The 56,863-nt window shown below is 67.9% G+C and carries 55 protein-coding genes and 1 tRNA gene (2 of these 56 only partly in view); 26 read left to right on the top strand and 30 right to left on the bottom strand.

Translation table 11 applies throughout. From position 1 onward, the window contains the following. Positions 1-354, bottom strand: the 5' portion of a protein-coding gene (locus tag ABZ824_RS21760; RefSeq protein ID WP_356965225.1) for a cytochrome P450. Its footprint begins 876 nt before the window's first position; the window shows 354 of its 1,230 coding nt (coding positions 1-354); its start codon is at positions 352-354; its stop codon lies off the left edge, out of view. 246 nt (positions 355-600) lie between these two features. Here ABZ824_RS21760 and ABZ824_RS21755 point away from each other — a divergent pair, with 246 nt between their 5' ends. Further along, the gene (locus tag ABZ824_RS21755; protein WP_356965004.1) at positions 601-1,044 is read left to right on the top strand and encodes a group II truncated hemoglobin; all 444 of its coding nucleotides are present in this window, start codon (positions 601-603) and stop codon (positions 1,042-1,044) included. Positions 1,045-1,198: 154 nt separating this feature from the next. On the opposite strand, the gene ABZ824_RS21750 is transcribed toward ABZ824_RS21755, so the two are convergent. Further along, positions 1,199-2,620: a DUF1254 domain-containing protein gene (locus tag ABZ824_RS21750; protein ID WP_356965002.1), complete on the bottom strand. Its 1,422-nt coding sequence runs from the start codon at positions 2,618-2,620 to the stop codon at positions 1,199-1,201. A 138-nt stretch (positions 2,621-2,758) separates the two neighbouring features. Beyond that, on the bottom strand, positions 2,759-3,052 hold the full coding sequence (locus tag ABZ824_RS21745; RefSeq protein WP_195077704.1) for a hypothetical protein: 294 nt from the start codon (positions 3,050-3,052) through the stop codon (positions 2,759-2,761). A 316-nt stretch (positions 3,053-3,368) separates the two neighbouring features. On the opposite strand from ABZ824_RS21745, the gene ABZ824_RS21740 reads away from it, so the two are divergent. Continuing rightward, positions 3,369-3,644, top strand: a complete 276-nt coding sequence (locus ABZ824_RS21740) for a hypothetical protein (protein WP_355072692.1) — start codon at positions 3,369-3,371, stop codon at positions 3,642-3,644. Between the two features lie 84 nt (positions 3,645-3,728). On the opposite strand, the gene ABZ824_RS21735 is transcribed toward ABZ824_RS21740, so the two are convergent. The 4 genes from ABZ824_RS21735 to ABZ824_RS21720 form a co-directional block, all read right to left on the bottom strand. Continuing rightward, positions 3,729-5,015 (bottom strand): VWA domain-containing protein, encoded by a 1,287-nt coding sequence (locus ABZ824_RS21735; protein ID WP_356965000.1) that lies wholly within the window; start codon positions 5,013-5,015, stop codon positions 3,729-3,731. Positions 5,016-5,139: 124 nt separating this feature from the next. Continuing rightward, positions 5,140-6,021, bottom strand: a complete 882-nt coding sequence (locus ABZ824_RS21730) for a glucosyl-3-phosphoglycerate synthase (RefSeq protein WP_356965224.1) — start codon at positions 6,019-6,021, stop codon at positions 5,140-5,142. A gap of 14 nt (positions 6,022-6,035) precedes the next feature. Then, on the bottom strand, positions 6,036-7,676 hold the full coding sequence (locus tag ABZ824_RS21725) for an MFS transporter (protein ID WP_356964998.1): 1,641 nt from the start codon (positions 7,674-7,676) through the stop codon (positions 6,036-6,038). Further along, positions 7,673-9,094 carry a condensation domain-containing protein gene (locus tag ABZ824_RS21720; protein WP_356964997.1) on the bottom strand — a complete coding sequence of 474 codons (1,422 nt, stop codon included), beginning with the start codon at positions 9,092-9,094 and terminating at the stop codon, positions 7,673-7,675. Before ABZ824_RS21720 ends, ABZ824_RS21725 begins: the two co-directional genes overlap by 4 nt. Before the next feature lie 235 nt (positions 9,095-9,329). Here ABZ824_RS21720 and ABZ824_RS21715 point away from each other — a divergent pair, with 235 nt between their 5' ends. Beyond that, a complete protein-coding gene (locus ABZ824_RS21715) occupies positions 9,330-10,391 on the top strand; it encodes an alpha/beta hydrolase family protein (protein ID WP_356964996.1) in 1,062 nt (353 codons plus the stop codon). 18 nt (positions 10,392-10,409) lie between these two features. Here ABZ824_RS21715 and ABZ824_RS21710 read toward each other — a convergent pair whose 3' ends face one another. Beyond that, positions 10,410-11,870: an SDR family oxidoreductase gene (locus ABZ824_RS21710; protein ID WP_356964995.1), complete on the bottom strand. Its 1,461-nt coding sequence runs from the start codon at positions 11,868-11,870 to the stop codon at positions 10,410-10,412. A 147-nt stretch (positions 11,871-12,017) separates the two neighbouring features. Here ABZ824_RS21710 and ABZ824_RS21705 point away from each other — a divergent pair, with 147 nt between their 5' ends. From ABZ824_RS21705 to ABZ824_RS21675, 7 genes are all read left to right on the top strand, one after another. Continuing rightward, the gene (locus ABZ824_RS21705; protein ID WP_355072682.1) at positions 12,018-13,157 is read left to right on the top strand and encodes an AI-2E family transporter; all 1,140 of its coding nucleotides are present in this window, start codon (positions 12,018-12,020) and stop codon (positions 13,155-13,157) included. Positions 13,158-13,238: 81 nt separating this feature from the next. After that, complete coding sequence (locus ABZ824_RS21700) at positions 13,239-13,754, top strand: OsmC family protein (protein ID WP_355072680.1); 516 nt, start codon at positions 13,239-13,241, stop codon at positions 13,752-13,754. A 48-nt stretch (positions 13,755-13,802) separates the two neighbouring features. Next, complete coding sequence (locus tag ABZ824_RS21695; RefSeq protein WP_356964994.1) at positions 13,803-15,098, top strand: bifunctional o-acetylhomoserine/o-acetylserine sulfhydrylase; 1,296 nt, start codon at positions 13,803-13,805, stop codon at positions 15,096-15,098. Positions 15,099-15,432: 334 nt separating this feature from the next. Then, a complete protein-coding gene (locus tag ABZ824_RS21690; RefSeq protein ID WP_356964993.1) occupies positions 15,433-16,260 on the top strand; it encodes a hypothetical protein in 828 nt (275 codons plus the stop codon). A 202-nt stretch (positions 16,261-16,462) separates the two neighbouring features. Then, positions 16,463-16,636 carry a CsbD family protein gene (locus tag ABZ824_RS21685; RefSeq protein ID WP_355072675.1) on the top strand — a complete coding sequence of 58 codons (174 nt, stop codon included), beginning with the start codon at positions 16,463-16,465 and terminating at the stop codon, positions 16,634-16,636. Between the two features lie 206 nt (positions 16,637-16,842). After that, positions 16,843-17,556 carry a GntR family transcriptional regulator gene (locus tag ABZ824_RS21680; protein WP_356964992.1) on the top strand — a complete coding sequence of 238 codons (714 nt, stop codon included), beginning with the start codon at positions 16,843-16,845 and terminating at the stop codon, positions 17,554-17,556. Positions 17,557-17,560: 4 nt separating this feature from the next. After that, complete coding sequence (locus ABZ824_RS21675) at positions 17,561-18,388, top strand: sterol desaturase family protein (protein WP_355072672.1); 828 nt, start codon at positions 17,561-17,563, stop codon at positions 18,386-18,388. Here ABZ824_RS21675 and ABZ824_RS21670 read toward each other — a convergent pair. The 5 genes from ABZ824_RS21670 to ABZ824_RS21650 all read right to left on the bottom strand — a co-directional run bounded on the left by ABZ824_RS21670 (position 18,349) and on the right by ABZ824_RS21650 (position 23,115). Next, complete coding sequence (locus ABZ824_RS21670) at positions 18,349-20,466, bottom strand: MMPL family transporter (protein ID WP_356964991.1); 2,118 nt, start codon at positions 20,464-20,466, stop codon at positions 18,349-18,351. The genes ABZ824_RS21675 and ABZ824_RS21670 overlap by 40 nt on opposite strands. 153 nt (positions 20,467-20,619) lie before the next feature. After that, on the bottom strand, positions 20,620-21,429 hold the full coding sequence (locus ABZ824_RS21665) for an RNA polymerase sigma factor SigF (protein WP_355072668.1): 810 nt from the start codon (positions 21,427-21,429) through the stop codon (positions 20,620-20,622). Then, the gene (locus ABZ824_RS21660; protein WP_355072666.1) at positions 21,422-21,859 is read right to left on the bottom strand and encodes an anti-sigma factor; all 438 of its coding nucleotides are present in this window, start codon (positions 21,857-21,859) and stop codon (positions 21,422-21,424) included. Before ABZ824_RS21660 ends, ABZ824_RS21665 begins: the two co-directional genes overlap by 8 nt. Before the next feature lie 237 nt (positions 21,860-22,096). After that, positions 22,097-22,579, bottom strand: a complete 483-nt coding sequence (locus ABZ824_RS21655; protein WP_356964989.1) for a DUF4254 domain-containing protein — start codon at positions 22,577-22,579, stop codon at positions 22,097-22,099. Between the two features lie 110 nt (positions 22,580-22,689). Further along, positions 22,690-23,115 carry a VOC family protein gene (locus ABZ824_RS21650; protein WP_356964988.1) on the bottom strand — a complete coding sequence of 142 codons (426 nt, stop codon included), beginning with the start codon at positions 23,113-23,115 and terminating at the stop codon, positions 22,690-22,692. Between the two features lie 139 nt (positions 23,116-23,254). Between ABZ824_RS21650 and ABZ824_RS21645 the strand changes: the two genes are divergently transcribed. Both ABZ824_RS21645 and ABZ824_RS21640 read left to right on the top strand, forming a co-directional pair. Further along, the gene (locus ABZ824_RS21645) at positions 23,255-24,229 is read left to right on the top strand and encodes a helix-turn-helix domain-containing protein (protein ID WP_355072661.1); all 975 of its coding nucleotides are present in this window, start codon (positions 23,255-23,257) and stop codon (positions 24,227-24,229) included. 205 nt (positions 24,230-24,434) lie between these two features. Continuing rightward, positions 24,435-26,303: a potassium transporter Kup gene (locus tag ABZ824_RS21640; protein ID WP_356965223.1), complete on the top strand. Its 1,869-nt coding sequence runs from the start codon at positions 24,435-24,437 to the stop codon at positions 26,301-26,303. A gap of 54 nt (positions 26,304-26,357) precedes the next feature. Here the strand turns inward: ABZ824_RS21640 and ABZ824_RS21635 are convergent, their stop codons facing one another. Beyond that, the gene (locus ABZ824_RS21635) at positions 26,358-27,083 is read right to left on the bottom strand and encodes a glucose 1-dehydrogenase (RefSeq protein ID WP_356964987.1); all 726 of its coding nucleotides are present in this window, start codon (positions 27,081-27,083) and stop codon (positions 26,358-26,360) included. Positions 27,084-27,171: 88 nt separating this feature from the next. On the opposite strand from ABZ824_RS21635, the gene ABZ824_RS21630 reads away from it, so the two are divergent. Both ABZ824_RS21630 and ABZ824_RS21625 read left to right on the top strand, forming a co-directional pair. After that, positions 27,172-27,594, top strand: coding sequence for a MarR family transcriptional regulator (locus tag ABZ824_RS21630; protein ID WP_356964986.1), 423 nt, complete (start codon positions 27,172-27,174; stop codon positions 27,592-27,594). A gap of 203 nt (positions 27,595-27,797) precedes the next feature. Further along, entirely contained in the window at positions 27,798-29,654 is a 1,857-nt protein-coding gene (locus tag ABZ824_RS21625) for a DNA/RNA non-specific endonuclease (RefSeq protein WP_356964985.1), read from the top strand. Between the two features lie 11 nt (positions 29,655-29,665). Here the strand turns inward: ABZ824_RS21625 and ABZ824_RS21620 are convergent, their stop codons facing one another. Beyond that, complete coding sequence (locus tag ABZ824_RS21620) at positions 29,666-30,124, bottom strand: SRPBCC family protein (RefSeq protein WP_356964983.1); 459 nt, start codon at positions 30,122-30,124, stop codon at positions 29,666-29,668. Between the two features lie 317 nt (positions 30,125-30,441). On the opposite strand from ABZ824_RS21620, the gene ABZ824_RS21615 reads away from it, so the two are divergent. Further along, entirely contained in the window at positions 30,442-30,567 is a 126-nt protein-coding gene (locus tag ABZ824_RS21615) for a hypothetical protein (RefSeq protein WP_355072651.1), read from the top strand. Between the two features lie 45 nt (positions 30,568-30,612). On the opposite strand, the gene ABZ824_RS21610 is transcribed toward ABZ824_RS21615, so the two are convergent. Both ABZ824_RS21610 and ABZ824_RS21605 read right to left on the bottom strand, forming a co-directional pair. After that, on the bottom strand, positions 30,613-31,839 hold the full coding sequence (locus tag ABZ824_RS21610) for a cytochrome P450 (protein WP_356964982.1): 1,227 nt from the start codon (positions 31,837-31,839) through the stop codon (positions 30,613-30,615). Beyond that, complete coding sequence (locus tag ABZ824_RS21605) at positions 31,836-32,054, bottom strand: ferredoxin (protein WP_356964981.1); 219 nt, start codon at positions 32,052-32,054, stop codon at positions 31,836-31,838. Before ABZ824_RS21605 ends, ABZ824_RS21610 begins: the two co-directional genes overlap by 4 nt. Positions 32,055-32,492: 438 nt before the next feature. Between ABZ824_RS21605 and ABZ824_RS21600 the strand changes: the two genes are divergently transcribed. Beyond that, positions 32,493-35,654, top strand: coding sequence for a BTAD domain-containing putative transcriptional regulator (locus ABZ824_RS21600; RefSeq protein WP_356964980.1), 3,162 nt, complete (start codon positions 32,493-32,495; stop codon positions 35,652-35,654). A gap of 87 nt (positions 35,655-35,741) precedes the next feature. On the opposite strand, the gene ABZ824_RS21595 is transcribed toward ABZ824_RS21600, so the two are convergent. The 5 genes from ABZ824_RS21595 to ABZ824_RS21575 all read right to left on the bottom strand — a co-directional run bounded on the left by ABZ824_RS21595 (position 35,742) and on the right by ABZ824_RS21575 (position 40,728). Then, a complete protein-coding gene (locus tag ABZ824_RS21595) occupies positions 35,742-36,386 on the bottom strand; it encodes a DUF4097 family beta strand repeat-containing protein (RefSeq protein WP_356964979.1) in 645 nt (214 codons plus the stop codon). Between the two features lie 54 nt (positions 36,387-36,440). Continuing rightward, positions 36,441-37,202 (bottom strand): ABC transporter permease, encoded by a 762-nt coding sequence (locus ABZ824_RS21590; RefSeq protein ID WP_356964977.1) that lies wholly within the window; start codon positions 37,200-37,202, stop codon positions 36,441-36,443. Further along, on the bottom strand, positions 37,199-38,143 hold the full coding sequence (locus tag ABZ824_RS21585) for an ATP-binding cassette domain-containing protein (protein ID WP_356964976.1): 945 nt from the start codon (positions 38,141-38,143) through the stop codon (positions 37,199-37,201). Before ABZ824_RS21585 ends, ABZ824_RS21590 begins: the two co-directional genes overlap by 4 nt. Positions 38,144-38,325: 182 nt before the next feature. Beyond that, entirely contained in the window at positions 38,326-39,879 is a 1,554-nt protein-coding gene (locus ABZ824_RS21580; RefSeq protein WP_356964975.1) for an FAD-dependent monooxygenase, read from the bottom strand. A 273-nt stretch (positions 39,880-40,152) separates the two neighbouring features. After that, positions 40,153-40,728 carry a dihydrofolate reductase family protein gene (locus tag ABZ824_RS21575; RefSeq protein ID WP_356964974.1) on the bottom strand — a complete coding sequence of 192 codons (576 nt, stop codon included), beginning with the start codon at positions 40,726-40,728 and terminating at the stop codon, positions 40,153-40,155. A gap of 72 nt (positions 40,729-40,800) precedes the next feature. Here ABZ824_RS21575 and ABZ824_RS21570 point away from each other — a divergent pair, with 72 nt between their 5' ends. From ABZ824_RS21570 to ABZ824_RS21560, 3 genes are all read left to right on the top strand, one after another. Continuing rightward, positions 40,801-41,382, top strand: a complete 582-nt coding sequence (locus ABZ824_RS21570) for a TetR family transcriptional regulator (protein ID WP_356964973.1) — start codon at positions 40,801-40,803, stop codon at positions 41,380-41,382. Positions 41,383-41,407: 25 nt separating this feature from the next. Beyond that, positions 41,408-42,211, top strand: a complete 804-nt coding sequence (locus ABZ824_RS21565; RefSeq protein WP_356964972.1) for an LLM class flavin-dependent oxidoreductase — start codon at positions 41,408-41,410, stop codon at positions 42,209-42,211. Positions 42,212-42,536: 325 nt separating this feature from the next. Continuing rightward, complete coding sequence (locus tag ABZ824_RS21560) at positions 42,537-42,773, top strand: DUF6374 family protein (RefSeq protein WP_356964971.1); 237 nt, start codon at positions 42,537-42,539, stop codon at positions 42,771-42,773. 101 nt (positions 42,774-42,874) lie between these two features. Here ABZ824_RS21560 and ABZ824_RS21555 read toward each other — a convergent pair whose 3' ends face one another. Further along, on the bottom strand, positions 42,875-43,534 hold the full coding sequence (locus ABZ824_RS21555) for a serine protease (RefSeq protein ID WP_356964970.1): 660 nt from the start codon (positions 43,532-43,534) through the stop codon (positions 42,875-42,877). Positions 43,535-43,767: 233 nt separating this feature from the next. Further along, positions 43,768-44,013: a hypothetical protein gene (locus ABZ824_RS21550; RefSeq protein WP_355072627.1), complete on the bottom strand. Its 246-nt coding sequence runs from the start codon at positions 44,011-44,013 to the stop codon at positions 43,768-43,770. A gap of 503 nt (positions 44,014-44,516) precedes the next feature. Here ABZ824_RS21550 and ABZ824_RS21545 point away from each other — a divergent pair. The 3 genes from ABZ824_RS21545 to ABZ824_RS21535 all read left to right on the top strand — a co-directional run bounded on the left by ABZ824_RS21545 (position 44,517) and on the right by ABZ824_RS21535 (position 47,458). After that, positions 44,517-45,632, top strand: coding sequence for a hypothetical protein (locus tag ABZ824_RS21545; protein ID WP_356964969.1), 1,116 nt, complete (start codon positions 44,517-44,519; stop codon positions 45,630-45,632). Further along, entirely contained in the window at positions 45,622-47,004 is a 1,383-nt protein-coding gene (locus tag ABZ824_RS21540) for a TIR domain-containing protein (RefSeq protein ID WP_356964967.1), read from the top strand. Before ABZ824_RS21545 ends, ABZ824_RS21540 begins: the two co-directional genes overlap by 11 nt. A gap of 139 nt (positions 47,005-47,143) precedes the next feature. Beyond that, complete coding sequence (locus ABZ824_RS21535; RefSeq protein ID WP_356964966.1) at positions 47,144-47,458, top strand: hypothetical protein; 315 nt, start codon at positions 47,144-47,146, stop codon at positions 47,456-47,458. Between the two features lie 1,346 nt (positions 47,459-48,804). Here ABZ824_RS21535 and ABZ824_RS21530 read toward each other — a convergent pair. Continuing rightward, positions 48,805-48,878: transfer RNA gene (locus tag ABZ824_RS21530), tRNA-Ile, on the bottom strand. A 110-nt stretch (positions 48,879-48,988) separates the two neighbouring features. Here ABZ824_RS21530 and ABZ824_RS21525 point away from each other — a divergent pair. Beyond that, positions 48,989-49,417, top strand: a complete 429-nt coding sequence (locus ABZ824_RS21525; RefSeq protein WP_356964964.1) for a nitroreductase/quinone reductase family protein — start codon at positions 48,989-48,991, stop codon at positions 49,415-49,417. 5 nt (positions 49,418-49,422) lie between these two features. Here ABZ824_RS21525 and ABZ824_RS21520 read toward each other — a convergent pair whose 3' ends face one another. Together ABZ824_RS21520 and ABZ824_RS21515 are read right to left on the bottom strand one after the other, a co-directional pair. Then, positions 49,423-49,587 (bottom strand): hypothetical protein, encoded by a 165-nt coding sequence (locus ABZ824_RS21520; RefSeq protein ID WP_356964963.1) that lies wholly within the window; start codon positions 49,585-49,587, stop codon positions 49,423-49,425. A gap of 64 nt (positions 49,588-49,651) precedes the next feature. Beyond that, on the bottom strand, positions 49,652-50,647 hold the full coding sequence (locus ABZ824_RS21515; protein WP_356964962.1) for a zinc-binding dehydrogenase: 996 nt from the start codon (positions 50,645-50,647) through the stop codon (positions 49,652-49,654). 75 nt (positions 50,648-50,722) lie between these two features. Between ABZ824_RS21515 and ABZ824_RS21510 the strand changes: the two genes are divergently transcribed. Beyond that, complete coding sequence (locus ABZ824_RS21510; RefSeq protein ID WP_356964961.1) at positions 50,723-50,902, top strand: hypothetical protein; 180 nt, start codon at positions 50,723-50,725, stop codon at positions 50,900-50,902. A gap of 342 nt (positions 50,903-51,244) precedes the next feature. Continuing rightward, positions 51,245-51,730 carry a hypothetical protein gene (locus ABZ824_RS21505; protein ID WP_355072974.1) on the top strand — a complete coding sequence of 162 codons (486 nt, stop codon included), beginning with the start codon at positions 51,245-51,247 and terminating at the stop codon, positions 51,728-51,730. A 2-nt stretch (positions 51,731-51,732) separates the two neighbouring features. Here the strand turns inward: ABZ824_RS21505 and ABZ824_RS21500 are convergent, their stop codons facing one another. Genes ABZ824_RS21500 through ABZ824_RS21490 form a run of 3 tightly spaced genes read right to left on the bottom strand, consistent with a single transcriptional unit; the run spans position 51,733 to position 55,545 of the window. Beyond that, entirely contained in the window at positions 51,733-53,511 is a 1,779-nt protein-coding gene (locus ABZ824_RS21500) for an SDR family oxidoreductase (protein ID WP_356964960.1), read from the bottom strand. Between the two features lie 31 nt (positions 53,512-53,542). Further along, the gene (locus ABZ824_RS21495; RefSeq protein ID WP_356964959.1) at positions 53,543-54,646 is read right to left on the bottom strand and encodes a PDR/VanB family oxidoreductase; all 1,104 of its coding nucleotides are present in this window, start codon (positions 54,644-54,646) and stop codon (positions 53,543-53,545) included. Then, entirely contained in the window at positions 54,643-55,545 is a 903-nt protein-coding gene (locus ABZ824_RS21490; RefSeq protein ID WP_356964958.1) for a metal-dependent hydrolase, read from the bottom strand. The genes ABZ824_RS21495 and ABZ824_RS21490 overlap by 4 nt, the downstream gene beginning before the upstream one ends. 196 nt (positions 55,546-55,741) lie before the next feature. Between ABZ824_RS21490 and ABZ824_RS21485 the strand changes: the two genes are divergently transcribed. Beyond that, on the top strand, positions 55,742-56,863 hold the 5' portion of the coding sequence (locus ABZ824_RS21485; protein WP_356964957.1) for a wax ester/triacylglycerol synthase family O-acyltransferase. Its footprint extends 270 nt past the window's final position; 1,122 of the gene's 1,392 nt are visible here — the first part of the coding sequence; its start codon is at positions 55,742-55,744; the stop codon falls past the right edge of the window.

Below are 56,863 nucleotides of genomic sequence, written 5' to 3'. Positions count from 1 at the left end.
GCCCTTGGAGATGATGCGGCGGGTCTTGGTGTGCTTGGGCGGGTCTTGGTTGAGCAACAGCATGTCGCCGAGCATGTCGATCTGCTCGCGCGTGGTCTCCTCGTTGAACCGGATGATCGCGGTGTTCTCGTGCGAGGAGAACACCTCGGGATTCTTGGAGATCTCCTTGATGTGCGCGAGCTTGGAGACGACCCAGTAGCCGCCGTCGTCGAAACCGCTGGCCCGATCGGACTGAGCGCACCACCACACCGGGGCGGTGCGGCGCAGTTCGGCGAACTCCTCGATGGGCAGGCGGGTGGCGAGCAGATCGGGGTCGGTGAAGTCGAACCCCGTCGGGATCGAGGGCGTGGTCACGGTCACGGCTAACTCCTACGGCGGTCTGGGCGCAGACCTGGCGAACACGGTCACCAGTGATGCAACCACAGAACCGAGCTTCGTGAACAGCGTTTAGTAAAACCCGTTTACTTTTCATGCCGCCGGTCCGCCCACCGGACCACGGACGGAGGTGGCAGGTATCGGCCATTACCCCGATTCAGGTGTACACCGACGCGGCGGACCACCTCTAATGAGAGCAGCAGCCCTACTCCGGCCGGAGGTGCCATGCCCAGTCTCTACGACCACGTCGGCGGCGACGAGGTGCTCCATCGTGTCGAAGCGGCGTTCTACGACAAAGCGCTCAGCGACCCGGTGCTGAAGACGTTGTTCACCGAACGACTGCCGCAACACGTCGACCATCTCACCTGGTTCACCGCCGAATCGTTCGGCGGCCCGGATCGATTCACCCGAGAGCTCGGATTCGAATACATCATCGCGGTGCACCGCGGCCTGCGGATCACCGACGAGCAGCGGGAACGTTTCGTCGAGGTGTACATGCAGACCTTCGAGGAGGCCGGACTGCTGGAGGACGAAGAGTTCCGCACCGCGGTCTATGAGCACGTCGCATTCGGATCACGGGTGGCGCAGCAGAATTCGCATGCGACCAGCGATTCGGAGTTGCACCCGATCCGCGAGGTCCCACGCTGGAGTTGGGCGGGCGACGACTGACTCAGCGCAGCGTGATCAGCGGCGGCGGCTGCCATCGCCTCCGCAACACCACCGGCTTGGGCGCGAACAACGCCAGGCTCGCCGAGAACGGATCGGCCAGCGGTACCTGTCACCCGATCGCCGAGAGCGGCGGCGGGACTTCGCGCGAATCGCGTCAGAGCACCGGTAACAGCGGCGGGGGACGCCAGCGCCCCTGGACGGCCTCCGCCTTCGGCGCGTACAGGCGCAGGGTCAGCGAGAATTGTCCGGATTCGGGAATCGGCAGCCAGTTCCCGGCCGCGACGCCCGCCCTCGGGTCGGTGTACTGCAAGGCGATGTCGGCGGACCCATCGGGGTTGACCGTCACCGGATCCGGATGGCCGACCGCGTAGATGCCGGCCGGATTGGGCACCAGGTAGTTGTCGGCGGCATAGGCGGTCAGCGACCAGAACTCGTCCACGGGCGGCAACTGGCCGGGCGCGAAATGCAGCCGGAATCGGCCCGTGCCACCTCCGGTGTCCGTCGACGCGAACAGCGTCGGATAGTAGGCGTTCTCGGTCATCAGGCTGGCGCCGAGCGCCACGTGGGCGATGACGGCGCGCAGCAGATAGTTGGTGCCGAACCTGCCGACGTCGGGGTCGACCAGCCAGCCGTTCTCGTTGACCGTCCGCGCACCCAGAGATACCGGGATCTGCTGCCGTGCGGTCTCCACCGCCGCCGTGAGCTCGGTATCCGAGATGCCCTCGACTGTGCCACCCGGCCGGATCCCGATCTTCTCGAACCGCCGCATGGCGGGCGCGTCCTCGGGCGCGGTCGGGTTGGTCGACAGCAACGCGCACATCCGGTCGAAGAACACCCGCGGGTCCATCCCGGCGACCCACTCGGGTGGCGGCTGTACGCTCGCTTGCCCGGTCCCGGTGGGTGCAGGCGGCTCGGTGCCGGCCACCCAAGCGCTCAACGGCACCAATCGCAATCCCTCTTGCGCGGCGCGCACCGCCGGGAGATCGTTCTCGCCGTCGACCTGGATCCGGACGATCAGCCACACCGTCGGCGTCGGCATCGGCAACGGCGTGAGACCTTTCGGTAGCACACCCGACCACCTCGGACCGGTCACCGCATAGGTATACGGCGGCCCGGCCGACTCAGTCGCCGGCCGCCGGCTGCTGGGGTTGTGCACGTTGTTCGTCCAGGCGTCCGTCACCTTGGCCAGCCAGAACCGGCCCTCGTCCAGCGCGGGGACGCTCAGCACCATCGGCTCGCTCGCCACATCGAGCCACGCGGTGGAACGCAGCGTGTCGCGGTCGAGCCGTACCACGTCTCGCTGCGCCGGGGTGGGCAGCGAGGCGGCGTGGTGGAAGCGGTTGATCGGCGTGACCATCTCCGCAGCCACCCGGGTGACGTCCAGCAGCACCAGAGGGTAGCCGAATATGTAGGCGTCTTTGGCGATCGTGGCAGCGTCACCTGGGACGGGATGCGGCCCGGAATCCTGGCCGAATCCGCCGCATGCCGCCGATCCGAACGCGGCCACCGACGACACCGCGATGCCGAGCGCCGTGCGCCGCGACATCGTGAACTTGCCTTCGGTCCTCTCGTCCATGATCCGCTCCGCCTCCGATCCTATCGGCACCGCGATTCCCGCACCGGAGCGCGACCGCACTCCGCGACGGAAATCGCAGTTCAAGGGCGTTTGCGGAGGTTCGCCGCGAGAACACGCGGGAAGGAGCGCCGCCCCCGCTCAGAATTCCAGGACGGTGTTCATGATGGTGCCCGCACTGGTGGCCACCACCCCGCCGATCATCGCGCCGGCGATCATCTTCGGCGACTGCAACCCGCCGCCGCTCCACTTCTCCCAGGCGAATCTGCCGCCCGCGTAGATGATGCTGACGATGCCCGACGCGAGCGCGAACCAGGTCAGGTACCGGACGAACTGTAAGAGCTTGTCCGCCAGGGGCGGCGCCTCCGGGGTCGGATTGCCGATCTGCGCCAACGTCGTGAACGAATCGCCGACCGACGCAAGAATGATGCTCACCGTCTACTCCCTCTACGCTCGAATACAACCCTGCCGCCGACCAGCCGCTTTGCGAAAGCCGTTCGACCACCGATGAATTCGGCCACGAACCAGGATACGGGCCCAGACGCCGCCGCGGTGTGCGCACTGCGCGGAACCTTCGCGCCCAGCGGCGGAACGGGCAGCAGGCTCAGGAGTTCGGCTACCCGGGCGCGGGCGAGGGAAACACGAACTTCCCTGCGCTACATGGACCTGACTGCATCGCGGCGAGCGAACGGATACGATCTTCTCAGCGAATCACTTGCCCCTGTCCCGAATCCAGAATGAGCGAACGACGATGATCCTGGCCGCCGCTTACGACACCCTGGCGCAGATCGGCAATCCCAGCCCCGAGGCACCGCCGATCTCCGACAAGTTCCTCCAACTGGTCCGCTACCTGACGTGGTTCGTGCTCCTGTCGGGCATCTGCGGCATCATCTACGCCGGTGGCCGCTTCGCCTGGGAGAAGTGGACCGGCGGCGGGCTCGAGTCACCGAAGATGGTGGCCGGAGCCATGATCGGCGGGGTGGTGGCCACCAGCGCGGGCACCATCATGAACGCCGTCATCGGCTGATCCGCCGCGGACGAATCGCGAACCGCTATAGCTTTTCGCTATGACAAGCGGGCGATGCGCGGTGAGCAGGGCAGGTTCGCGCTGTCAGCGCAGAATGCCCGCGCTTCGCGCTGCGCGCAGCCAGTCCGGGAACTCCCCGAGCAAACGGGCGTAGAGCTGCGCGTCGTCGACCTGATCGATGTCGTCGAGGGCGAAGAAACCCGCGTTGTCGACCGCCCGGTCGGGCAATTCGTCCAGAGCGCGCAGCAGACCGTAGTTGGCGCGACCGAGCCCGACGAACTGCCAGAAGGCGGGCAACCGCGCGGCTTCGCGCATGAGCGCCGTGATCTCGCGCTTCTTGGCGAAGCCGCCGTCGGTGAAGAACAACACGAGCGTGGGACGGCCACCAGGGCGCAACGAGTCGATGATGTCGCGCATGACCGGCAGTTCGTCGTTGCGGCCGCCGAGCCGGTCGTAATCGATGTCGCCGTGGGTTCCGCCGAGATGCAGATAGGTCCGGGCCCAGTCGTCACCGTGCTCGACGGTGATATCGGGCAGCTTGGCGAACGAGAGGGCGTACAGGTACGCCTCCAGGGTGCCGTCGTCATCGAGCTGGGTGGCCACCGGAATCATCCGCTGCACGACGCGGTGCACCACCTGATCGCGGTACTGCCGTTGCATGCTGCCGGTCTTGTCGATGACCAGCACGACGCGGGCACGGATGCCGAAAGCGTCCTTGTCGATGAGGACCTTCGCGACCTCACGCTTGCGCAGGTCCAGTTTCGCGCGCTTCTCGAAGGAGAGCTTCGCCTCGCCGGGAACGGTGAACACGTCCGCCGCCGGGGCGAGATTCGGCACCGGCCGATCCGGAGAAGGAACGTTCGCACCGGCGGGTTCCTCGTCCACACTCACCCCGTGATCGGTGACCAGCGCGGCGAACCCACCCGCATAGCCTTGCCCGACCGCACGCACCTTCCACGCCCCATGGCGGCGGTACAGCTCGACCGCGATCACCACGGATTCGCTGCTCAACCCTTCGATGCGGTACTCGTACAGAACGTTTCCCGCGGCGTCGGCGACCGTGACGACCGGCGGCGCGAACCGGCCGAAGGTCTGCGCCGGATCGTCGAGTGTGAGCACCGCGCGCAACTGGGCGATGTCCGCGGGCAGATCACCCAGCGAAACCGACAGCGCTCCGGGCGTTCCCGCCGCCAGCGAGACACCGGGCGCGCTGGGCTGGTTGAAGAACACGAAATCCGCGTCGGATCGCACGCGCCCCACTTCGGTCACCAGTAGCGCCGACACGTCGACCGCCGCCTCGGTGCGCACCGACACCAGTACGTGAGCCAGGTCCAGCACACCGTTCTGACCCTTGACCAATGCCGCGCCCATCGAAGCTCCCAGCCGTCGTCACTCCGCAATCGTCACCGGGATCAGGGTAAGGCCGGCCCGGGCCGGATGCGGAGTGTTCGCCGCGGCGATACCGGTTCACACCCCGCCGAATTCGCCATCGCCGTCAGTGGATACCGGTGCCGCTCAGCGTGGCCATCGGCGGCCGATCGGCCGCGGGCGCCGCGCCCGGCACCGCATGCCAGCTCGAGCCGTCCAGGAGATACTGCGTCAGCGGGACGCCCGAATCGGGGATTCCGAACCGGTCGAGCAGCGTCGCGATCACCTGCCTGCTCATCTCGGCCAATTCGTGCAGCGGCCGATTGCGATGCACGCGGGCGCCGAGATCGACCTGCCCGATGGCGCCGGCCCCGTGCCTGCGCCAGGTGTCGATCAGGATGCCGATCTCGACGCCGTAGGCAGGTGCGAACGGCAACGACCGCAGCAGTTCCCGGGTGGCCGCGTACTCGCCGCCCAGCGGCTGGCGCAACTCGGCCAGCTCCGGCGCGAGCGCGGTGAGCAGCGGCCGGGCCACGAGTTGGGTGACGCGTCCGCCGCCGTCGGGAGCGTCGCCGAACGGGCGGCGGTAGAACCCTTTCACCAACCGCAGTCGGTCGTCGGACAGCAGTGGTGCGAGCAGCGACGGCACGAACCGCGGGTCGGGAGCGACGAGATCCGCGTCGACGAACACGATGAGATCACCGGACGCCACCGCCAGCGACCGCCACAGCACCTCCCCCTTGCCCGGACACGGCGGCACGGCGGGCAGCGCTTGCTCGCGGGAATAGACGGTAGCGCCCGCCGCTCGGGCACGGGCGGCGGTCCGGTCGGTGGAGCCGGAATCGAGCACGATCAGCTCGTCGACCAAGGTGCCGACCAAGTCACGGATCGAGCCCACCACGTCCGCGACGGTGTCCTCCTCGTTCAGAGCGGGAACGACCACCGAGACGGTGCGGTGCCGCTTGCGTTCGAGTAGCTCGTCGTGCGACCACGCGCGGTCGCAGTGCACGACGCCGGTTGCCGTCACCGTGGCTCCCCGTTCCGCGACGGCAGCGCGAGACTGAGCACGACGAGCACCAGCGCGATCGCCGCGACCATCCACAGCACAGTGACGCAGGCGGCGAGGAAGGTGTGCGCGGCGGCGATCTGTCCGGCCACGTCGGCCCCCGCGCCGGGACAGGTGTGCGCGTCGAGGTGCGGGGTCGGCGAACGCAGCGCCGATTCGGCGCAGTCGGCGAACGACGTGACGACACCGTCGCGCTGGGCGGTCGTCGCCGGAGAGTTCGTCAGCGACGCCGCCAGAACGGCTTTCGCATGACCGACGCCGAGGTCGGTGTCGGCGTCGACCCGGCGGAAGAACAGCGCGCCGAGTACCGCAACGCCCAGCGAACTGCCGATCTGCTGCACGGTCGGCACCGTTCCGGACGCCGAACCGGTCGCCCGATCCGCGACGCCCGCCATCATGGCCGCGGGCAGCGGCGCGGCGAACAGCCCCATCCCGGCTCCGGCGGCGAAGACCGGTACGGCGAGCCGCCCCAGGTCGATCGCCGCGTCCTCGGGGTCGACGGTCAATGCGATGACCACGATGGCGACCGCGAACACCAGCACGCCGAGGGTGAGCCCGCGACTGCCGAGCCGCGCCACCAGGATCGGCGAGGTGAGCGCGCCACACGCGCCGCCGAGCGCGAAGGGCAGCACCAGGATTCCGGTTCGCAAGGCGGTGAATCCCAGCCCGGATTGCGCCATCACCGACACGGTGAACAAGAACGCGGCGAAGATCCCGAAGAACAGCAGCGTGAGCACGGAGCCGACCGCGAAACCCCGGTCCGCGAAGAGATCGATCCGCAGCAGCGGGCTTTCCCCGGCCCGCAGCCGCCTGCGCTGATGCCAGACGAATACGACGAGCAGCCCGAGCCCGGCGCCGAGCAGCCCGAACAGCTGCGGGGGCCAGCGTTGTTCCCGTCCGGCCGCGAGCGGATACAGCAGGGCGACCAGTCCGCTGCTCGCCAGCAGCGCGCCGGCGACATCCAGCCGTTCCCTGGTCGGGGGCCTGCCGACGTGCAGATGCCGGTGCGCCAGCAGCAACCCCAGGACGCACAGCGGCACGTTCAGCAGGAAGATCGCGCGCCAGCCCAGGCCGAACGGATCGGAAGCGATGACCGCGCCGCCGAGCAACGGCCCCACGATGGCCGCCAGACCGGCGGCCGCGCCGTAGAACCCGAAGGCCAACGGCTGCTTGCCCTTCGGGAACACCGCGCTGATGATGGCGATGACTTGCGCGGACATCGCCGCGGCGGACAGGCCCTGGACAGCGCGCGCCGCGATCAGCTCGCCGGGCAGGTGGGCCAGGCCGCACCACACCGAGGCCATGGTGAACGCCGCCATGGCGCCGAGGAAGACGCGCCGCCGCCCGATCGACTCCCCGATCCGCGCGGCGGTCATCAGCGTGCCCGCGAAGGCCAGGCTGTAGCCCGCCACGACGAACAACTGCGCCGAACCGGGCGCCGCGAGGTCCTTGGCGATGCTCGGCAGCGCGGTGTTGACGATCGTCATGTCCAGCATCTGCATGAACACCGCGAGCAGGCACGCGCCCAGCGCGGCCCACTCCGGCGGGCCGACGACCACCGAAGGCGTGCCGGTGGCGATGCTCGCCCGCGTACTCATGGAAGGGCGCCGACCCGCACCGCGCGGTCGCCTTTCGCGGCGACGTCGGCCACGATCGCCTGCATGGCGGTGACGTAGCGCCCGATCGCCTCGTGCGCCTGCGGCGTGTCGGGGAACAGCAGGCTGAGGGTGGTGACGTCGGTGAACCTGTTGATCCAGATGTAGACCTCGCGCGAACTGCCGCGGTTGGCGAACATGCCGCCGTCGATCTTGTCGAACATCTCGACGCCCGCCATCTTGCGAATGTCCAGGTAGGACAGCATGCGCGCGTTCCAACCCGGCCGAGTGCGGATACCGAGTTCGGGCGGCGCCAGTTGCAGTGCCCGGTGCAAGGACACGTCGGTCAGGTCTTTGCCCTGGTCATATGCTTGCTGCGCCGCCGCTACCACGTCCGCGAAAGACTGCTCGGCGCCCACCGAGAAGGCCACCGGGATCAGATTCGTGTACCACCCGACCGAGGCGGCCTCTCCGTCGGTGCGGCGCGTGTTCACCGGCGTGAGACCGAAATACCAGTCGCCACCCGCCAATTCGATCTCCGCGAGCGCGGCCGCGGCGAACAGTCCGCCGGTGAACCGGCCGTCGTGCGCCCGGCAGGCCTCCTCGAAGCGCAGCGCACCCGGTTCGTCGATGAGGACGGTGGTCACCTGCGCACCCCGGACGTGCTGGTCTCCGTCGACCCACAGGTCCACCGGGAAACCGGGCACGTCACCGCCGTTGCGCCGCAGCAGATCCAGCCAGACGGAGATCTGCGGTGAGTCGGCGGTCAGCTCGGCGCTGTGGCGGCGCTCGCGCTCGCAGTACGCGATGTGGCCGGTCACCGGCGCGGGAGTCAGGCTGCCGCCGGACAATTCGCTGCCGTAGAGCGTCAGCAGGTCCACGCACGACAGTGCCTGTGCCACACCGTCGGTGTGCAGGTGATCCACCGCCGCGTACATCGTGAACGACTCCGCGTGCTCGATGACGCCGAAACTGAAGCAGTCCCAGTCCAGCGGGCCGGGCGTCTCGGCGAAGACGTGCGCTCGGATGGTGTCGCTTTCGGTGTGGACGCCGTGTTCGGTCGGCACCATCCTGATGTCCGCCGGGTCGAGTACCCGGCGCTCCACCCGGTCCTCCGGGGTGCGGACGAACCAGCTCCAGAACGTGTCGTGCCTGCGCAGGAAAGCGTCGACCGTGCGCGTGAGCGCGGCATGGTCCGGGACGCCGGGAATCGTGAACGCGAGCATGCACACCCGCGAAACGCGGAAGCCCGCATCGGCATTGCGGTATGTGGTGCGCAGGTATTCCTCCTGCTGATGCGACGGCGGCGCCGGATGCGCCTGGGCACGGCGCGCCGCGGCGAGCGATTCCGGTGCCGCGCGCCAACTGGTGAGCTTTCCCGCGGCGGGATGCCATTCGTCGATGAAACCGAAATTGACCACAGGTGTTCTCGATTCGTGCCGGCGAGGAGAAATCCTCGGCTGAACCCCCATGAAAGTTAACGACTTCGATCATCCGACGACCATGGGTAGCACGGAATCTTGTGACCACCACCAGCAGACGGCGCGGGCGGGTCGTCGAGTTTCCCAAGAATGCTCGCGAGCGCTTGCCGGGCATCGTGACCGCGCCCTACTTTCGCCACCACTACGGTGCACGAAGCAGGTTCGGAGGTCTTGCGTGCGGGCACGAACGACAGGCAGGCCAGGCGCGATCATCACCTCGATCGCCGTCGCGCTCGCGCTCGCCGCTACACCGCTGTCACCGGCCTGGCCTGCGGCGACAGCGGAACCTACGGCCCGGACACCGGACACGGTGACCGCGGATGACGCCCGAGTGGTCGGCATCGAGCCTGGCACCGGTCGGCTGACCGACGTGCGGATCCATTCCGCCGCGATGGGCACCACGATCCCGGTGAAAGTCATCCGCGCACCGGATAATTCGGCACCCGCGCCGACGCTGTATCTGCTCAACGGAGCCAGCGGCGGCTCGGAAGGAAGCAACTGGACCGATCGGACCGATATCGAGGATTTCTTCCGGGACAAACAAGTGAATGTCGTCGTGCCCATGGGCGGCGAGGGAAGTTATTTCGCGGATTGGCGGACGGACGATCCGGTGCTGGGCAGGCAACGCTGGACGACATTTCTCACCAGAGAACTGCCGCCGCTGATCGACGCCACTTTCGCCGGCAACGGCGCCAACGCCGTCGCCGGAATCTCCATGGCGGCCACCTCGGTATTCCAGCTCGCCCTCAACGCACCCGGGCTCTATCGAGCCGTCGGCTCCTACAGCGGATGCGTCCGCACCAGCGATCCGCAAGGCCAAGCCATGGTCGCCGCCGTCGTCACCCGCTGGCGCGGCAACGCCCTCAACATGTGGGGCCCGCCCACCGATCCCCGATGGGCCGCCAACGACCCGTACCTGCACGCGGATCAACTGCGCGGCACTGCCATCTACGTCTCCACCGGCACCGGCATGCCGGGACCGTTCGACCGGCCCGGCGGGCCCGGCATCGACGGCAATCGCGACAAACTGGTCAGCCAGCTCGTCACCGGCGGCTTCCTGGAGGCGATCATCAACCAGTGCGCTCACGACCTGAGCGATCGATTGCGTGCCTTGAACATCCCCGCGACGTTCGACTTCCGTCCCTCCGGCACGCACTCCTGGGGCTACTGGCAAGAGGACCTGCACAACTCGTGGCCGCTGATCGCCGCGGCGCTGGCGACCCCCGCCACCGGATAGCCGGGTGAGCGGGCCGCGTCACCGCGCGCGGGAAGATTCCGCGGCGCCGGTGATATTGCGCGCCATCCCGCCGAAGATGGCCGCGTGGAACGGCGCGATGGATTTCCAGTACAGATGCCCGGCCAGTCCGTGCGGTTCGAACACCGCGCACTGGCGGTAGGTGGCGCCCGGACCGTCCGGCTCGACCGCGAGCTCGAGCCACGCCCGTCCCGGTACCCGCATCTCGGCGCGCAGGCGCAGCATCCGAGGTCGTTCGATCCGCTCCACCCGCCACCAATCCAGCGCCTCCCCTTCGTGCAGCCGGTGTGGATCGCGGCGTCCACGGCCGAGACCGACGCCGCCGGCGAGCCGGTCGATCCAACCGCGCAGTGACCAGGCCAGCGGGAAGGAATACCAGCCGTGCTCGCCCCCGATAGCCTCGATCACCCGCCACAGCGTCGCGGGGTCGGCATCGGTGTGGCGTTCGCGCACGTCCCGGTACAGCGACCCGCCCGACCACGCCGGGTCGGTGGGCAGCGGGTCCGACGGCGCGCCCGGCGGATGGGCGTCCGACCACCTGGTCGGTACGTCCAGATCGCGAATCTTCTCCAGCGCCAACGCGACTGCTCTGCGGTAACCGGTCGGTCCGTCCGGTGGGTCCGGGATGAGGCCCGCGATCGCGTGGTCGCGGCAGACCACGTCGTTGATCAGCGACTCCATGAGCGGAACGGCGATCGCGCGCGGCACCGGGGTCACCAGATTCACCCACTGCGCCGACAACCACGGCGTCAGCACCGGCACCGGCACGATCAGCCGTCGCGGCAGCTGGGCCACTTCGGCGTAGGCGCGCATCATCTGCACGTAGGTCAGCACGTCCGGGCCGCCGATGTCGAACGCGCCGCCCGCGCCTTCGGGCAGCGTCGCCGCCCGCGTCAGGTAATACAGCACGTCACGCACCGCGATCGGCTGGATCCGGTTGCGCACCCAGCGCGGGGTGACCATCAGCGGCAGACGCTCGGTCAGATAGCGCAGCATCTCGAAACTGGCCGAGCCGGAACCGATGATCACCGCGGCCTGCAGCACCAGGGCGGGTACCGCGCCCCCCTGCAGGATCTCGCCGACCTCGGTGCGGGAGGCCAGGTGCCGCGACAGCCGCTGCGCACCCGGGACGATGCCGCCCAAGTAGACGATCCTGGTCAGCCCCGCGTGCGCCGCCTCGGCCGCGACCAGCGTGGCGGCCTCCCGGTCCACCGTGTCGAAGTCGGCGCGGGTCAGCGAATGGACCAGGTAGTACAGCACCTCCTGCCCCGCCAGCGCGCCGCGCACGTCGGCGGCCGAGGTCACGTCGCCCGCCACCACTTCGACGCGATCGCGCCAGGGGGCCTCGGCGAGCTTGCCGGGTGTGCGTGCCAGCACGCGAACCGAGTGACCCGCGCGCAGCAACTCCGGCACCAGTCGTCCGCCGATGTAGCCGGTCGCACCGAACACCACACACCGCACGGCAACCACCCTTCCGATGACCTGCTCAGGTGATGACCGGGGATGCCGGGGCCAAACAGCGACTCCAGTGCGCACAGGACCCGGAATCGACCGCGTCGCCTGATCACGAGTCCCGCTCGATCTCGTGGCGCGTGCCAGACTGGGCCGGTGAGCGAACGCAGCAAAAGCGACAAACCGGACGAACTCACGCCGCGTGATCGCGGTGATGTCATCGGTGTGGGCCTGCTGTGGCTGGCCAAGTGGGCGGTCTGCATCGTCGCGATCGCGGCGGGCGCGTGGGTGCTCGGCTTCCTGGTCGCCCGGCTGTGGGTGGTGATCCTGCCGGTGGCGCTGGCGATCGTGATCGCCACCGTGCTGTGGCCACCGGTGCGCTGGCTCACCGCCCGCGGCTTGCCGCCCGCCGCGGCGGCCTCGCTCGCGGTGCTCGGTTTCCTCGGTGTGCTCGCCGGTGTCATCGCGCTGATCGTGCCCTCGGTGGTCGACCAGGTCCCGGAACTGGCCGACAAGGCGAGCGCGGGCGTCAACCAGGTGCGCGACTGGTTGCAGGGGCCGCCGTTGCGAATCCGCGAAGAGCAGTTGAATTCGGCGGTCGACGCCATCGTGTCCCGGTTGCAGTCGAGTTCCGCGCAGATCGCCACCGGCGTATTCAGCGGCGTGACCACCGCGACGTCGGCGCTGATCACCCTGTTCCTCGTGCTGGTACTGAGCTTCTTCTTCGTCAAGGACGGGCCGCGTTTCCTGCCCTGGCTGCACAGCGTCTCCGGCAGCCGCGGCGGCAGGCACCTGGAAGAGGTGCTCAGCCGGATCTGGGTCGTGCTCGGCGGGTTCATCCGGACCCAGGCGCTGGTCAGCCTGGTCGACGCGGTGCTCATCGGCGCCGGTCTGGTCATCCTCGGGGTACCGCTGGCGCTGGTGCTCGCGGTGATCACCTTCCTCGGCGGATTCGTGCCGATGGTCGGCGCGTTCGTCGCGGGCGCCCTCGCGGTGCTGGTCGCGCTGGTGGGCAACGGCTTCGTCACCGCGCTGATCGTGCTCGGCATCGTCGTGGCCGTACAGCAACTGGAGGGCAACGTGCTGCAACCGGTGTTGCAGAGCCGCAGCATGCAGTTGCACGCGGTCATCGTGCTGCTCGCGGTCACCGCGGGCGGCTCACTCTACGGGATCGTCGGCGCGTTCCTGGCCGTGCCGGTCGTCGCGATCGCCGCGGTGGTCCTGCGTTACCTCGGCGAGCAGATCGACGCGGCCACCGCGCCACCGCCGGAACCGGAGAGCGAACCCGCGGACTGACGCAGTACCGCGCACCATCCTTGCACTCAGTCCGAATGTAACTATCGCCGTCGCCCCCTGCGGTTTCTAGCGTCAGTGGACATGACAACTGATGTGGGCACCCCGCTCAACGACATCGCCGACGCGACGGCGAAGGCGGTCGCCGACGACCCGGCGAACGCGCTGGTGGTGTTCCGTGCCTCCGGGACTCCGGAAGGGACAGTGGGCAGCGCGATCACGCTCGGTAGGCACACCGTGCGCGTGGACGAACCACCCGCGCTCGGCGGCGCGGACACCGCGCCCAATCCGGTCGAGGTGTACCTGGCGTCGCTCATCGCCTGTCAAGTGGTGACCTATCGGTTCTGGGCCCAGCGCCTCGGCATCACGATCGATGAACTGGCGGTGAGCGCCGAAGGCGATCTCGACGTGCGCGGGTTCTTCGGCTTGGATGAGAACGTTCGCCCCGGCTTCCAGGCGGTGCGGGTGACCGTCCGCCTCAGCGGGCCCGAGACCGAGCAGCGCTATGCCGAACTCCAGCAGGCCGTCGACGCGCACTGCCCCGTACTGGATCTCACGACCGGGCGCACTCCGGTCGACACCAGGCTGATCACCGATTAGCCGCCGTCCCAACCAGCTCGATCACTCACCAGAAGGAGAACCTTCCCGATGACCGAACCCGACCTGTCGCAGGACTGGAGCTTCGAGACGAAGCAGATCCACGTCGGACAGATTCCGGACGGCACGACCAACGCCCGCGCCCTGCCGATCTACCAGACCACCTCCTACACCTTCCGCGACACCGCGCACGCGGCGGCGCTGTTCGGTCTGGCCGAGCCCGGCAACATCTACACCCGGATCATGAACCCGACCCAGGACGCGGTGGAGCAGCGCATCGCCGCCCTGGAAGGCGGCGTGGCCGCTCTGCTGCTGGCCTCCGGGCAAGCCGCGGAGACCTTCGCGATCCTCAACATCGCCGGAGCGGGCGACCACATCGTGTCCAGCCCCCGGCTCTACGGCGGCACCTACAACCTCTTCCACTACTCGCTGCCCAAGCTCGGCATCGAGGTCTCGTTCGTCGACGACCCCGACGACCTCGAGCAGTGGAAAGCCGCCATCCGCCCGAACACCAAGGCGCTGTACGGCGAAACGATCTCCAACCCGCAGAACCACATCCTCGACATCCCGGGGATCGCGGGCGTCGCCCACGACAACGGTGTGCCGTTGATCGTGGACAACACCGTCGCCACGCCGTACCTGATCCAGCCGCTGGCCCATGGCGCCGACATCGTCGTGCACTCGGCCACCAAGTACCTCGGCGGACACGGCGCGGCCATCGCGGGCGTGATCGTGGACGGCGGCAAGTTCGACTGGACCGGCGGCCGCTTCCCCGGCTTCACCGAACCCGACCCGAGCTACCACGGTGTCGTGTACGCCGAACTCGGCGCGCCCGCCTACGCGTTGAAGGCGCGCGTGCAACTGCTGCGCGACCTCGGCTCGGCGGTCTCGCCGTTCAACGCGTTCCTGATCAGCCAGGGCCTGGAGACGCTGAGCCTGCGGATCGAGCGGCACGTGCAGAACGCGCAGGCGGTGGCCGAATTCCTCACCACCCGTTCGGAAGTCACCTCGGTGTCCTACGCGGGCCTGCCGTCGTCGCCGTGGTACGAGCGCGGCCGCGCCCTCGCCCCGAAGGGCACCGGCGCGGTGATCGGCTTCGAGCTGGCGGGCGGCGTGGACGCGGGCAAGCGGTTCGTCGAGGCGCTGCGCCTGCACAGCCACGTGGCCAACATCGGCGACGTCCGCTCGCTGGTGATCCACCCGGCCTCCACCACCCACTCGCAACTGACGCCGGAAGAGCAACTGGCCGCGGGCGTCACCCCCGGCCTGGTCCGACTCGCGGTCGGCATCGAGGGAATCGACGACATCCTCACCGACCTGCGCGCCGGATTCGACGCGGCATCCTGACGCGTTGTCCCCGCCGGGTGTGCCCGGCGGGGCACGTCGGGGATCGGATGGGCTCTTGATCAGGCCACGGCGTGGCTCGGAACCCGCGCAGCGGGGCAAAGCCCCGTTTCGGGGGCGGTTTCCCTGATTTCGGTTGAAGAAAACCGGCAGCAGCGCAGTCGCGATCGGTTGACCACAGCGACAGGGCTATTCGGCGCTGTCACGCGGATTCGATTGGCAGGGGCGCGTTTCGCCGCAATCGAAAATAATTCGAACTCCCGCGCATCCGTGGGGCTTTCTGAATCGAACTAGAAGGGTAGGTACATGTCCTCTTCAGAATGAGGTGGGTAAGTCCATGGGCATAGCAGTACCCGAAATCGAAACTCCAGCACACCCGTTCTTCCGCCGCGCCGCCACTCTGGTCGTCGCGGGCGCCATTCCGTTGTCCTTGGTCGGCGCCGCCGCGACCGCCACTGCCGACCCGCTGTTGCCGCAGATCTCCGTCCAGATCCCGTCCGCCCCGGCGCCCGGCCCTGGCCTCATCACCCCGGCGGCCGATCCCGCGGACCCCGGAGCCTTTCCGCCCGAGGCTTTTCCGGCCGCACCCCCGGTATCCGCGGGCCGCAACGACCTGAGCGTCAACCGGCCGATGCCGGATCCGAACCTGCTCGCGCCGATCGATCCGCAGCGGCTGCACCTGCCCAACCCCGCAGCCCCGGCTCCCGCGGTCGCGCCGATCGAGGCGCCGCCCGGCACGCTGCGCGTGGGTTCGGTGGTGATCGGCCGCCCGGACTTCATGACTCCCGAGCAGGGCAAGATGTTCAACGACGCGATCGCGGGCCCGGAAGCAGGCATCGCGCAGACCCTGGATTCGGCGGGCTTCGATCCGTCGCGTTCCGACCGCATCGCCGCCGACCTGATCGGCTCCACCGCCATCGGCGCCTCGGCGGGCAGCATGGTGGCCGCGCCGGTCGCCTCGATCGGAGCGGTCATCGGCGCCATCTGCGGCGCCATCGCGGGCCTGCCGATGTTTCCGACCGGGACGGTGGCCGTCATGGCCTTCGGCGCCGCCATCGGTTATGGATTCGTCGCCTCCCCTGCCATCGCCGTCGGTGCGGCCCTCGGCGCGGGTGTCGGTGTGCTGCAAGGCCTTCTGACACCGCCCACGGTTCCGGCCGCGTAATTCCCGGCGCGCCGGAGACCGCACGCAGCATGCGGATTCGGCGGCGATCTCGAATACGCACGATTTCCGCGAAGACCCGGTTTCCCGCCGGGTCTTCCGCTTTTTACGAGGAATGGCCGATGTTTGGCCGCCCGATTGCGGGCTACTGCCGAGAAGACCGGCTGAAGATGGCCGGCCGGTCGCTTCAAAAGGAGGTTGTGACATGAGCGCAGTCGACAAGGCGAAGAACAAGACCGATAAAGTCGCTGGTCAGGCCAAAGAAAAGCTCGGCGAGGCCAAGGGTGACCGGGGGAAGCGCGACGAAGGCCGCACCGACCAGATCAAGTCCGACCTGAAGGACGCCGGCGAGAAGGTCAAGGACGCCTTCCGGCACTGACCGCCGCGCGTGCGCTATCGGACGTTGTCCGTGCCTGGCGCCGCGCACGGCCGTAGCGAACGCGGGGTAGCACCGCGCACGGCTGAGCGAAAGCGCAGGCGGATAGGTCGTAGGCGGATGGCCGCATGAAGCGGGCATCCGCCTTTCTTTCCAGGAACTGGTCCAACCAGTTGACCTGTTGACCGCCATACGCGAGACTCGGTGACATGGAATTCGCCGCGGTCGCCCGCACCGCCGTCTCCGATACGGTCTTCGGCCAGATCATCGACGCGATCCTGAGCGGCAAACTCGCCCCCGAGGCGACGCTCCCCTCCGAGCGCGAGCTGGCCGAGATGTTCCAGGTGAACCGCCACGCCGTCCGCGAAGCGCTCAAGCGCGTACAGCAGAGCGGGCTGGTCCGCGTCACGCCCGGTGGCAAGACCCGGGTTCTCGACTGGCGCTCGCACGCGGGCCTGGACATCCTGACCGCGCTCACTCGCTCCGGCGCGGTACCGGCCAGACGGATCCTGCACGACATCGCGGTGATGCGGCGTTCGGTCGCCGCCGACGCGGCCCGGTTGTGCGCCGAGCACGCCGACGCCGACCAACTGGCGACGGTGCAACGCGCCGCCGCGGCCTATCCGGACGCCACCGCCCCGTTCGGCGCCATGGTCGATGCCGATCTGGCGTTCTGGGTGGCGATCCTGGACGGCTCCGGCAATCTCGCCTACCGGCTGGCGTTGAACACCCTGGTCTCCGGCTATTTCGGGATCGGTATGGAAGTCGTCGCCGAACTGGGCCTGAACAAGGAATACATCGATCCCGGCGCCCATCGCGCGCTCGCGGAACACATTGCCCGCCGCGATTCGGCCGCGGCCTACGACACCGCCTACGCCCTGCTCACCCGCCTGGTGGACGCCCAAGCAGCACCGAAAGATTGACCCATTGTTCGACCTGATCGCCCACGCCATACCGGTTTTCGTGCTCTGCCTTGCCCTCGAAGCGGCCTCCTTCCACCTGCTGCCCGACGACGACCAACTCGGCTACCAGTTCCGCGACGCGCGCACCAGCGTGCTCATGGGGCTGGGGAACGTGGTGGTGAACCTCGGCTGGAAACTCGCGGTCGTCGCGGTGTACGCCGCGGCGTACCTGGCCGCCCCGTTCCATCTCCCGACGGACCATCCGCTGACCTGGGTCGCGCTGTTCTTCGCCGACGAGATCGCCTACTACTGGTATCACCGCACGCACCACACGGTGCGCGTGTTCTGGGCCAGCCACGTGGTGCACCACTCGAGCGAGTTCTACAACCTCTCCACCGCGCTGCGCCAGCCGTGGACCCCGTTCAGCTCGCTGCCCTATTGGTTGCCGCTGGCGCTGGCCGGTTTCCCGCCCTGGATGATCCTGCTGCAACAGTCGGTCAGCCTCGTCTACCAGTTCTTCATCCACACCGAGCGGGTCGCGACGCTGTGGCGTCCCGTGGAATTCGTGTTCAACACCCCGTCCCATCACCGGGTGCACCACGGCTCCAACGATCGCTACCTGGACAAGAACTACGGCGGCATCCTGATCATCTGGGATCGGCTGTTCGGCACCTTCGAGCCGGAGGACGAACGCGTCCGCTACGGGCTGACCAAGAACATCGAGACGTTCAATCCGGCGAAGGTCGCCACCCACGAGTTCGCCTCGATCTGGCGGGACCTGCGTAGCGCGCCCTCGTGGCGCGCCCGCGGCGGCTACTTGTTCCGCGGCCCGGGCTGGGCGCCCGCCGACTGATCCGCGCCGCCGCGCCCGTCGCCCTCCTCCTCGACGAGCCGCAGCTCGCTCGGCCACCAGATCTTCCGCCCGATCAGGCTGAACAGCGCGGGGATCACGACCGTGCGCACGACGAACGTGTCCAGCAGGATGCCGAGGCCCACCACGATGCCGACCTGAGTCAGGGTGATCAGCGGGAGCACGCCGAGCACGCAGAACACCGCCGCGAGCACGATGCCCGCACTGGTGATCACCGCGCCGGTCACCGACACCGCCCGCACCATGCCATGCGTGGTGCCGTGGCCCGGAGTCTCCTCGCGGGCCCTGGTCACCAAGAAGATCGTGTAGTCGACGCCGAGCGCGACCAGGAACAGGAACGCGAACAGCGGCACGCTGATGTCCAGCGCCGGGAACCCGAACACGTGCTCGCTCATCCAGCTGCCCAGCCCGAGCGCCGCCAGCGCGCTCAACACCGTGACCGCGACGAGCAGCAACGCGGCAGGCACCGCGCGCAGCAGCACCAGCAGCACCACCAGCACGACGACCAGGATCAGCGGAATGATCAGCTTGCGGTCGCGGCTCGCGGCCGTCTGGACGTCCAGCGCCTGGGCATCGGTGCCGCCGACGATCGCGTCGGCGCCCGGCACCTGGGCCACCGACGCGCGCAGCGCCTCGATCGTGTCGAAGGCACGTGCGGAAGACGGCGGCGCGTCGATCACCACGGCCCACCGGGTCAGCCCGGTCGGCGAGGTGCCGGTCTGCCAGGTCATCACCACGCCCTCCGTGCGGTGGAACGCCGCGTCGACCTCCACCACCGCGTCGCTGCGCGCGAGGACGATCGCGGGATCGGAAGCGCCGGAGGGGAAATGCCGAGCGAGGGCGTCGAATCCCTCCACCGACTCCGCGCGAACCCGGAACTGCTCGGTCTGCGACAGTCCCACCTGCGTCGACAGCAATCCGGTCGCGCAGATGGCCAGCACCACGAGCGCGGTTCCGGCGACCACCGCGGGCCTGCGCACCACCCACGCGGCGACCGCGTGCCAGACGCCCTCGTTCGCCGTATCGCGATCGTCGGCCTCCGGCACGAACGGCCAGAACACGTTGCGCCCGCACAACGCGAGCGCGGCGGGCAGCGCGAGCAGGACGAACACCACCGCGACCAGCAATCCCAGCGCGGCCATCACACCGAGACTGCGCGTGCTGGGCACGGAGGCGAGCACCAGCACGAGCAGGGCGGCGACCACCGTGACGTTGCTGGCCAGGATCGCGGGCCCGGCGCGCCGCACCGCGTGTCGCAATGCCGTTCGGTGGTCGGCTTCCCGATGCAGTTCGTCCCGATAACGCGACACCAGCAGCAGCGCGTAGTTGGTGCCCGCACCGAACACCAGCACACTCGTGACACCGGAGGTCGAGCCGTCGAAGGTCAGGGCGGTCACACGCGCCAGCGCGGTTCCGGCGCCGGTGGCCACCCGATCGGCCGCGCCGACCACCGCGAGCGGCACCAGCCACAGCACCGGGGAGCGGTACGTCGCGATCAGCAGCACGGCGACGACCATCGCGGTCACCGCCAGCAGGGTGACGTTGGCGCCGGAGAACGAGTCGGCGATGTCGGCGCCGAACGCCGGACCGCCGGTAACCTGCAGGACGAGTCCCTCGGGCAGGCCCTCCCGCGCGACGGCACGGATGTCCCCGATCCGGTCGGTCAGCGGGAATCCGCTCAGGTCGGCGTCCACGGGCACTTGCCCGATCGCCGCTTTCCGATCCGGCGAAGCGAGCAGGTCGCTCGGGCCGGGTGTCCGTCCCGACGCGCGCGTGACCGCCGCCACGGTGGCGTTGCGGTCGTCATCGGTCAGCTCGCCGTCATCGGCGCGCGTCACCACGATGATCGCGGCGGCCGACCCCGCGTCCGGGAACTCCTCGAGCGCCTGTTCGACTCGCGCCGATTCGGCTGAGGCCGGTAGCGCGGTAGGGGCCTGCCCGGCGGACTCGTTCTCGCCCACCGCGCCGATCAGGCCGATCGAAGCCGCGGCGAGCACCACGAGCAGCACCCACGAGGTCCGGGCGGTCACCACCGACGCATAGCGATCCCAAGCGCTCACCCCGCCAACTCTCTCAGAAACTGAGCCGCGATGGCCGAACTGCCCGACGCGGACCTGCGCGCCGCACATCGCGTGCTGGTCGCCGTCGTCCACGCGATGCGCGAGCATCACCACGGGCTGACCGGCGAGTGAACGCCTCCGCCGGGGCGCGGGTCAGTCCCGCAGCGCCTGCTCGCGCAGCGATTTCAAGGTCTTCGACAGAATCCGTGAGACCTGCATCTGCGAACATCCGATGCGCTGGGCGATCTGCTCCTGGGACATCGAGTCGAAGAAGCGCATCACCAGCACCTGCTTCTCACGTTCCGGCAGCGCCGCCAGCAGCGGCTTGACCGCCAGGTAGTTCTCCACGGTGCTGAAGTCCGGGTCTTCGGCGCCGAGCGAGTCCAGCAGCGAGGGACCGCCGGATTCGGAGTCGTCGGTGTCCGAGGCGGCGTCGATCGAGGAGGTCTGGTAGGCGTTGCGGGCGATGAGCGCCTGGGTCACCTCGTTCAGGTCCGCGCCCAGTTCCTCGGCGATCTCCCGCGCCCGCGGCATCCGGCCCAGCCGCTGCGACAGGATCTCCACCGTCGGACCGATGGTGGACTGGATCTCCTTGAGCCGCCGTGGCACTCGCACCGACCAGGCGTAGTCGCGGAAATGCCTGCGCACTTCACCCATGATCGTCGGCACCGCGAACGACAGGAAGGTCGCGCCGTGCCCCGGATCGAAGCGGTCGACGGCGGCGAGCATGCCCACCCGAGCGATCTGCAACAGGTCCTCGAAGCTCTCGCCGCGGCCGCTGAACTTGCGGGCGATGTGTTCGGCCAGCGGCAAGCAACGTTCGATCAGCTCGGTGCGCACGGCGTCCCGGCGTGGATCGTCCGGGGCCAGCGCGGCCAGTTCGGCGAAGAGCGGCTCGATATTGTCGTAGGTGTCTCCCCGCGATTTGCGCTTGGAAGCGACCTGATTCGACTCGCTACTCATTATTCGAGCCGCCGCGCACCCAACGGAAGTCGACGACGGTCGGGTAGCCGCCCACAGCGGAGTCGTGTGCGCCTCGAGTGGCCGAGACCGAATCCGTGAGCGTCGCCACGATGTGCCAGCCGAAGCCGGACTCGTCCGGGCTGGCGTCCGACACCGTGACGGTGGAGACGCGCACCTCCACCGCGTCGTCCTCGAAGCCGAACGCGCACTCCAGCTCCGCCCCGTCCACCGCGTCCAGCACCAGGGCGCTGGCCACCTCGTCGAGGGCCAGCCGGATGTCGGTCACCTCGTCGATGCCGAAATCGGCCATGAGCACGACGGTCTCGGCCAAGGCACGCAACATCGCGAGCTGTTCGGACACCGCGGGCACCCGCACGCTGATCGTGCCGGTCCGCGTCGTAGCGGGAGGAGTCCCCTCACCCTTGCTCATGCACCGCTCCCAGAAGTCGCGCCGTCCGTCGGAGCGCCCAGCCTACGCCCTCCTCCGTAGTGAACTCGATCGGCCACGGCTCGGCGCGCGCGTCTTCGTCCTGGGACGGCTGATCGCGAGGCGCCGCGACGCGGACGCGCGCACTCCCCACAACGGATGCCGACAACGATGACCAGCGCGTTCGTCCGATGCGACCGGCCCGGCCACTCGATCGACCGCCGGTAGGCCACCCCGGCATCACTGGGCCCCCGAAGCGCTGGTTCGTCCGGACGGAAGACGCCGACGGCCGTCCCCGATCGCGCGCACCAGATCGGCGTAGGCGATCTCCAGTTCGGCCAGCCGGGTCCATGCCGCGTGCATGCGCTCGCCTCCCGGATCGTCGTGCATCAGCAGATGGAACGCGTCTTCCGCGACGGCGGCCATCCGGTCGATCATCTCCCCCAGGCTCTCGTGGTGCACCCGCACCGCGGGGTCGGCGCACGGCAGGTGCAGCGCCGCCCAGGTGTCGATCCGTTCGACCAACTCGGCGCGCCGCCGCCGCGTCCCGATCGATTCCCGTGCGTCCTCCCGGCGCCGCCGGTGCAGTTCGGTCAGCTCGCGCGCCCACCGGCTCACCGGGCCCTGCACGTGCTGGCCGCCCAGCGCGCACAGCAGTGCGCTCGGACTCGGCAGCGCCGAATCCTCGGACAGCTTCCGCGGTCGCGCACGCTGGACCAGCATCGGCCTACCTCCCCGGCACGACCGCACCGCTCGTACGGCCGGTCGGCCAAGCCTTCATCAGGACAGCGTTCATTCCGGATCGGGCATGCCCGCTGCGAGCGGACGCAAACTCACAGGGGCGCAGTGAGTTCGAGATGGATGCCGTCGGGATCGGAGAACGACAGGATCGCGATGCCGAAATCGGCCATCTCGGTGATCTTCCCGTGTTCGATGCCCGCATCGGCCAGGCGAGCGGCCGCGGCCACCAGATCGTCCCGCGCCGGGACGGTGAAGCTGAGATGGTCCAAACCCACACGTTCGGAATCGAATCGGTCCGCCGGATCGGCGACCGGACGCAGGCCGAGCAACATGCCGTTGGCCTGGAACACCACCCCGCCGAACAGTCGCATCGGGTCGACGCGCACCTCCGGATCGTCGGGGCTGCCGGGCGATTCGGCGGCGATGGGGAAACCGAGCACATCTCGGTAGAAGGCACGCGACCGGGCGATGTCGGTCACGGTCAACCGGATGTGATGCGTCCCGGTCGTTTCGATCATGGTCACGCTCCCAAACGAGGTACGGCGGGTTCGATCGGCTCCCCGGTTCGCTCGGCGGCGAGCCGTCTCGCGATGACGGTAGGACAGAATCCCGGCGGAACCGAGTGTCGCAAACGACATCTTCGGTACCGTTTCCGACATGGACGTCGTCGTCTTCGTGGTGGACGGCGTAGCCGATTTCGGATACGCCGCCCTACTGGAAACCTTCAACACCGCCAACGCCGTGCGCACCGAGCTGCCCGACCCGCCGCAGCCGTGGCGGGTGCACAGCGCGTCGTTCGGCGCCACGGTGCGGTCGGGCAACGGCCACACCGTGCCGACGATCCCGCTCGACGAACTCGGCGACGGGTTCGATCTGATGATCGTGCCCGCCGTGAACGTCCTGGAGGCCGCGGCGCTGATCGACCTGGTTTCCGCACCCGCCAGCCGTCCGGTGCTCGACCGGCTGGTCGCGGCCCGCGATCGGGGCGCTCACCTCGCCGGCGCCTGCACCGGAACGTTCTTCCTGGCCGAAGCGGGCGTGCTGGACGGCTCCCCCGCGACCACGAGCTGGTGGCTCGGCCCCAGCTTCCGGCGCCGCTACCCGCACGTGGAACTCGACGAGGGACGCACGCTGTGTCGCGGTCGACGCGTCACCACCGCGGGCGCCGCGCTCTCGCACATGGACCTGGCGCTGTCGCTGATCGCGAGCAAGAGCCCGGCCCTGGCCGAACGCGCCATGCGCTACCTGGCGGTGGGCGCGGGCCGACCGCAACGGGAGTTCATCGTCCCCGAGATCATCGCCCGCGGCGATTCCGTCACCGCCGCCTTCGAACGCTGGGTCCGCGCACACCTCGGCGAGAATTTCCGGATATCCCAGGCCGCTCGCGCCGTCGGCGTCACCGAACGCAGCCTGCAGCGGGCCACCCACGCCGAACTGGGCATGTCCCCCACGGAATTCGTGCACGACATCCGCCTGGAACGCGCCGTGCAACTGCTGCGCACCACTTCGCTCACGGTGGACGCGGTGGCCGCCAAGGTGGGTTATCTCAACGCCGGAACACTGCGTGGATTGTTCCGCCGCCGCCGGGGCATGTCGATCTCCGAGATCCGCATGACGCGCGTGTCGTATTGAGCCGCGGTAGGCACGACGCCGGATGTCATGCGGCGGCTACTGCCCGACGGCCCAACTCCGGGAACGGTATCGTCCGCACGGGCGGCCGGACAGCCCGCGCTAGGAGGACTCGGTGACCGATCGGCAGCACACGACCACATCCGACGAGGAGCGACCCCCCGCGCCCTCCGCGACGAGCGCACACGACACCGCGCGGCTCGGCGTGGTGGTCGCCGCACTCGGCGTGGTGTTCGGCGACATCGGCACCAGTCCGATCTACACCATCCAGACGGTGTTCAACCCTGCCGACCCACATCCGGTGCCGGTGAGTGTGGACAACGTGTACGGCGTGGTCTCGCTGATCTTCTGGTCGGTCACCATCATCGTCACCGTCACCTACATCCTGCTGGCCCTGCGCGCCGACAACGACGGCGAGGGCGGCATCATGGCGCTGATCACGCAGCTGCGGCGGTGGGGTTCGCAGCACGGCCGACGGCAGACTGCGGCGCTGGCGGCGCTGGGCATCTTCGGCGCTTCGCTGTTCTTCGGCGACAGCATGATCACTCCGGCGATCTCCGTGCTGTCCGCCGTCGAGGGAATCGAGGTCGTGCAACCGTCGCTGGCGGATTTCGTCGTACCGATCACCGCGGTCATCATCGTGACGCTGTTCCTGGTGCAGCGCCGGGGCACCTCGGCCGTGGGCCGGGTGTTCGGGCCGGTGATGATCGCCTGGTTCGCCGTCATCGGCGCGTGCGGGGTGGCGGGCATCGCCGATCATCCGCAGATTCTGCGAGCCCTGTCACCGACCTACGCGCTCGGCTTCCTGTTCGGCCATTTCGGCACCGCCTTCTTCGCCTTGGCCGCGATCGTCCTCGCGGTGACCGGAGCCGAGGCGCTGTACGCCGACATGGGTCATTTCGGTCGCCGGGCGATCACCCGTGGCTGGCTGTTTCTGGTGTTCCCGGCGTGCATCCTCAGCTATTTCGGCCAAGGCGCGCTGATCCTCGACGATCCCGGCCACGTCAGCAGCCCGTTCTTCCTGCTCATGCCCGCATGGGGTCGCCTGCCGCTGGTGCTGTTGGCCACCGCCGCTACGGTGATCGCGTCGCAGGCGGTGATCACCGGCGCGTATTCGGTGGCATCCCAGGCCGCCCGGCTCGGCTACCTGCCCCGGCTGCGCATCGCGCACACCTCGGAGGCGACGGTCGGCCAGATCTACGTGCCGTGGATCAACTGGCTGCTGATGGTCTCGGTGCTCACCCTGGTGTTCGCCTTCCGCAGTTCGGCGGCGCTGGCCTACGCGTTCGGCATGGCGGTGACCGGCACGATCACCATCACCACGCTGTTGTTCTTCTACGTCGCCCGCGCCCGCTGGAATATCCCGCTCTGGCTGCTCGCCCTTGGCGCCGTCCCGCTGCTGTCGGTGGACCTGCTGTTCGTCGCAGCCAACCTGACCAAGCTCGTGCACGGCGCGTGGCTGCCGCTGCTGATCGGTCTCACCGCGTTCACCATCATGACCACCTGGCAACGCGGGCGCGACATCGTCACCGCCGAACGCGAACGGCGGGAGGGGTCGCTGCGCGAGTTCGTCGACCACTTGCACGCGGGCGACCCGTCGATACTCGAGGTCCCCGGCACGGCCGTCTTCCTCAACCGAGGCAAGCGAACCGCGCCGCTGGCCTTGCGGGCCAACGCCGAACACAACCATGTGCGCCACGCACACGTCGTGATCATGTCGATCGAGACCGAACCCGTGCCGCGGGTTCCGGCGGACGAACGGATCAGCGTCGATTCCCTCGGCTACACCGAAGACGGCATCATCCACGTGTGCGCCCGGTTCGGCTACATGGAGTCGCAAGACGTGCCCGGCGCGCTGGCATTGCTCGACCCCGCTGTCACCGAGGGACCGTTGCAGCTGGACCGTGCGTCCTACTTCCTGTCGAAGATCGAGCTGCGCCCCGGTACCGAGCCGACGATGGCCCAGTGGCGCAAGCGGCTGTTCATCGCCACCTCCTACATCACCGCCGACGCCGCCGAGCAGTTCGGCCTACCCCGCGAGCGCACGGTGATCATGGGCGCTCACATCGAGATCTAGGCGCGCACACCCTGGTTCCGTCTCGGACCGTCTCCGTCCCGGTACGTTCGCGGTTCAGAACGCTCCCCCACCGGCGGGCACGCTCGCCCCGGTGATCCAGCGGGCCTCCTCCGACGTCAGAAAGCCGACCACGTCGGCGATGTCGTCGGGCTCGCCCACGCGGCCGAGCGGAATCGATTGAAGGATCTGCTGATTCGCCCCGATCGCCCCTGACGCGGCGAGTGCGTCGGTGCGCACCGCACCGGGCAGCACGCTGTTGGCCGTGATGCCGCGCGGGCCGAGTTCCCTGGCCAGCACCCGAACCAGCTGCTCTACGGCGGCCTTGCTGGCGCCGTAGACACCCGAGCCCGGCCGGTGGGTCAGTGTCGCGCCGGAGGACACGACGACGATGCGGCCGTTGTCGCGCAACCGCTTCGCGGCCTCACGCAGGGCGACGAACGTCGCCTTGGTGTTGACCGCGAACATCAGCTCGAAGTCCTCGTCGGTGGCCTCGGCTATCGAGCCGAAACGCGCGACGCCCGCGTTGTTCACGAAGACGTCCACGCCGCCGAAACACTCCTCGGCGGCGTCGAACAACCTGCGCGGGCCCGCCGGGTCGGCGACGTCGGCCCGCACCGCCCACGCCTGCCCACCGGAGCCCTCGATGGCGGCCACCACCTGTTCGGCGGCCTGCCGGTTCGATCGGTAGTTGACGACGACGGCGGCTCCCCTCGCGCCCAGACGCTCGGCGATGGCGCGGCCGATGCCGCGGGATCCTCCGGTGACGATCGCGACCGGCATCTCACCTCCCATTGATGACCATGGCGATAGTCGAGATCATCAACTAAATCAGCGAGGATGTCAACTGTCGATGACATAGACTTTCCCCATGCCGACCGATGATCAGGGGCTCGCGCCCGCTTTCGCACGGCTGCACCGCGAGATCAGCGCCCTCTACACCTCGATCGCGCGACGCCTCGAATTGACGAGTCAGCAAGCCGAATTGCTGTGCCTGCTCGGCGCCGACCGGCCGCCGTCCTTCGGCGAGCTGGCCGCGACGCTCGGTTGTGACAAGACCAATGTGACCGGCATGGTCGACCGGCTGGAGCGGCGAGGGCTACTTGCCCGGGAGACCGACCCGGGAGACCGCCGCGTGACTCGCGCCGTTCCCACCGAACAGGGCTCGGCGGTGCGGCACAAGTTCCGCGCGGAGCTGGAGCACGAGCTGGCCCGCAGGCTTCCCGGCATCGACCGAACTCGATTGATCGGCCTCGTGACCGCGACGGCGACAGCCTTGGCCGAACATCGGTGAAAATCTAACGTCGCTGAAACCGACAGCACGCGTAGGCGCCTACCTACTGTTTTGGTTATGCGAACTAACTTTTGCGCAGCATTGCGGCACCCGTCGTTCGAGTAGTTCGCTACTCGTGTGCGGGCACGACTGTGACCAGAGAATGGCGATAGCTGGTGCGACAACGCCGTCGACGCCACGCTCACCTCGATCACGGAGCCACCATGCCTGCCAAAAAGAATTCACCAGCCCGCCGGACGAACACCCGAAACGACGACCTTCTCGCCGCACTGCGCAAATTCATCCGCAGCAAAGGCGAGAACTTCCTCGAAGACCCCAATATCTCCTCGATCGGCATCGGCCACAAGCAAGTCGACGGAAAATCGACCGGCGAGATCGCGGTGCAGTTCACCGTGCACGAGAAGGTGTCCGAACCGGAGGCGCTGGAAGCGCTTGGCACGTCGGCGATTCCGGAGACCGTCACCGTCGACGGGATCGAGGTACCGACCGACGTGCTACAGCGCACGTTCGAGCCGGCCTTCCGGCTGGTCACCGAAGCGGCCGCGCCCGAGCGCAAGTCGCGCCTCGACCCGATCGTGCCGGGAATCAGCGTTGCCCACCCGAGCACTACGGCGGGGACGATCGGTTGCGTCGTCTACGACCGGGACGACGGAACACCGTATGTGCTGAGCAATTGGCACGTCCTGAACACCGCGGCGGGCAATCTCGGCGACGACGTCGTGCAGCCGGGCCCGCGTGACGACAACCGGGTCGACCGCAACCGGCTCGGCAAGCTGATCCGATCCCATCTCGGCACGGCGGGCGACTGCGCCGTCGCCGACATCGAGAACCGGCGGTTCAGCGCCGCGATCATGGGCCTGGACGTCGTCCCGGACCGCCTCGGCGAACCCGAGCTGGGCGACAAGGTGATCAAGAGCGGCCGGACCACCCAGGTCACCCACGGCATGGTGCGGCGCGTCGACGTGGTCGCCAAGATCGACTATCACGGCGTTGGCACGAGAAGCATCGGCGGCTTCGAGATCGGGCCCGACCCGGACCATCCCGCGGTCGACGGCGAGATCAGCAGCGGCGGCGACTCCGGATCGGCGTGGATTTTCGAGCTCCCCGACGGCAAGACCAGCACCGTGCTGGCCGGATTGCATTTCGCCGGCGAGACGGGCGCGGACACCGACGAGCACGCGCTGGCCTGCCTGCCGCAATCGGTGTTCGAGAAGCTCGGCATCACCTTGACCCCGCCGGCCGCGGAGGAAGCCGCGGCCGTCGCAGGATACGACCCGAATTTCCTCGCGTCGCCGATTCCGGTCCCCGAGGTGGACGCCGAGGTCCGCCCCGACGTGGCGACCACCCTGGACGGCGCCGATGTCCTGCACTACACGCATTTCTCCCTCGCGATGCGCCGCTCGCGCCGCTTCGCCATCTGGGTGGCCTGGAATATCGACGGCGGCTCGATCAAGAAGCTGTCGCGGAAGAAGATCGACTTCGTCAAGGACGCGCGGCTCGACGCGGACGCCCAGGTCGGCAACGAGTTGTACCGCGACAACCGGCTCGATCGCGGCCACCTCGCCCGCCGCGCGGACCTGCTGTGGGGCAGCCTGCCCGAGGCCAAGAAGGCCAACGAGGATTCGTTCTTCTACACCAACATCACCCCGCAGATGGACGACTTCAACCAGAGCATGCGCGATGGGGTCTGGGGGCGGCTCGAGGACGCCGTCTTCGCCGACGTCACCGTCGACGACCTCAAGGTCAGCGCGTTCGGCGGCCCGGTCTTCACCGACGACGACCAGGAATTCCGGCAGGTCAGGATTCCGCGCGAGTTCTGGAAGGTCATCGCGTTCCGGGAGAACGGCGAACTGAAGGCCCGGGGCTTCCTGCTGAGCCAGAACCTGGACCAGCTGGAAGTGCTCGATCTCGACGAGTTCCGCGTCTTCCAGGTGCCGCTGACCGAGATCGAGCAGCGAGCCCGCTTCCACTTCCCGCAAGCGCTGCGGGACGCGGATCTGCAACTGGCGCCGGAGGAAGTGGCCGCCCCCTTGAACTCGGTCGCGGATATCCAATGGTGAAGCGGAGCGACCTATACGGCGCGTGATTTCGGGGGCGCGGTATATCCCTCGGCGAATTCGATGAAGTTCTGCACGACGGTCTCGGCCTCCCGCCGAACACTGCGCTTGAGGAGCAGTCCGGGCAGCAAGAGCGAGGATTGCAGCTCGGTGTGATACCAGACCTGCGATCCCGCGCCGTCCTCGGCGACTTCGAACCAGCCACCGCCGCCGACGCCGACACAGCTGTCCACGACCTGCCACGACACTCGGTCCGCGGTCCAGTCGTATTCCAGCACCTGGAGATCGGACTTGCCGAGCGGAGTCTCCGCGGTGACGTAGACCCGCTGCGGACGACCGGATTCAGCGCGGGTGGCCACGCGCGCATCCGAATGCGTCGACCATTCGGGAAGCAATTCGATCGCGGCGACCGCATCGAACACCCGGATGGGATCGACGCCGACGGTGAAATGGATATCGGTTTTTACGCGCATAACTCCTCCACCCCCGGGATCAACCCGGCCGATTCTGCCCGTGCCGCTTCCCATCCGTCAATACGCGTTCGACTCGCAACCAGCATTCCCCCGCAAAGAGCGATGTCAGAGCCAAAAATAGGTCGACAGCTACCCATTGGCTATTCTCGATTCCAATTGTTACCGGCGAGTATAAAAGTGGGATCGCAAGAGTTTCGCCGCGGTGCTCGTGTGCGATATGCCGATCCAACCGTGGCGAGGGTGTTCATTCTGTCCGTGAGCGGTATTCATGCCACCGGTCCGTCGCGGCCCACACGGCCTACTTCGTGTTCTTTCGCATGGGCTCGAACCACCCCGCCGCCGGTGACGAGGACGACGCCGGAAATACGCTGCGCGCCTTGGCCACAGCGCGCCTCGTCATGGGCATGCCCGCCCTGGCCGACAACCGATACGGCCAGGGCTGACGGACCGGCCGTCCAGGCGCGTTCCCACGCGCTCGGCCGACAGTTCTACCGTGCCGTCTCCGTCCAGGTGACCGGCAGTTCGTGGACGCCGTAGATATTCATGTCGGTCCGGAGTTTCACCGCACCGGCGGGGATGGCGAGCTCGAGCGTCGGGAAGCGGCGCAGCAGTCCGGCGAAACCGGCGCGCATCTCGATGCGGGCCAGTTGCTGGCCGAGGCATTGGTGGACGCCGTGGCCGAAGGACAGGTGGCCGCGGGCCTTGCGGTGCAGGTCCAAGGTGTCGGGATGGTCGAAACGCTGGGGGTCGTGGTTGGCGGCCAGCAGCGAGACGACCACGGTGGAACCCTTGCCGATCGTTTCACCGCCGAGTTCGATGTCGTCGGTGGCGTAGCGATAGAAGATGTCGGCGACCGACAGGTAGCGCATGAGTTCCTCGACGGCGTCGGGAAGCAGATCCGGGTCGGCGCGCAGTTCGGCCAGCTGCTCGGGGTGCTCCAGCAGCGCGAAGGTGCCGAGCGCGAGCATGTTCGCGGTGGTCTCGTGGCCCGCGAGCAGCAGCAGGAAAGCGATGCCGGTCAGCTCCTCGATGGTGAGGTCGTCGTGGCGGGCCAGGTCGGACAGTATGTCCTCGCCGGGTTCGGCGCGCTTGCGTGTGACCAGTTCGGCCAGGTACGTCGTCATCGCGCCGTACGCGGCCATCTTCTCCTCGAGCGATTGGTCCTTGACCAAGAACTTGGCGGAGTTGACCTGGAAGGTCTCCCGGTCCGCGTAGGGCACACCGAGCAGCTCGCAGATCACCAGCGAGGGCACCGGCAGCGCGAACTCCTCGACCAGGTCGACCGGCGGGGTCAGCCGCGCCATCTGGTCCAATTGCCGCTCGGCGATGTCGATGATGTGCTCCTCGAGCTGCTTCATCCGTTTGACGGTGAACGCGCCGGTCAGCTTGCGCCGCAGCCGGGTGTGGTCCGGCGGGTCCATGGCGATGAACAAACCCGGCACCTGCGGTGACGGTTCGGTGGCGACGGGCATGCCGGGTGTCTCGTACGGCACGTGGACGATGCCGATGTCCTGGCGGGAGCTGAACCGGGTGTCGGCCATGAGCCGGCGAACCGCGTCGTAGCCGGTGACGAGCCAGCCCTCGTGACCGTCGGGGAAGATCAGGGGGCTGACCGGACGAAGCTCACGCAGCCGGGTGATCTCGCGGGGTGGGTCGAAGGGTCCCGCGTCGCGCTCCAGGGGGAGGCCGTGCGGGATGGGGGCCGTCTGACTCATCGAATTTCCTCTCGCGGCGATTGTCGAACGATGGTGATCGCGCCGGACGGGCACAGCTGGGCCGCCTCGCGGACGGCCTGCTCCGACTCGGGCGCGGGTGTGAGGTCCAGCGGCGCCACCCGGCCGTCCTCCGGGTCCTGGTCGAATACTCCAGGGGCGGTCAGTGCGCACATGCCGGCGCTGACGCAGCGCTCACGGTCCACTCTGAGTTCCACCGGCTACCCCTCTTCCCAGGCGACCGGGAGAGAGCGCACACCGTGGGCAAGTGCACTGGTGCACAGCGGCGTCCGGAACACCTTCCTTAGCCCTGTCATTGCTGACCTGTTCACAGGAGAACTGTCGCCCGACTGGCTGACACCGACCTGATACCGGCCTGACACGCAGCCGATACGGCGTTCGCCCTGGTCATCACTACCCACTGCCCGGCACGCACCGTTCGCGCACACAGCGAACGGCCATACGGCACCGGCAGGTGTCTCGACGCGCATCGCCTCCGCGCAGAGCCGATCAGAGCGCGTATGCGCCTGCTCTCCGGCAAGCCGACATCTCGGCACGCTGCGGCCGACCGGTGTCGGTCGCCGCCATCGGAGCGGTTATCACCCCGGGGACGGGCGGCCCGGCTCACCGCCGAGAGTCCACGGCAGAATGGGCCGGTGCAGATCGGGATGCTTGGACCGCTCGAGATCCGACTAGACGACGGCGGATTGATCGAGGTACCGGGCGCTCGGTTGCGGGCGCTGTTGATCGCGCTCGCGCTCGAACCAGGTCGGGTAGTCCCGAAAGCGACGCTGGTCGACTGGATTTGGGGTGAGCAACCGCCCGCCGACGCGGCGAACGCCTTGCAGGCACTGGTCTCCCGGCTGCGCAGGGTGCTGCCGGACGGGGCGCTCGACGGGCAGGCGGGCGGATACCGGCTGACGGTGGAACCCCACGCCGTCGACGCCCTGCGGTTCGAACGGCTTCTCGACCAGGCCCGCGGCGGTGACGACGCGCGACAGGCCCAGCTCCTGCACGAGGCCGTCGAGCTGTGGCGCGGTGCGCCGATGCAGGACGTCGGAATACCGGACAGCGAGGCTTTCGACGCGGTGGTCACCCGGCTGGAGGGGCTGCGCCTCGCCGCCATGGAGGATCGGTACGAAGCGGAGGTCCGCCTCGGCCGGGGTACGGAGCTGATCACCGAGCTGACCGAGCTGGTGGCCCGGCACCCGGTGCGGGAACGGCTCGTCGCCGCGCTGATGCGCGCGCTCGGCGCCGCGGGTCGCGGCGCCGAGGCGCTGATCGCGTACCAGCGCGCACGGGAGGCACTCGCCGACACGCTGGGCGTCGATCCCTCGCCGGAACTCTCCGCATTACACGTGGCGCTCCTGCGCGGCGAAGTGCGAACGGAGGAGAACCACCGCAACACGAACCTGCGGGCCGAGTTGACCGAATTCGTCGGCAGATACGCCGATATCGCCGCCGTGCGCGAACTCATCGCGAACCATCGGCTCACCACGTTGACCGGTCCTGGTGGCTCGGGCAAGACCAGGTTGGCCCTCGAAACCGCGCGAACCATGCTCGACGACCTGCCCGACGGGGCCTGGCTGGTGGAACTGGCGTCCGTCGGCGCGAGTGGCGACATGGCGCAATCCACCCTCGCCGCGCTCGGACTCCGCGACGCGCTGCTCGGCGGCGCACCGAACGCGGAACCGATGGACCGGCTCGTCGCGGCGATCCGCGAGCGCGAAACGCTATTGATCCTGGACAACTGTGAGCACGTGATCGAGTCCGCGGCGGCGTTCGCCCACCGGCTGCTCGGAGAGTGCGGGCGGCTGCGGATCCTCGCTACCAGCCGCGAACCGCTCGGCATCATGGGCGAGGCGTTATGGCAGGTCGAGCCGTTGGCGTTGCCCGCGCAGGACGCGGATCCCGGCGAGATCGAGTCATCCCCGGCGGTGCAGCTGTTGCGGGACAGGGCCGGTGCGGTGCGTCAGGATCTCGCGGCCGATGCTCCCACCTTGTCGACCATGGCGCGCGTCTGCCGGGCCCTCGACGGAATCCCCCTGGCGATCGAACTGGCCGCGGCCAGACTGCGCACCATGTCCCTCGACCAGCTCGCCCACCGCCTCGACGATCGATTCCGTCTGCTGACCGGCGGCAGCCGCACCGCGATTCCGCAGCACCGGACGTTGCGAGCGGTAGTCGACTGGAGCTGGGAGCTGCTCACCGACTCCGAACGGATGGTTCTGCGCAGGCTCGCGGTGTTCTCCGGCGGCGCGAGCCTGGAGGCGGCCGAGCAGGTCTGCGCGGGGCCCGAAGCCCAGGGCGAGGAGAGCATGGCGGTCGAGCGGTGGGAGGTGCTCGAGCTGCTGACCGCGCTGACCGAGAAATCGCTGCTGCGCACCGTGGAGGACAGCGGGCCGCGCTTCCGGATGCTGGACACGATCAAGCAGTACGCCCGGGACCGGCTCGAGGAGTCGGGCGAATCGGATTCGGCGCGCCGAGCGCATCTCGCGTACTTCACCGAACTCGCCGACATCGCGGAGCCGCACCTGCGCCGCGCCGAGCAATTGGAGTGGCTCGCCACGCTCGAGGTCGAACACGACAACATCGCCGTCGCGATGCGTGGCGCGCTCGCGGCCGCGGACGCGACCGGGGCGATGCGGCTCGCGGCGGCCGCGGGCTGGTACTGGTGGCTCGGCGGCCACAAGGCCGAGGGCATGGAGCTGATCACCGCGGCTGCCGACACGTCCGGCGAGGTGGACGACGAGATCAGGGCCAGGGTGTACGGGCTGGTCGTGCATTTCATGAGCTCCGGGCCGAGTGACGAGCACCAAGTGGAGGAATGGATCCACAAGGCATACCTGTTCAGCCGACGCAGTCGGGGGCGATACCCGCTGCTGGCGTTCGTCGCAGCGCTGGAACGCATGTTGCAGGGGCCGGACGCGTTGCTGCCCGCGTTCGAACCGCTGCTCACCGATGACGACCCTTGGGTGCGGGCGCTGGCCCGGCTCCAGCTCGGCAAGGCGCGGATCGCGCTGGGACAGCAGGGGCGGGAGGCGGACGAGTATCTGGAGACGGCGCTCGCCGAGTTCCGGACCATCGGCGAGCGCTGGGGGATCTCGTTCGCTCTGACCGAACTGGCGAATCGAATCGCCATGCGCGGTGAGTTCGCCGGTGCGTGCGAGCATCTCGACCAGGCGATCGCGGTGGTCACCGAGGTCGGCGCGATCGAGGACGTTTTCTTGATGCGGGCGCGGCAGGCTCAGCTGTACTGGCTGCTGGCCGATGCGGAGGCGAGTGCGGCGGCCATGGCCGAGGCGCAGCGGCACGCGGATCGCTCAGCTTGGCCGAACGCACTGGCCGAACTCGCCCTGACCAGGGCGGAGCTGGCTCGTTGGAGGGACGACACCGAGCAGGCGTACCGGCAGATCGATCTCGCGACAACCCTCCTCGGCAGCGATGCCGAGCAGCCGTACGTCAGGGCGCGGACCCACAACCTGCTCGGCTACCTCGCGGACGGTCTCGACGAAGCCCGCGAACACCACGACGCGGCCTTCCAAGCGGTATCCGATGCGGGATATGCGCCTTTGATCGCTCAGGTGCTCGTCGGGATCGCCGACTTGGCGCAACGCGCCGACCACGATGAGCAGGCCGTCCGGCTGCTCGCGGCGAGTGCCGCGGTGCGCGGCCTGTCCGACCGTTCCCAACCGGATGTGGAACGGATCGAGCAGACAGCACGACGTCGCCTCGGCGAAGTGCGGTTCACCGAGGCGACGAAGGAGGGTGCGCAGGCGAGCTGGCGTGAACTGGTCGCCACTGCGCTCGCTTGCTGAACATGGCGAAAACAGGTGTGCGACACCGACCTGGTGTCGCACACCTGTTGGACAGTGTGCGCGGGACGGGGTGGCGGGACCGCAGTATCAGGCGGCCGTGGCGTGCTGGATGACAATGTTGCCGTAGGAGTTGCGCGCGTACACCCGCACGATGTCCTCCTCGCCCTGCGACCGGTCGACCGGTCGCATCCGGTTGCGCACGGTCCCGTGCTGGGCGTTGGTTTCCAGCTGCACCGCGCTGCTCGGGCTGATTCCGACCTGGAGCTCGCCCATGGACGTTTCCAGCCGGAGCACGCCGCGCGACGCCTCACCGATACGGATGTCGCCTTTGGCGGTTTTCGCGGTTACCGAATCACGCGGGCGCTCGACGGTGATGTCGCCCGCGGATATCTCCAGGTCGCATTCGCCGAGTTCGCCTGCGCCCAGCAATCGGCCCACCGCGGCGGTGCCCTTCAGCTGGGAGCCGGTGGGTACCTCGATGGTCAGCTCGATCGACGGATTGCCGCCGAACGGGGTGTAGGTCCGCCAGTCTCTCGGCGTTCGCACGGTCAAAGTGCCTGCGGTGAATTCGATCTGGGTTTGCGCGGCGGCGCGCACGTCACCCTTTTTGGACGCGTCGGCCGGACGGACCTCCACGACGGTGTCGATACGGTCCGAGGCGATCACCGTGACCGCACCGGAGAGCACGTCGATCGTGACGGCGATCGGTTCCGGGGTCTCGAACGTCGGCATGGCTGTCTCCTGTGTGTGAATTGGTTGGTGTGTGAAGTGGGCGGCTGGTCGCGACTACACGCGCTTGTTGAAAGTGGCGCGCGACCAGAGGTATCCGACGACGGCGAACCCGGCGCACCAGGCGAGCGCGGCGGCCGTGTAGCCACCTGAGGGGTGTCCGGCGAGAAACCCGCGCAACGCTTCGATGATCGGCGTGAAAGGTTGGTATTGCGCGAACTGCCGGATGCCCTGCCCCATCTGGTCGGCGGGCACGATCGCGCTGCTCACGAACGGCAGCATGATCAGCGGCACCACGGTCATGCCCGCGGACTCCGGAGTCTTCGCGGCCATTCCCAGTGCGACCGTGAGCCAGGCGGCCGCGAACGACGTCGCCGCCATGATGCCGATCGCGCCCAGCCAGTCGAGTGCGGTCGCGGGCGGCCGGAACCCCAGCGCGAAGGCCACACCTATGACGGCCGCGATGGCCACCACATTGGTCAGTACGGTGGCCGCGACGTGGCCGGTCAGTACGGCGCCACGAGAGACGCTCATGACCTTGAACCTGTTGATGACGCCTTTCGCCATATCGGAGCTCACCGATACCGCGGTGCCCGACAACCCGTAGCTGATGGCCAGCAGGATCATGCCCGGTGTCGCGTAGTCGATGTACTGTTCGCCGACATCGAACGCGTTGCCGAACACGTACACGAAGATCAGCATCATCACGACCGGCATCAGGGCCGCGTTGAAGATCGTGACCGGAGTCCGGGCGATGTGCTTGAAGTTGCGGCGCAGCATGATAGACGAATCGGCCAGCGGCGCGGAAATGGTGCTCATGGTGCGACAGCCTCCTTGGTGGCGTGACCAGTCAGGGCGAAGAAGACATCGTCGAGGTCAGGGGTGTGGACGGAGACCTCCTCGGCGTCGACCGAGTGTTCGGCGAGCCGATTCAGCAGGTCCCGCAGTGCTTTCGTCCCGCCGTCGCCGGGGACCCGCAGGGTCAGGGCCTCGTCGTCGCGGGTGGCCCCCGGCAGGATCCGCGCCGCCGCATCGAGCCGCGTGACGTCGGTGAATCGGAGCCGGATGTGGCTGCCGGGCACCCGGCGCTTGAGGTCGTCAGGTGTGCCTTCGCCGACTATGCGGCCCTGGTCGAGCACCGCGATCCGGTCGGCCAGCTGATCGGCTTCCTCGAGGTACTGAGTGGTCAGGAAGATCGTCACACCGTCGTTCGTCAATTCCCGGACGATCTCCCACATGGTGCGCCGGCTGCGCGGATCCAATCCCGTTGTCGGCTCGTCCAGGAAGACGATGTCCGGCTTGGTGACCAGCGTCATCGCCAGATCCAATTTCCGGCGCATACCCCCGGAATAGGTCGACGCCTGCTTTCGCGCCGACTCCGCCAAATCGAACCGTTCGAGCAATTCGGTGATCACCCGCTTGCTCTCGTGTGCCCGCAGATGGTGCAGATCCGCCATCAGCCGCAGGTTCTCCTCCCCCGTCAGCAGATCGTCCACCGCCGCGAACTGACCGGTGACCCCGATCGACGCGCGCACCGCCTCGGCATCGGTCGCGATGTCGTGCCCGGCGACCCGCGCCGTGCCGCCATCGGCTTTCGACAGCGTGGTCAGCACGTTCACCGTGGTCGTCTTACCCGCCCCGTTCGGGCCGAGTAGAGAGAAGATCGTGCCCGCACCGATATCCAAGTCGATACCATCGAGGATCGTCTTGTCCCCGTATGTCTTTCGCAGCCCGGAAGCCGCAATCGCTGAACTGTTCACAGGGATACTGTCGCGAGCCCCGCTGATACCGCCCTGACACCGGCCTGACACGTCCGCTGACACGGCATTCGGCCTGGTCAGCGCCGCATCCGACGAGCAGATGTCCGTGCACGTGCAGATCGTCTTCGCCGACGGAGGTTCGGAAGCGGCAGCGCTCCATCGGTGGTGACGACCTGCCGTCGTCAATCGCTGGTCGGGATCGTCGTTTCCGCGGGTGTGCCGAACCATAACGACAGCGCTGCTCGCAGGCCGTGCTCGGCGGTGTCGGCGGGTTCGTCGATGGTCGCGGCCCAGGCGATGTGGCCGTCCGGGCGGATCAGGAGGGCATCGGCTTCGCGGTTCTCGGCTTTGGCGGAGCGGATGTCGATGCGGTGCCGCCAGTCTCGGGCGGTATCACGCAGGTCCGCGCGGTCGGCGAGGTCGAGCAGGACGGGCCGTGCGGCGTGCATGACTTCGGCGACGCTGGTCGTCCCGTCGTCGGTGTGCAGGGTGAGGTCGGGCGCGAAGGTTCCGGTCGAGATGTGGTTGTTGGGATCGGGCAGTCGATAGCGGATATCGGCGCCGGCGATGAGGGCCGCCATGCGCCGCAGGGGCTGTTCGTCGGTGAGAAGTTCCTGGAAGACCGCCCGCAGTGCTTCGGAGGCCGGGTCGTGCCCTCGCCGCAGCGCGACCTGTGCCCGGGTGTGCAGCATGGTGCGCTCCCCGGCGAGATGGCGTTCCTCGTGATAGGTGTCCAGCAGGCCGGCCGGCGCCCACCCGTTGACCTCGGCGGCCAGCTTCCAGGCCAGGTTGACCGCATCCAGCATTCCGGCGTTGAGTGCCACGCCCGTGGCGGGAAACAGATGGGCCGCGTCACCGGCGAGCAGGACCCGGCCCGCGCGATAGCGTTCGGCGTGGCGGGCCTTGAAGGTGAATCGCGACAGCCGGAACGTCTCCGCCACAGGCAGATCCACTCCCAGCACGCGACGGATGCTGTCGCGCAACTCTGCCACGGTCATCGGCACGTCATCGTCGTATTCGACGGTCTCGTCCTCGATCGTGTAGACGGACAGCGCCTCCGAGGCGGGTGACACACCCATCCCGAACAGACCGCGATCCGTCCGCGTGAAACCCGCACGGATGGCGTCGAACCCGGGAACCTCGAGGTCGCCGTTGTCGAGCCGGGTCACCGAATCGGGCACGGTGATCTGGGCCAGCCGATTCACCTCCGGATATACGGTGCCGGGGAACGGAATGCCGGCCAGGTCACGAACCCGGCTGCGCGCACCGTCGCAGCCCACCAGATAGCGGGCGGTCACCCGGTACGGCCCGACCGGCCCGTTGACCTCCGCGGTGACCGCGTCGGCGTCCTGCCGCACATCGAGCACCTGGTGTCCGCGACGGATATCGACGCCGAGTTCGCCGATGTATTCGCCGAGTAATCGCTCCAGCTGCTGTTGCGGCAGCGGCAGCGCATGCATCGGGGACTCGTCCAGCTGGGTGAGGTCCACGTGCACACCGCCGAACGGGAACCGGGGAGCCGGAATCGGATCGGTGCAGGCCGCTTCGAACCGATCCAGCAAGCCCCGGTAGCGCAACAACTCCAGGATCTGCCCGCCGAGACCACCGGCCTTCGGGGTGTCCCGCGGCTGCGACTGCCGCTCCAGCACCAGCGGCCGCACTCCGGCCGAGCGCAGCTCGGCGGCCAGCATCAGGCCGGTCGGGCCCGCGCCCACGATGATCACGTCGGTATGCATTGCTACTCCCATCCCGGCCGATTCCGGCCGCGGCAAACGATTTCGGACAGCCCAGGTCGCCGATCGGGCGCTACCGCGCCCCGTACCTGCCGTGCCGGGGCCACCCGCCCTTGGAATTGGTGACCGTGCGCGGAGGCACGGGGCGAGTCACGAAGCGCTGCTGGTCGGTCTTGGTCGGGAAGGTGCTGCGTTGCTTTCGCATATGGGTACCGCCTTTTCGAATGCTCGTGTGAAGCCACGGGATGCCGGAACTCCGGCGGGTTCGGCGCCGGATCAGGCGCGGTCGAACCAGGTGACCTGCGCGCCGGTGCTGAACTCTTGGCGCTGGGTGACCTTGAATCGCGTCGGCTCGAAATTGCCCGTGAATGCCCTGACGCCGTCGCCCGCGATCACGGGGTAGCTCTTGATGATCAGCTGGTCGACCTCGCCGAGGAGCTGTCCGGCCAGATTGCCGCCGCCGCAGAGCCAAATATCCAGGCCCGCTTCCTTCTTCAGTTGCCGGACCAGCTCGACCGGATCGGCGTCGACGACCTCCACCTGCGGGTTGTCCACCGGCGCGAGGGTGGTCGAGAAGACGTACTGCCTCAAGTGGTTGTACGGGCTGGTGCAGCCGATGGCGAGGCCCGGTTCGTAGGTGCCGCGACCCATGACCAGGGTGTCCAGGGTCTTGTTCGGCGTGTCGAGGGGCATGCCGACGGACTCGCGCAGAGGCGTCGGCACCGTCTCCGGGTAGCGCTCGTTGATCCACGCCGTCATGTCCTCACACATCGGATAGAAGTCGAATTCCCCCTGCGGCCCCGCGATGTAGCCGTCGAGGGAGACCGCCACGTAATAGACAAGCTTTCGCATCTTAACCGCCTCAACTGTAGTACTCTGTGCGAAGTGATTTGAACCGTAGTACTACAGATGGAGTGGTGTCAAGTGGTGCGCACGAATCCGGAACGCAGGCAGGCCCTGCTGGATGCGTCAATCGAGGTCCTGGCCCGCGAAGGGGCACGTGGCCTGACCTTCAGGGCGGTCGATCAGGAGGCGGGAGTGCCCGCCGGAACCGCCTCCAATTACTTCCCCAACCGGGACGCACTGCTCGTCCAGGTCGGACACCGCTATTACGAGCGGCTGATCCCCAGCGACGCCGCCATGGCGAAATCCCGCGGACCGCAGACCCGCGAGTCCATGACCGAACTCATGACCGAGGTGGTCGACCGGGTCTCCCATTTCCGCACCGGCTATCTCGCGATCCTCGAACTGCGACTGGAGGCCACCCGGCGGCCCGAACTGCAGGCGCTGCTCACCGAGCGGGTACGCGCGGATCTCGACTTCAATATCAGCAACTATCGGGAGTCGGAGCTGCCCGGCGACGAGGACGCCGTGGTGCTGCTCTACCTCGCCCTGAACTGGCTCATCCTCGAACGACTCACCCTGCCCGGCATTTTCGACGAGCAGCGGGCCGCCGAACTGGTGCGGACGATCGTGGACCGGGCAATACCCGCCCAGGTCAGGTAAAACGCTCTCCGAGAGGAAGTCAGGCATGACGAGACCGTTTCGATTCGGGGTCGTCGCCCCGCTCAGGACCGACCTGCCGACGTGGCGAGATCGCGTGCGCCGCATCGCCGACAGCGGCTACTCGACGCTGCTGGTGCCCGACTTCCCGCAGACGCAACCGGCGCCCGGCCCCATGCTGGCCACCGCCGCGGCCCTGACCGACCTGCGCGTTGGCACCTGGGTGTACGCCTCTCCGCTACGCCCGCCTTGGCTGACAGCGTGGGAAGCGCACTCGCTGTCGCTACTCACCGACGGACGCTTCGAGATGGGCATCGGCACCGGCAGACCGGGAATCGAGGACGAACTCCGCGACAAGGGACTGCCCGTCGTGCCACCGAACGAGCGGCTGGCGCAGGTACGTGAGACCGTCGAAACGCTGCGCGAACTCGACGGCCCCGACCTGCACACGCCCGTGGCGATGGCCGTACTGGGTCCACAGGCCCGGTCGTTGGCGGCGGAGGTCGCGGACACGGTCACGTTCGCGCTGGGGGCTCAGCCTCGGGGTGAGGTCGAGCGGCTGGCACGCGACTTCCGCACCATCGGGAACGTCGAGCTCGCGCTCGCCGTGCCGGTCATCGGCGACACTGTCGCGCCGCACATGGCGCCACCCGACACCGACCCTGCCGCGCTTCGCGCGGCGGACGCACTGGCCGTACTTCCGGATGATCCGGCGGCCGCCGCCGAGGAAATCCAGCGACGACGGGAGGAGATCGGCTTCTCCTACTTCGTCTTCGGCGCCGACCTCGCCGACCGGTTCGCTCCGGTCGTCGCCGAGCTCGCCGGACGGTAGCCGAGTAAAAGGTCACCCCCACCGCTGACTACGCGGCACCATGGCATGGCGTCGATGTCGGTGGACCGCGGGTTCACCATGTCGTTGCGGCCCGGTACGGACCCGTCGACCGGGCCTGATCGGCGAATCCCGAGATGGCTGGCGCGGCGCTAACTCGGAGGGGACGGCGATGCGTGCCCGAGCCGCAGTTGGCAGCCGATCACCGAAGTCGGAACTGTAGATGAAGCCCAAACGGCTTGGATAAATGTTCTGGTGTCGACTACATCAAGGACACCCAGCCAGACCGATGGGAACATACGTTCGACTCGAGGTAAGGTGCCGGAGTATGCCGGACCACGAGCCCATCCCCTTCGCTGGAACGCAGATCGACCAGGTGCGCAGGCAGCTGCTGGATGCGGCCGCGTTCGGCAAGCATCTGCGACCCGAGCAGCTGGAGAACATGGCGGGCAGGCTGGCCGAGGGTTTGCGCGCTTACACCGAGGCCATCACGGCCGCGACCCCACCCGCGACCCCGCCCACCGACGGGCGCGCCTGCCTCGACTACCGCGGCCGTCTCCGATGACGGTCGGTGTCCGCGAATTCCGTATTCGTCCCGAGCGCGGGACCGGGCGGATCCGGCGGCGGGCGGGGATGTCGGCGGTCCCCACTCGGTCGGTAGGCCGGCTAGATCGGGCGGAAGCCGGCTCCGGGACCACCGCGCGCGTCGACGTCGTCGATGATGGCAGTCATCTTCGTCCCGAGCTGAGGTCCGAGGCAGGGCACCGTCACGTATGCGTTCACCATGCTGACGAGTGTCGTTCCGACTACGACCGGCCCGCCGGAGTCACCAGGGACGACACATATCTGCGTCCAGGTCCACCCGGACTCCAGCACGTCTCCGTAGGTCAGTCCGCAGGTGTGGCCGGTGCTATAGCCTTCCTTGCACGCGATATCCGGGAACTGCGCCGGACCGCCCACCTGGGCGATCGTCGTGTTGCCGACGCGGCTCACCGGTACGACTTTGTCCGGTTCGAACACGATGACGGCGTAGTCCATGTCGTTGTTGGCCTGGGCGATGGTGCCGACAACGCCGGCGTCGCGATCGGCCGCCGCGGCGACGGTGGTACCCGCACCACCGCAATGAGCCGCGGTGAATCCGACCAACCGGCCCGCGCCGTCGTGCCCGATCGTGGTGAGCGTACAGATGCCCTGATCGTTGACGGCGATGCCGGAGCCGCCGCCCAGCACGACCGGAGCGGCGGCGCGCGCCATGCCCGCGTGCGCCCCGATCAGCGTTGCGCATGCCGCGAGCGCAGCAGCTGTTCCCGCAAGTTTCTCGAACATGCCGAATCCAATCGGTAGAAGGGGAAAATCGTCCCCCCATGCCGCGCGAACAGTACTGCTGTTTACTTGAAGAACTCGAAGACCAGGCATCCAGACGTCGTCACCAATCTTGCGGGATCGAGCCTGGTCGAGTGCGCCTCCTAGGTGACGAAACGCCGACGGTCACGCCACGATCTGGCGAGGGTGCGTGACGCGCGGCGTTCGTCGTTTGCTCAGCGATGCCGTCCAGCAGATCATGCGATGCAGATCGGGAAGACGAAGAGCAGCGGCGGGATGAAGCAGACCGGCCAGAAGAACGGAGCAAAGAACAAAACGGCGTCATCGGTCTGAACTTGCCCGTGCTGGGAGACATCTACGGCGGCCGGAGGGGCAGGCACAGGCGCTACGTCCGGGGACCCGGTAGCAACACCCGAACCGAAAGCGATCATTGGCACACAGGCTGCCGCAGCTGCGGCTGCGATAATCTTGTTTTTGGTCATTGTGCTTCCTTCAACTGACGGTTGGGATGCCTTCGCCCGTTGAAGGCTCCCTCTTATGACCCCTCTAACTCTTCTCTCAGGAAGCTCGCAAGATCATCGTCCTACGGGTCGGAAAGACTCACCCCTCGGGGTGAAACCCGAGGCGAGCACGGGTTCGCGCACCGCGCCCGCGTCAATGGCCGAAATCTCGTCGGCGAGTCGACTTCGCCGGCCCGATGCCCGCGAAAGACAGGTTCGAATTGCCCGGTCGGCAGCACCGAACCGGCCACGCCGGGAAGACCTCAGCGTCGAAACAGAGGCGTTTCCCTTGTCCCGCCGGATCACCTGCGGTTCCCGGTCTTCCGCGGTCGGGAGCAGGCGACCGCGCCCAGGGCAGGCCGGATGCCGTTGAGGCGGCGAGAATCTCGCTGAACCGGGTCTACGGCACAACGATTTTCGGCGCGGACGGCCGCCCGGTCGCTACTATCCAACCTACTGTTACCTGATCAACGAGGGGATGTTCGGTGCAGTCAGGCACAAACGGCTCGATCGGCGAGCGCCGCACAATCGCGATCGTCGGCGGGATACGCCCTTGCGGGGTGGAGGACCGTCCGTCGTGGACCGAGGACAACGGCGCCCGAGCCGCGCGGGAGGTCGGCGCCGAACTGGCAAGGGCAGGCTATGACCTCTTCGTCTATTCCAGCGCGCCGCGATTCGTCGAACGCGACGTGGTAGCCGGATACCTTTCCGTCGAGCCGTGCAGAGCCGGTTCCATCCATGTCCGGCCACCGTACGGATCCTCCGAAACCAGTTTCCCGCATCCACCACATAAGTCCGGCAGCTTCGAAATTCGTCATGAAGCGCAAGACGACTGGGAAGTCTCTTATTACCGTTCGCTGCGTGAAGCCGATGGTGTCGTACTCATCGGTGGCGGCCGCACCACATTGATCACCGCGATGGTGGCGATGGCGTTCGATATTCCCCTCGCGCCCGTCGCCGCTTTCGGTGGTGCCGCGCGTAAGGCATGGGTATCGATGGGACGCACCGGCAATCTCGTCACGCCGGAAGAGCTTTCGATCCTGGGCGGCGAGTGGAACGCCGGCGCCGCCGAGAATGTCGTCGCGATCCTGCGCACTCAGCAGGAACGCAAACAATCAGCGGAGACGATGCGGTCGCGCGCCGAGCGGCATGCCAAGTACAAGTCCGGAATCGGGCTGCTCTTCGGCGCGCTCTTGCTGATCGGCGGATTCGCGATGATCCCGCTGGTTTACGCGGTGGACAGCAACGCATCGCTCACCCTGGTCGGGCTGATCGCGGGCTCCCTGCTGGCGGCGACGTCAGGGGCGATAATCCGCACTGCCGTCGACCGCAGGGAGGACTGGGCGCGAAGTTCGGTATTGGGGATGTCGGCGGGTGCGATCGCGGTCCTCTTGTTCATCTCGGCACAACTGGCGACCTCGCCCGATCTGTTGACGGGCCCCGGCGCGCGACGGCTCCTGTTCTTCGTGCTGTCCGTCGGTTTCATCGCGGGCTACACCTTCGACGCCGTGTACGCCAAGATCCGCCAACAGCAGGTCGTCGACACATCCGGCCTGCGTTCGGTCCTTCCCGAGCCGCAGGCGGATCAGAATGGCCACTGAGACAGACTCTTCCAGCAGGCCGAACGTCTTTCTCAGTCACCGGTACCGATCACCCGATGTCAACCTGTTCTTCTGGCGAATCATCCGGAAGGTGCAACCGGTCGCCTTCCGCGTGGACGAAGGGCTGACCTTCACCAGCCCGACACGGCTGGAACGGATGATGCGAGACGCGGACGGGTTCGTGGGCATATACCCGCTACCAGGAGACGCGCAGACGGCGTGGGATCTGCGCACGCTCCAGCACGAAGCGCGGTACTTCCTGCTCGAGTTGAGCATCGCCGCACGCCTGCGGTATCCCAGCATCGTTTTCTGCGACCACCGGTACGGCGCCCTGTTCCGGTGCCCTCCGGAGATACGAGTCCTTGAGTACGACCCGCAGGAGATCACCGACGAACGCTATTCGCCGCTGATCGCGCGCGTCACCAAAGCATTCGAGACTTTCGCCAACGGTTTGCGGGCGCATATCTCCGCACGCGCCGGAACACGCTCGTACCGCCGAAGAGAAGTAGGCCTGCTGCTGAACCGGAGCACCAGGGCGGAGATCGGCGATGTGTTGGAAAGCAGCCTCGAGGAAGCGGTGTGGCAGCCGGTGAACCTGGCCTGGCCGCCTCGACTCGATTTGACGTTCGTCAGCCGGCTGCGCGAACTGGATTGGCTGGTAGTCGCACTCGACGACCCGGCGGCATATATCGCGGCGAGCTTTGCCGCAGGGCACGGCGTGCCTACGCTGCCCCTGTTGCACACGCCTGCCGATAGAGTGCCCGACCAACTCTCCGGAGCGTTGTTCGAGGATGTCCAGCCGCGCCACAGTAGGCGGGTGTTGTCCTGGCAGGATCGCGACGACCTCGGAAGCTCTTTCGAGGAAACCCTCAATGTGATCGGGCATCAGCCCCGGCTTTTCCACGACGCCGATCAGGCCGGCCGATATTTCACCACGGCCGCGCTTCGCAAAGAAGTCGTATTTCTCAGCTACGCCAACGAGGACAGAGAAACGGCGGACCTGTTCAGCCGGGCCCTGCATGCCAGGTTCCAGGAAGTCTTCGACTATCGGAAGACCGGATCCATACGCACCGGCCAGAACTGGCTGGACGAACTCATGGACAGCTTGGCGAAGACAGCGGTCGGCGTCCTGCTGCTCTCGCCCAGCTACGTCGCCAGCCCGTATTGCGTAACCGAGGCCCAACGCTTGTACCAGGCCAGCATCGAAGGCCGCGCGATACTACTGCCCGTCCGACTTCAGCATGTGGAGCTACCCGAGTTCCTCACAGGGATCCAGTACCGCAGGCTTCCCGGCAACACCGAGTCCGATGTCGAAGCGGCGGTGCAGGAACTGATCGAATTACTCGGTGATGCGAAGCTCGGCGAGCAATAGCATCTGCCCCACACCCGGCTGCGACACACTAGCTTCGTCGAATCGACGTGTCCACCCGCGTCCGGATACCTACCGAGCCACCAGAAATAGGGGCTCTCCCGCCTGGTTACGATCAGCCCAACGTTCTGAGAGGAAAATCATGACCAAGCCCTTCGCCGCTGCGCTCGCTGCGGCCGCCGCCGCTCTACTCTTCCTGCCCGCCGCACCCGCGCAAGCCCAGTCCCCCTTCTGCGCCAGGGCCATCGAGCTGATCAACCTCGCGATCGACACGAGCGGCGGCACCATGGACACGGCGACGGCGACAGCACTGTCCGACCGACTGAGCGGCCTGGCCCTTTTCGCCCAGGGCGCGGAGAAGGACGTCATCACCGCCTACGCCGACGCACTGGTAGATGCCAACGTCACCGACCTCGACCCCTACACCGACAATCTCAACCGCGTCTGCGCCGCCTGACCGCAAGTCACTGAACCCCTCAGCGTCGAATCTGAGGGGTTTTGCGCTGTCTCTACCTGATCACATGCCCATGCGTTCCAGCGGCCAATCCGTCGCGGCTTCTACGTCGTCAGCCGGGACGGACCACGTAACGTGAATCGGCGGAGTGACCCACCGATGCCGACGCCGGCCACGATCGGGCCGGATCACTCAACCTCCGAACTCGCGGCGCACGGGATACGCCCTCCCGGATTCGGCTCTTCCGCGTAGCGTGAGCCTCATACCGCGTCCTTCTCTCATTCGTCGTAGTCGGACGGCCACACGATCATTGCGACGACCACCGCGAGGGGTAGGCCGATCACGAACGAGAGTCCGATCCGAGCCGCGCTCACCGGAGCACCCCGCCGAAAGCGGGCCAGCGGCCGAATGAGGCCCGTGGCGAGGCACATTCGACGTCGACGATAGCCATCGCCCGATCCAGCGTCACCGCGTCTCGTCCCCTTGGCGTTGGTGAGTTCCCGCCGCCGAGGAGCACCGTCGACCCAATGGCGGGGTGTATCGAAGTTGAGTGAGCTGGGTTCTCGGGCCGACGATTTCGCCGTCATCAGGCGTCCACACCCGGGCTAGGCTGGAGTTGTGGAACCTGGGGTGCTGTTGCGCGCCGCCAGGGAGGCGGCGGGAATCTCGCTGCGCGGGATGTACACCATGGTCGAAAACCTTCGCCCGTGAAGCGCGCACGGCACGAGCCGATGCGGCTGCGCTCGCGTCCGACGTAACGCAATATCGAGGTTGGCTGGAGCACGCGGTCGGAGCCGACACCGCCACCCGGCGCAGCCTGGCCACGGCGGTAGGTCTGGCGGCAGACTCCCGTGACCCGGACCGCCTTGTGCACAGCCTGGGATTCTCCGGTTAAGTCACCTGGATCGCGACCGGGGATTACGGCGAGGTCGTCGCCCTATCGGACGCCGCACTCGGCGTGCGAGATGCGCATCCCATGCTCGTCGCCTACGCACAGATGCGGCGGGCCGAATTACTGGCCGCGCGCGGAGAAACACGCGAGGCACAACGCGCCATGGCCGCCGCCGACGTCGCGACGGAAGCGGCGGACGGCGTCGAACCACCCGAGGCGATGTACTGGTGGACTCCCGGGTTCGGCACCGTGCAGCGCGGCGGGTTCTTGCACTGCTCGGACGCCATTCCGAAGCGGTGCGCGAGGCGACACACGCCCATCTGCAGAGCGGATTCGCATCCATGAGCCCTTCGGCCGCACGGTACTCGATGAGACGAAATCCATTGCTGTCGCAGCGCCGTTCTGGATCAACTCGGCTGCCGAATTCGACGTTTCCGCAGATCAGAGGGGGGGTTTGTGGGGCGGGCGGGGCTCGAACCCGCGACCAATGGATTATGAGTCCACGGCTCTAACCGACTGAGCTACCGCCCCGTGCCGCGAAACCGCGAGCGTTGGGGATGCTACCGGGTCCGGTGGGGTGCGGACCAGTCGGCTGGGATGACCTAGGGTGGGTGGGTCGGAAACTTACTGGAGGGTCAGGTATGGCCGGTCTGTTCACGAAGGTGCTGAAGGCGCATCAGTGGGTGTACGAGAACAGCGGTGGGCTGGCGGGGCATCGGCTGCTGCTGGGGAATCCGACGCTGCTGCTGCGGACGGTGGGACGCAAGTCCGGCAAGGAACGAACCTCTGCGCTGACGTACGCGCGCGACGGTGCGGACTATCTGGTGACGGCGTCCAACGGCGGATCGCCGCGGCCGCCAGGATGGCTGGCGAACGTGAAGGCCCGACCTGAGTGCGAAATCCAGGTCGGACGGCGGAAACTGACGGTGCGGGCCCGGGCGACGCTGCCGGATGATCCCGAGTACGCGCGGCGGTGGGCGCTCGTCGACGAGGTGAACAAGGGTCGCTACAGCGCCTATCAGAAGCTGACGAAGCGGCCTATCGCGGTCGTGGTGCTGACCCCGGTGTAGCGGGGTCAGCCCTCGCGGTAGTCCTCGTCCCAGTCGTCCTCGTAGTCCTCGGCGTCGTCATGGTCGTCCCATGGCTCGACTTCCTTCGGCGGCCTGCTGGCGAACTGGACGACAGCTACCACGAAGCCGAGGACCACGATGACGATTGCGACGACGAGCACAGTTTCCACCCCGGCACCCTAGCGCCGTCGCCGGAGCAGCGCACTACGTCGATTGTCCAGTTCGCCGCTTTGTTCACACTGTTAACAAAGTGCGCCCCAGCGCCGCCCTCGACTCGATGGCGGCATGCGCCCGGTCGGCCTGATCGAGCAGGAAGGTCTGACCGATGACGACCTCGAGGCGTCCCGCGACGACCTCCTCCTGAGCGCGCCGGGCGATCGCCTGCCAATCGATGTCCGCGCCGGTGATGTCGAACAGCCCGTAGACGCTGATGCCGCGCGCCGCGGCGGTTTCCTGGTTCAGTACGGCGAATTGGCCTGCGGCGGCTCCGTATCCGAAAAAACGCCCGCCGTCCGCGGCGACCGTGAGCGCAGCCTCGCCGAGCGCGCCGCCCGCGCCGTCGAACACTACGTGCGCGCCCGCCCCCTCGGTCGCGGCGCGCGCCTTCGCCGCCCAGTCGGGCGCGGAGTAGTCGACCACCGCGGTCGCGCCGAGCCGCTCGGCGAGTTCCAGCTTGGCGGCGCCACGTGCGGCGGCGACGACGTTCGCGCCCGCCGCGCGGGCGAGCTGGATCAGCAGCACACCCAGCCCACCGGCCGCGGCGGTGATCAGGACCCATTCCCCCGGCTGGACGGCGGCATGGTCGAACACCGCGAACGCCGTTCTGCCGTCGTGGGCCAGCGCGACGGCCTGCGTCGCGGTCAGCCCCTCCGGCAAGGCAGTCAGCGTATCCGCCTTGGCCAGCGCTTTCTCGGCATATCCGCCGATCGGCAGGCCGCCGCCGATGCCGCTGGCCGCGGTGGGCGTCGACACCCGCTTGCCGATCCAGGACGAATCGACGCCGGAACCGACCGTCGCCACCACCCCGGCGACCGCGCCGCCGGGCACATAGGGCAACTCGATCGCGAAGAAGTCGGTTCCCCAACCGCTCCGCAGCCTGGTGTCCAGGAACATCACATCCGCGGCGGCCACGTCGACGACCACCTCCCCTGGTCCCGCCACCGGATCCGGCAGCTCCCGAACCACAAGCACTTCCGGTCCACCGAACTCACCGGCTTGCACAGCCCGCATGTCACACACCCTTCGTCGTTCCTTGCCGTCTTCGGACGAAGATCAGCATGGAACCTGAAGTCGTGTTGAGGTCAAATGGTGCGTCAGGAACCGCCGCCGCAGCTGGAGCTGCTGCCACCACCACAGCTGGAACTGCTGCCACCGCCGCAACTGGAACTACTGCCGCCGCCACAGCTGGAACTGCTCCCGCCGCCGCAGCTGGAACTACTCCCGCCGCCGCAACCGCTTCCCCCGCCGCAACTGCTGCCGTGGTGATGATGGCCGTGGTGGTGCTGATGCCCGCCGCCACAGCCGCTCGGCTGGTCGGACCCGCCGATCAGACCGGCTCCGCCGGCCGCCCAGAACGGATCTGTGGAACCCCCCTCGTAATATCCGCCGCTTCGGGGCCCACCGCGCCACGCACCGTACGGCGGCGGCTGATAGCGGTTGCGCTGCGAACGGATGATGGCGACTACGGCGATGATCGGAGCCGCCACGAGGAGCAGCACCATCAACAGGATGATCAGAAAGATGAGTGCGCTCATGTCAGAACGGTAGCGGCACATCGGCGCGCACGTACAGTGAACTGTGGTGAACTTCAGGTTCCGTCGAAACCCGGTGCGCGAGGTCGACCTGGCGACCGTACGCGCCGCCGTCGACGCGCTGGAACTGCCCGAGGCAGTCTACAAGACCTGCCCTTGGCAGCCACGGGAATTGGTGGACAAGGGATTGCGCCAGTGGCTGCTGTGCTGCGGCGCGGCCATGCGTGACAACCAGGTGATCGGCATGCCGTCACACGCGGTCGACGAGGCATGGCACGGATTCATCCTGTGCACCACGCGCTACGCCGATTTCTGCGCGAGGGCCTACGGCCGCTTCCTGCACCACTTCCCGGAAGGCGCCGGGCCGGCGAACCCCGCGCACGGATCCATGGACGAACAGCTCGGCCGCACCGTGGTCGCGTGGTCGTTCGTGGCGGCTCCCGGCGAGGAATGCGTGCTGTGGGATCTGGACCGGCGGGTCGGTGTCGAGCACCCGTGGGGCATCGACGCCGATCGGGTCGTGGCCGTCGAGGCGGAGCTGGCCCGCACTCTCGCCTCCTGATCTCAGGTCAGCTTCACCCGCGCCGCCAGGAATCGGACGACGCCGGGCGCGAACCGGCCGAAGTGGTACTGCAAGTGGGCTTCCGGCGTCACCGGCACGATGCCGCGATCCCGCTGCACCGCGCGCACGATCCGCTCGGCCACCTTCTCCGGCCCGTAGCGCCGCATCCGGTACAGGTTGTCGTAACGCTCCTGCTTGCGCTTCTCCTCCTCCGCGCTGACGCCGGAGAACCGAGTGCGCCGCACGATGTCGGTGTGCACGATGCCGGGGCAGATGGTGTGCACCGAGATGCCGCGACCGGCGACTTCCGCTCGCAAGCAGTCGGAGAACATGAACACCGCCGACTTGCTGGTGGCGTAGGCGCTGAACCCCTGCTGCGGACTGTAGGCCGCCATGCTCGACAGGTTCACGATGTGTCCACCGAGACCGCGCTCGGCCATGGCCGGACCGAACGCGCGGCAGCCGTTCACCACCCCGCCTAGGTTGATCCGCAGTACCCGGTCGAATTCCTCCGCCGACGTCTCGAAGAATCCACCGGCCTGACCGATCCCCGCGTTGTTGATCAGGATGTCCGGGACGCCGTGGGTCGCCAGCACCGCCTCGGCGTGCGCGCGCATCGCGCCTTCATCGGCGACGTCGAGCGGATAGGCGTGCGCCACACCGTGTTCGGCGGCGATCAGCTCGGCGGTCTCCTTCGCCGCCGCCGGATCGATGTCGGAGACGACGATCTCCGCGCCGCGACGGGCCAGGGCGAGCGCGGTCGCGCGCCCGATGCCGCTGCCACCGCCGGTGATGACCACAAGCTGATCATCGAACGGCCGCGCGGACCGCCCCACCTCGGCGCGGCGCAGAGTCCGGGGCGCCGCTGAGCCGCCGAGGGTGTCGATCAGTTCGGTTGTCGCGGTGGCCAGCAACTCCGGATGAGAGAACGGCATCCAGTGCCCGGCGGGGACGTCCCGCCGCCACAGCCGCTCGGTCCACTTGTGTTCGTCGTCGAATCCGGCGGGTCGCACGGCGACGTCGCGTCCGGCGACGATCAGCTGCACCGGCACCTCGGTGCGCCGCTCGCGTGGGGCGAGCATGCGCTGCACGATGTTCGCGCGGTAGATCAGCAGGCCGTCGACGATGTCGGCGCGAAAGGTGGGGCCGAGACGCACGTTCGACGGCTCGGTCTCGTTCATCAGCGCGACGACCCGCCGCCAGAGGCGTCCGGTCCCTACCAGTCCGAAGGTGGCGCGCGGCAGCCCGGGGGTCATGAAGAAGAAGGTGTAAGCCGAGGACAGCAGTTGGGTGAACGGCTGCCACACGTTGCGCGGTGTCGGACGCGTCAGCCGGTCGCGGATCCATTTGCCGACGTGGTCCAGGTTCGGTCCCGAGACGGAGGTGAACGACGCGATCCGGGCCGCCGCGCCGGGCTCGCACACCGCTTCCCATACCTGCACCGAACCCCAGTCGTGGGCGAGCACATGTACGGGCCGATCGGGGCTGACCGCGTCGGCGACCGCGTAGAAGTCCGCGGCCAGGCGGTCGAGCCGGAAGTCGGCGGTGCGCCGGGTGCGGGTGGAGCGTCCGTGCCCGCGGGTGTCGTAGGCGACGACGTGGAAGCGTCGAGCCAGTCGCGGCACAACGGCGTCCCACAGGTGATGGGTGTCCGGCCAACCGTGCACCAGCACAATGGTTTCCGCGGCCGGGTCACCGTATTCGTAGACGGCGAGGTCGAATTCGCCGCTGCGCACGCTGCGTCCCACCGCGGGGATTTCGGCGATTTCGGTGGTGGTCATCAGTTTCTCCTCAGCCGAATGGCGGGTCGGATCACAGATCGAGCACGAGGCGGCCACCGTCGGCGCGCGAGACGCAGACGAGCATCGCGCCCGCCTCGTGCTCGGCGTCGGTGAGCACGCTGTCGCGATGGTCGGGTTCGCCGGCCATTACCCGGACCTTGCAGGTGCGGCAGAATCCTTGTCTGCACGAGTACGGGCGGTCGGGCCGGGAAGCGAGGATGGCGTCGAGCGCGGTGCGGTCCGCGGCGACCTCGACGACCTCCCCCGTGGAAGCGAATTCGATCTCGAACGGCTTACCGTTCACGATCGGCGGTGGCGAGAACCGCTCGAAATGCAGTTCCACCTGGGGGATTTCCCGCACCGCATCGGCAACGACGGTGATCATCGGCACCGGACCGCAGCAATAGACGGCGGTGTCGGGTCCGACGCCGTGCAGCAGGGCGCCCGCATCGGGGAGACCGTGTTCGTCGTCGGTGCGGACCACGACGCGGTCGCCGAATCCCGCCAACTCGTCGAGGAAGGGCAAGGTATCCCGGCTGCGCCCCGTGTACACCATCGACCACTCGATACCCAGCCGGTGCGCCAACCTGACCATGGGCAGGATCGGCGTGACACCGATGCCGCCCGCCACGAAATGCAAACGCGCGGCGGGCGATCCGTGACCGGGCACGGCGAACGGGAAGGCGTTGCGCGGACCGCGCACCACGATCGCCGAACCCACCGGAAGACGGTCGTGCACCTCGACAGATCCACCGCCGCCTTCGGGGACCCGGCGCACCGCCACCCGGTAGGCGCGGACGTCCGCGGGGTCGCCGCACAGCGAGTACTGCCGCAAACGGCCGGAAGGCAGCTCGAGGTCGAGATGCGCGCCGGGACGCCAGGGCGGCAACGCGCGCCCGTCGGGGGCGGCCAGCCGCAGGCTCACCACGTCTTGGTCGTGCGCCTCGATCCGCCGCTCGGTGACCACCAGCGCGAGCCGCCGATCGTCCGTCTTCGGCCGCGGATCGCGCCGATTGATCAGAGCGGTCCAGCGCAGTCGAGCCGAGGCCACCGCGTCGAGCACCCGCACGGTGCGGTCGCGCTCGCGTCTGCCGAACAGGTCTGCGGGCAATTGATCGGGAACCGGCGACCTCACGAGGCGATCGCCCGCGCCGCCGGGGACTTTGCCAGATAGGCCACCGCCTGAGCGGTGGAGCCGACCGTCTCCGGGTTGTAGCCGGGCCTGAACGTGCTCAACGCACTCCACAGCAGCGAGGGGACGCCGGGCAACGCGCCGCGCCACATCGCACCGAAGACCCGCATCAGCAGCCCCGGATAGCCGTAATCGGGCAGGTCGCGGTCCTGGTGGACGAGGAACTTGGTGCCGCGCACCACCAACGTCAGGAAGATGGGGAACACCAGCAGCATGAGGGCCGCGCGCCGCACGTATCCGGCCCCGAAGTACACGGCCACGTCGTGCGCGACGTGCCGGTGCTCGACCTCCTCCGCCCCGTGCCAGCGGAACAGGTCCGCCATGCGCGGGTCGGCGCCGAACCGCTCCAGATCCGCGTTGAGCACCCAGTCGCCGAGGTAGGCGAAGAAGTGCTCCAGGCACGCGATGAAGGCCAGCCGCTCCACCATCACCTGCCGTTCGGCGACGCCTTCGACATCCCTCGGCCCGAGCGTGCGGCGGAACAGATACTCGGCGTGCCGCAGATAGGGCTCGGGATCGATGCCGTGCGCGGCAAGCACCTCGTGCAACACCTTGTCGTGCGTCTCGGCGTGCATCGATTCCTGACCGATGAACCCGAGCATCGCCTCCCGCAGCCGCTCGTCCCGCACGTACGGCAGCGCCTCGGCATATGCGGCGCAGAACATGCGCTCCCCTTCGGGCAGCAGGAGATTGAGCGAGTTGATCAGATGCGAGGCGATGGGTTCGGCGGGCATCCAGCGCAGCGGCGTGTCCGACCAGTCGAAGCGCACGTTGCGGGCGTGCAGCGCCACGGCGCCCGGGTCGGTGTCGGGCCGCCGCCCGGCCCTGCGAAGTAGCTTCATCGATACTCCTCGATCCTCACGCGCCCGCGTCGCCGCGCGATTCCTACATATCCGTAGCAAGGATCATACACATACGTGGAACTTTCGGTAACACACAAAAGCGTTACGCACCGCTGTACGGTGACACCACCCGCGACAGTCGTCACACCTGCCGTTTCCGGCCCAAAATTAGAACGTGTTCTAGTAGTCTTCTGCTATGGAACGATTGACCGGATTGGATGCCAGCTTTCTCTACTTGGAAACCGGGACCCAGCATCTGCACGTCTGCGCGCTGCTGATCCTCGACCCGTCGTCGGGCGGCTACTCGTTCGACGGCTTCAAAGCCGAACTGGCTCGGCGACTTCCTCTGATTCCGCAGATGCGCCGCCGCGTGTACGAGGTGCCGTTGAACCTCGACCATCCCGTGTGGGTGGAGGACGAGAATTTCGACCTCGACTACCACGTCCGCCGCATCGCGATCGCGGCGCCGGCCGGACGCCGCGAACTGGCCGAACTCGTCGGGGACATCGCCAGCCGCCCCATGGATCGCGACCGCCCGTTGTGGGAGATGTCCGTGGTGGAGGGTCTCGACGACGGGAAGGTCGCGGTGGTCTGCAAATACCACCACGCCGCCGTGGACGGCATCACCGGCGCCGATCTGATGATGCACCTGTGCGATCCGGAGCCGGGTGCCGCCAAGGAGGTACCCGACCAGGAGTGGCGCCCCGAGCCGAAACCGAATGACTGGCAATTGCTGGCCGAGGCGGTGGTGAAGTTCCCGACCCGAGCGGGCATCGTCGGGATGCTGCCGAAAACGGTCGGCGTAGTCGCCGGTTTCGCGCAGCGCCGTCGCCAGAACAAGACGGGCATGGCCATCCCGTTCTCCGCTCCCCGCACGCCGTTCAATCTCGCCATCACCCCGCACCGCGCCGTCGCGTTCACCGAGGCCGAACTCGACGCCGTCAAGGAGATCCGCTCCGCGTTCGGCGTCAAGGTGAACGACGTGGTGCTGACCGTCGTCGCCGGTGCGCTGCGCGCCTATCTGGCCGGGCGCGACGAGCTGCCGGACCGCTCGCTCATCGCGTCCGTACCCGTGTCCGTGCACGAGTCGACCCGGCACAAGGCCGGGATCAACAAGGTGTCCACGCTGTTCGCGCGGCTGGGCACCGACATCGCCGACCCGGTGGAACGCCTGCGCGAGGTGGCCGAGGCCAACCGGGGAGCCAAGGAAGAGCACGAGGTGATGGGTGCCGACTTCCTGCAGGACTGGTCGAAATACGCCCCGCCGAACACCTTCCGGCTCGCCGCACGGATGTACTCCTCGCTCAAGCTGGCGGAG

The organism is Nocardia sp. NPDC047038 (genome assembly GCF_040644075.1).
GTDB lineage: Bacteria > Actinomycetota > Actinomycetes > Mycobacteriales > Mycobacteriaceae > Nocardia > Nocardia sichangensis.
This window is presented reverse-complemented; position numbering and strand designations above follow the sequence as displayed.

Excerpts from the sequence above, each read along its gene's own strand:
- ABZ824_RS21755 (WP_356965004.1), top strand. The coding sequence starts at position 601 with ATGCCCAGTCTCTACGACCACGTCGGCGGCGACGAGGTGCTCCATCGT.
- ABZ824_RS21750 (WP_356965002.1), bottom strand. The coding sequence starts at position 2,620 with ATGGACGAGAGGACCGAAGGCAAGTTCACGATGTCGCGGCGCACGGCG.
- ABZ824_RS21740 (WP_355072692.1), top strand. The coding sequence starts at position 3,369 with ATGATCCTGGCCGCCGCTTACGACACCCTGGCGCAGATCGGCAATCCC.
- ABZ824_RS21735 (WP_356965000.1), bottom strand. The coding sequence starts at position 5,015 with ATGGGCGCGGCATTGGTCAAGGGTCAGAACGGTGTGCTGGACCTGGCT.
- ABZ824_RS21725 (WP_356964998.1), bottom strand. The coding sequence starts at position 7,676 with ATGAGTACGCGGGCGAGCATCGCCACCGGCACGCCTTCGGTGGTCGTC.
- ABZ824_RS21700 (WP_355072680.1), top strand. The coding sequence starts at position 13,239 with ATGACAACTGATGTGGGCACCCCGCTCAACGACATCGCCGACGCGACG.
- ABZ824_RS21695 (WP_356964994.1), top strand. The coding sequence starts at position 13,803 with ATGACCGAACCCGACCTGTCGCAGGACTGGAGCTTCGAGACGAAGCAG.
- ABZ824_RS21690 (WP_356964993.1), top strand. The coding sequence starts at position 15,433 with ATGGGCATAGCAGTACCCGAAATCGAAACTCCAGCACACCCGTTCTTC.
- ABZ824_RS21685 (WP_355072675.1), top strand. The coding sequence starts at position 16,463 with ATGAGCGCAGTCGACAAGGCGAAGAACAAGACCGATAAAGTCGCTGGT.
- ABZ824_RS21680 (WP_356964992.1), top strand. The coding sequence starts at position 16,843 with ATGGAATTCGCCGCGGTCGCCCGCACCGCCGTCTCCGATACGGTCTTC.
- ABZ824_RS21665 (WP_355072668.1), bottom strand. The coding sequence starts at position 21,429 with ATGAGTAGCGAGTCGAATCAGGTCGCTTCCAAGCGCAAATCGCGGGGA.
- ABZ824_RS21660 (WP_355072666.1), bottom strand. The coding sequence starts at position 21,859 with ATGAGCAAGGGTGAGGGGACTCCTCCCGCTACGACGCGGACCGGCACG.
- ABZ824_RS21655 (WP_356964989.1), bottom strand. The coding sequence starts at position 22,579 with ATGCTGGTCCAGCGTGCGCGACCGCGGAAGCTGTCCGAGGATTCGGCG.
- ABZ824_RS21650 (WP_356964988.1), bottom strand. The coding sequence starts at position 23,115 with ATGATCGAAACGACCGGGACGCATCACATCCGGTTGACCGTGACCGAC.
- ABZ824_RS21645 (WP_355072661.1), top strand. The coding sequence starts at position 23,255 with ATGGACGTCGTCGTCTTCGTGGTGGACGGCGTAGCCGATTTCGGATAC.
- ABZ824_RS21635 (WP_356964987.1), bottom strand. The coding sequence starts at position 27,083 with ATGCCGGTCGCGATCGTCACCGGAGGATCCCGCGGCATCGGCCGCGCC.
- ABZ824_RS21630 (WP_356964986.1), top strand. The coding sequence starts at position 27,172 with ATGCCGACCGATGATCAGGGGCTCGCGCCCGCTTTCGCACGGCTGCAC.
- ABZ824_RS21625 (WP_356964985.1), top strand. The coding sequence starts at position 27,798 with ATGCCTGCCAAAAAGAATTCACCAGCCCGCCGGACGAACACCCGAAAC.
- ABZ824_RS21620 (WP_356964983.1), bottom strand. The coding sequence starts at position 30,124 with ATGCGCGTAAAAACCGATATCCATTTCACCGTCGGCGTCGATCCCATC.
- ABZ824_RS21615 (WP_355072651.1), top strand. The coding sequence starts at position 30,442 with ATGGGCTCGAACCACCCCGCCGCCGGTGACGAGGACGACGCCGGAAAT.
- ABZ824_RS21610 (WP_356964982.1), bottom strand. The coding sequence starts at position 31,839 with ATGAGTCAGACGGCCCCCATCCCGCACGGCCTCCCCCTGGAGCGCGAC.
- ABZ824_RS21595 (WP_356964979.1), bottom strand. The coding sequence starts at position 36,386 with ATGCCGACGTTCGAGACCCCGGAACCGATCGCCGTCACGATCGACGTG.
- ABZ824_RS21590 (WP_356964977.1), bottom strand. The coding sequence starts at position 37,202 with ATGAGCACCATTTCCGCGCCGCTGGCCGATTCGTCTATCATGCTGCGC.
- ABZ824_RS21580 (WP_356964975.1), bottom strand. The coding sequence starts at position 39,879 with ATGCATACCGACGTGATCATCGTGGGCGCGGGCCCGACCGGCCTGATG.
- ABZ824_RS21575 (WP_356964974.1), bottom strand. The coding sequence starts at position 40,728 with ATGCGAAAGCTTGTCTATTACGTGGCGGTCTCCCTCGACGGCTACATC.
- ABZ824_RS21565 (WP_356964972.1), top strand. The coding sequence starts at position 41,408 with ATGACGAGACCGTTTCGATTCGGGGTCGTCGCCCCGCTCAGGACCGAC.
- ABZ824_RS21560 (WP_356964971.1), top strand. The coding sequence starts at position 42,537 with ATGCCGGACCACGAGCCCATCCCCTTCGCTGGAACGCAGATCGACCAG.
- ABZ824_RS21555 (WP_356964970.1), bottom strand. The coding sequence starts at position 43,534 with ATGTTCGAGAAACTTGCGGGAACAGCTGCTGCGCTCGCGGCATGCGCA.
- ABZ824_RS21550 (WP_355072627.1), bottom strand. The coding sequence starts at position 44,013 with ATGACCAAAAACAAGATTATCGCAGCCGCAGCTGCGGCAGCCTGTGTG.
- ABZ824_RS21540 (WP_356964967.1), top strand. The coding sequence starts at position 45,622 with ATGGCCACTGAGACAGACTCTTCCAGCAGGCCGAACGTCTTTCTCAGT.
- ABZ824_RS21535 (WP_356964966.1), top strand. The coding sequence starts at position 47,144 with ATGACCAAGCCCTTCGCCGCTGCGCTCGCTGCGGCCGCCGCCGCTCTA.
- ABZ824_RS21525 (WP_356964964.1), top strand. The coding sequence starts at position 48,989 with ATGGCCGGTCTGTTCACGAAGGTGCTGAAGGCGCATCAGTGGGTGTAC.
- ABZ824_RS21515 (WP_356964962.1), bottom strand. The coding sequence starts at position 50,647 with ATGCGGGCTGTGCAAGCCGGTGAGTTCGGTGGACCGGAAGTGCTTGTG.
- ABZ824_RS21510 (WP_356964961.1), top strand. The coding sequence starts at position 50,723 with ATGGTGCGTCAGGAACCGCCGCCGCAGCTGGAGCTGCTGCCACCACCA.
- ABZ824_RS21500 (WP_356964960.1), bottom strand. The coding sequence starts at position 53,511 with ATGACCACCACCGAAATCGCCGAAATCCCCGCGGTGGGACGCAGCGTG.
- ABZ824_RS21490 (WP_356964958.1), bottom strand. The coding sequence starts at position 55,545 with ATGAAGCTACTTCGCAGGGCCGGGCGGCGGCCCGACACCGACCCGGGC.